Source organism: Mucilaginibacter pedocola (assembly GCF_002013915.1).
Classification (GTDB): Bacteria; Bacteroidota; Bacteroidia; order Sphingobacteriales; family Sphingobacteriaceae; genus Mucilaginibacter; species Mucilaginibacter pedocola.
In genome coordinates, this window is record NZ_MBTF01000037.1 from 288,358 (window position 1) to 345,498 (window position 57,141).

Below are 57,141 nucleotides of genomic sequence, written 5' to 3' on the forward strand. Positions count from 1 at the left end.
CCCGCCAAAAAGATAACTTCCGTAAAGTAGCATCAGGCAACGGCGACGGGCCTTTTTACCCTAAGGACCGTTTCCATCAAATGGTGATCTTCAGCGAGTGCACCAAAGTGAATCTTAAAGATTTTACCTGCATTGATGCACCATACTGGACATTTTTAGTAGTGCATTGCGATGATGTGATCGTTGATGGGCTGCGTATAGAGAACAACCTCAATATCCCCAACAGCGACGGTTTAGACGTAATATCATCCAGCAACGTAAATATCTCAAACTGCTATTTCTCTTGCGGGGATGATGCCATTGTATTGGCAGGGTACGCCTGGCACTGGGGCGACCCGGGTTTTAAAAGGATCATGAAACGGTCGGAGAATATTAACGTGAACAACTGCATCCTGCGTTCGCGTTCAAGCGGTATCCGTATCGGCGGCTGGGATCAAAATAATATGTACAACTACAATTTCAACAATATCACTATATTCGATTCTAACCGCGGTATAAACTTGGGCATTGGCGACTACGGCTCAATGGAGAACATAAATTTTACCAATATAAACATACAAACCCGCCTCCACACCGGCGATTGGTGGGGTGAGGGCGACCCTATAAAAATAACCGCTATGCGCGGCATGCCAACGGGCAAAGTAGGCACCATAAAAAATGTGACCTTCACAAATGTATTTTGCCGAAGCGAGAACTGTATAAACATGTATGCCTCCGAAGAAAGCAAACTGGAGAATATATTTTTTATTAACCTGCAAATGGAATTTGTGAAAAGTGCACTGGAAGAAACCGTTGGAGGCAATCTGGATCTTCGGCCAAACACGGTGCCGCACAAAGAGATATTCGCCCGCGATATACCCGCTATTTATGTGGAGAATGGTAGGAATATACTCTTTAACCAGGTGGTGGTGTCGTGGGATAAAAATATCGATAAAAAACATTATACCAACGCCATTGAAGCTATTAAGGTAGATAACCTGCGCCTCACGGGTGTAAAAGGAAGTGCAGCGCCATCGAACCCCGACATGGCAGATGTGCTGCTGAACAGCTGTAAAGATTTTTATACCGATTCGAAACTAACCGTTAAAAAAATAGGAGATGAGAAATAAATTTTTGGTGCTCTTAATGGCAATATCCGCTTTGCCGGGGCTTATACTGGCCCAAAAAAGTGCCAAAATAACCTCACCCGATGGCAAGGTGGTTTTTCTGCTGAACCTTACGGCAAAGTCGCCGGTTTACAGTGTTACATACAAAAAGCAGCCGGTTATAAACGCATCGGCGCTTACACTTAATTTTGATAATGGTGCCTGGGGGCAAGGCCTTAAAATGAGCAAAGTTGCCTACAGCAAAACAGATACTTATTACGACCTGGTGGTGGGCAAGGCCAAACACATACGTAATAATTACAGCGAGGCGGTTATTCCGCTTAGCGAAACTGCGGCACCTTTCCGTAAGATAAATCTGGTTGTACGCGCTTATAATGATGGCATAGCCTTCAGATATACATTCCCGAAGCAAGCAGGCTGGGATAATTATACGCTGTATGATGAAAATACCCGTTTTAACCTCAACGGCGATCCTAAGGCACTGGTTTTATTTTTGCCTAACTACACCTCCTCGCACGAGGGGCCATACACCAATGAGCCTTATTCCCAACTTAAGGCGGGCGAACTGATGGATATGCCCGTAACCTTCGAATATTCAAACAATATTTACCTGGCCATTACCGAGGCCCATGTTGTAAATTATGCAGGCATGTACCTTAGTAAAACGGCAGATGGTGGCCTGATAGGTAAACTATCACCGTTGCCGGGGCAGGAAAAAGTAAAAGTAAAGGCTGTTTTGCCGCACAGCACGCCATGGCGCACCGCTATTATTGGCGATAGGGCAGGTGCTTTAATAGAATCGAACATGTTGACTAACCTGGGCGGCGACTGCAAAATTGAAGACACATCGTGGATAAAACCCGGCAAGGCTACCTTCCCCTGGTGGAATGGTACCGTAGTGCCCGATACTACATTTGCGCCCGGCAACAACTTCGAAACCAATAAATATTATATCGATTTTTGTGCGCGAAACGGCATAGAATACCACTCAGTAGTAGAGTATGGCCAGCACGAGTGGTATGTGAACGACGGACCTGATTTTCTGCCGGGGCCCAATGTAGATGCTACAAAAAGCATCACCAGCCTGGATATGAAACAAATATGCGATTACGGTAAAAGCAAGGGTGTTGCCATACGCGTTTGGGTGCATTGGAAAGCCCTTTACTCCGTAATTGATAAAGCCTTTGAGCAGTACGAAAAATGGGGACTAAGCGGCATGATGGTAGATTTTATGGACCGTGACGACCAGGAGATGATACAAATACAAGAAGAGATATTGCAAAAAGCAGCCAAACATCATTTGCATATACAATTTCATGGATCTTGCAAGCCATCGGGCTTGCACAGGATGTACCCTAATGAGTTTACCCGCGAGGGTACCCGCAATTACGAAGTGTATAAATGGGATACCACCATGAACGCAAGCCACGATATTGCTATGCCTTTTACGCGTATGCTTGCCGGCGCTACTGACTATCATTTGGGCGGCTTCAGGTCGGTACCTCAATCGAAGTTTAAAATAAAGTTCCGCAGTCCGCTGGTTACCAGTACGCGTTGCCATATGCTGGCTATGTATGTGGTTCTGGAAAGTTACTTGGGGATGGTGTGCGACTACCCTGCGGCTTATGAAGGGCAGCCTGGTTTTGATGTGCTAAGGGCTATACCTACCACCTGGGATGAAACACTCGTACCCAATGCAGCCATCAATAAATACGTAACCATAGCGCGCCGCCATGGCGATAATTGGTTTATTGGCGCTATAACCGATAAACAGGCACGTAACCAGTCTGTTTCGCTCAGCTTTTTAGGAGCGGGCGAATACATTGCCGATATTTATACCGATGCCGGCAACACGGATACCGATCCCAACCATTTAAAAAAGGAAACACGAACTGTAACCACTAAAGATGTACTTCAACTACCATTAGCATCAAACGGTGGAGCGGTAGTTAAAATTAGTAAGAAGTAGTTACAACAAAGCCTCAGATTTATCTGAGGCTTTGTTCGTTCTGAAGCTTCTAAAATTTAACAATGTCAAAGCGAGTGGCGACTGATGGCTGCCAATTCCGTGCAGAAAAATCGTAATGGTAGTCGCCTATTACACTAAAACGATCAAAGTTTAATTGCACACCTGGTCCGAAATAAAACAGATGACGATAGGGGGCGTAATTGCCAGTCATTTGCAAACTTATTTCAAGATCTGGCTTGTGCTGTTCCACAATCAATCGGTCTACGCCATTTATTGTTGTTCTGGCATCGTTAGAGAATATGTCGATATAGTTCTTTTTCGCTCCCAAAAACCATTTCCTTTTCCAGTATTTTACAATGTTTATCGAATCATTATATCTAAAAGAAAATTCTCCGTTGTCTGTAGTGTCTGAATTTTTAAGAGCAGGACGGAAGCTAAGTTGCAGGTATTTGTCCTTGTAAAAGTAAGTGATGCGTTGGAGGCTATCGTATTTTCGTTCTGCCTTTAACTTTTCTGCCCGAACCGTTCCGGCAATTCTGGTAATCTCAATAAGCTGTTTTTTTGCGATATTCAGTGCCTTGGTCACTGTGTCAACCAATCCACCCGATATTGCCGTACCATTTTTATACCACTTGGCAGGTAGTTTGTTTTCATCGGCAGCAATAACGGTGTGTTGACGGCTATTTGTGTCGAGGTAGTGATTGATAATGGTTGCAGCTTGGTTTACGGTTTTTCTATTACTACCTATTATTCTGTCGGATTTTATACGTTGTTTATGTTCAAAAATAGCAAAGGCAGTTGTTCCCGCGAACAATAAAAATAAAGCCGCGATGATTACATTGGTTAATTTACTCATTTTCTTTAACGATTTGTTTTGCTGGTTTTTCAAATTTTACACGGGCAAGGCTGTCTGTATTTTGAATCAGTTTATTTTGCCGGTCTATAATATTGTTCTTGTAAAGAAGCGCGGTTGAAAGATTGATGTATTTATTTTGCCAGTTCACAATGAGGCTATCTTTTTTAACGATAACCTCGCGGAGTATCGTGATACGCTCCATACATGTTTCATCGCCTTTATTTCGGCTTATTACATACATTCCGAATATTGCGCTAATAGCTGTACACAGAGTGATGATAGCCCATTGCCATGGAAATTTTTGTAAGTTTTTTAACTGCTCGGATTTGAGAGAGTTTGACATAGGGAAACATATTATTAAAGTTTTATAGTTTTCAACCAATCGTTTACATCAAAAGATGGGCATGCTTTGGTTACTCCGGGAAAGTCGCGATGGCCGCAAATTTTAGCATGAGGAAATTTGACTTTCAATTTATAAATGAGGTGTATTTGCGCAGCTTTTTGAGCATCAGTACGGTTGTCAAAAGGTCTCCCTTTATTGTCTACACCGCCCTTGTAGCTAATGTGTATACTATTTGCATTGTGGCCAGCTACGCCGTTAGCAATTTTCTCAATAGGAAAGAGCTCCTCAATAAAGCCATCTGTATTTATTTCAAAATGATATCCGGGATTAGTCCAACCCATTACATTTTTCCAATAAGATAATATTTCGGAAGTTGGCTGATCTTGCGGTCCTGCAGTGCAGTGCAATACGATATAGTTAATGGTTCTCATATTCTTAAGGATTTGTTAGAGTGAAGCCATTGGGGTTTAAAGTTGCCGGCGCAGTTAACGTATAAGTGTTTTGAACACTTACGTTGCCTAAGAGCTTCTTAACGCCGCTGTTATTCAATGTTAAATTTCGATAAATGCCTGGAGTTATATCTTGAGGGCCTGCAAGTCCGTAGACGAAAGTATTGGTAGCGGCATTGGTTTGTAAAACGCCTGTTTGCATTGGTTGTTGAGCGTTCCTGTAAGTAAAAGTCGCTCGGTTGTCGAATGTAGAAGCTGCGTGTGTACCGTTGATTGTACCAAGCCATGTGGGGTTAGATGTTCCAGTGTTGGTAACTGTGATGGCTCCATTGATTAATAAAGGAGCAACCAGCAAATCATTAATATTAGGAATTCCGAAAAAAATGTTTTGGTTGTTGGTCGTGAAAGACCAAGTACCAGTGCCAGTTTTAATTGAGTGAACGTTAACATTAATACCGCCTCTAAATTCTAGGTTAGGGTTGCCAAGTGTAAAATCGGCATTAAACGATGCTCCTCCGCCACCTCCGAAATAGGCACCAATTAAAATGTTTCCGCCACCCGTCTTATAGAAGGTACCTGCACCATTCCCTTGAAATAGGCTGCCAGCTACAGTCAAATCATAGGTGCCGCAATCAAAATCACCGTTGAATGTTAGTGTTCCTGTCATTGAAGTATTTTTTCCGAGGATCTTAGTTCCTGTGCCAGCGGTTGTAACGCTGTTATAGGTGTAATTTGGCAGTGTGAAATCTCCGTTAAATAAAAATCCTATAAGCGACGTGGCATTATTAATAAACAAGCCAGTACTCATAATGTGGGCGCCGGTAATATTAAATAAGTTTACTTGCCCGTTGTTTATAAAGGTCGATTCCGTATTGTCCCCATTAATTGTACTGTAAGTGTTGATTATTGATAGATTCACATTATTGGTTACCGTAATTGCACCTTTTATTAAAATTGGCGCGATCCAAGTGCCGGTGCCATTGTAAATCCTAATGTCTATAATTTGATGGTTTGTAGTAAAAGTGAATGTACCACTGCCAGTGCTGAAATTTAGAATGTTCATGTTAATACCTCCTCTAAACTCAACGTTGGGATTACCGCTAAAATTTATGTTGGCTTGGTTTCCAAGTCGACTGAGTTCACCAACAAACAATAAATTACCTGGTCCTGATTTGGAAAAAACACCATCTGCAGATGTGGCTTGCGCACATCTTGTGATGCCATTAACTGTCAGATCATAGTTGTCGCACTCTAAATTAAACACGGTCAAGTTTCCAGTTATGACGGTGTTTGAAGTTAAATACCGTAAGCCAGTGTTACTAGTAGTAAGGTTGCGATACGGCAAGTCCAAAATAAATTGGGTGTACTGCGCATTGTAAGTTATAGTGCTGGATGTTCCTGCTATAAGGTTGTTTATATAATTGTCGTAACCATTAAGTACAACGTTTGTATTAAAATTAGAACTAAAATCCAGTGTCCCGGTGCATTGAAGATTACCATTTATTATAACGGACACGTTAAGATTAGATGACTTTAAAGCGCCTTGAGCATTAATATACAAGTGTCCCACGGTGTAAGCGTAATTGACAGTTGACATGTTCACCTGATGATTGATAAACACATCGTCAACATTGGTGTTGGGATATTTCATACCTCGCCGCCCGGCTGCATTACCCATCCACACGGATGGGTCTTCCCAATTTCCATCTTTCACACTATACCATACATTCCTTTTTCGGAGACTGGCTATGTGCGCTAAAGAAGTGTTAACCGCTAATTCCATATTAAAAATTTCTTCGTTTAGCACGTACGTAAAAAGCTCCGGTTGTTGCGGATGTGTTTTTTACGTAAATGCTCCAGGTGCTTTCAAGGTTAATTACCCTGTTACCCGCCATATCAATATCGAATAATGCAGGTGCTAAGGAGGCCAATGAGGCCAACGAAGTCACGCCTGTATTCCCGGAGCTGGCAGGTATCGATACCTGTACAACTGCGTTTTCTGCCGTTGTTTGAGCGCCTGTGGTGCATAAAATAATATCGAAGTTTCTTGTCGTTGTATCCAAACTCCTAAAAAGTAGGTCGGTAATAATGCTGCCATGCGTTTGCCCTGTCGCTACCAAGGTTATTGTGTTTGCAGTTGTTGCCGATGGGATGTTTACAGCAGGGTAATCGCCAGTTAAGGTTGCAAATGATAGTTGATTTGATGAAATATCCATTAGATAGCTGATTGATAAAAATTAACAATTAATTTGTTTCTTGGTATGTCGCCTTCCCAAAGTGCTTTTTTGCCTTTATCTACTCTGATCAGGTCGTTTCCTTTTTGCTCAATGGTTTTGGTTTCGCCGGGTGTGCCGGTGCCTACGTTGCTTTCGAAGAAGATACTTTTAGCACCGGATAGTAATCGGATGCCACCTAATCCGCCATTAGATAGGTCGATATAGCCCCCGCCGGATACGTTCCATACGCTGCCGGCCCAAGTGGCAATGCGCCCGCCATAGTTAGATACGAAGCCGCCCAATATACCAAGATTACCACCTGTGATGGTTTGCGCGCCTGTTGATGATTTTGATACGCTATCGCTGAGCAGAAAACTTATTTGTGCTTGCAGTTTTCCAAATGCCTGCAGGATATTATCGGTGGCGGCAATTGCACTTACTGACCCAAGCGACAGTCCCGATAGTAAAGTGCCTAATACTCTTGCGAGGTTAAAATACAGGTTAAGGCTGCCTTCGGGAACCGCGTCGGTGCTGCCCGGCGAGGCTACTAACCTCACGTATCCCGAACCGCCCCACCGGTATTCATAATTGGTATCGCGGGTGACGTATATTTTTCCGGTTTCGCCATCGACAGGCAGGGAACTATAGTTATCTACCTCAATAACATCATCTACATATGATGGTAGGAGGGAAGATGGCACTTTGCCTGAATTATCTAAACCTGCATAACCATCCGCCACATTTTTATTGGCAATGTTTTCGGGAGTAAAACCAAGATTCTCTTGTTTTCCGGCTATTGTGCCTACCAATTCCTTATCGGCATTTGTGTAGTCGTTTGCCGAAAGCCCGTAGCCTGCTACCTCATCTACTTTGCCTGCAATTGTTGCTACAAGTGCCTTTTCATCATTTGTATAGTTGTTTTCAGATAAGCCATAGCCGGTAACTTTATCAACCTTATTGTTTAAGGCATTCATCAAGTCGTCCTGGTCGGTTATGTCGCCGACAATATATCCCCATGCACCTATTCCGCCGCCGCCACTGCTGCTCCCTTTTGGAAGAAGCCCGGTATCGGCTACACTGTCTTTAAACCACCATTCGGCGTTGGTGCCGCCGGTTATCACCCCATTTTCGAGCGAGCCGCCGGAGTTGATGATTATACTGAACTGCCCGGTTCTGCTACCCGGCGTAGATAGATAGTTAAGTACCTCGGCTGTATTCAGGTAAGGGCGATAAACGAAGTTCACATCGTCGTAAAAGTAACTTCGCGCATCTACCGGTTTGCCCGCTAACCCAATGGGTTTGTTCGTTGTTGTTTGAAGGGATGGATTATACATTAAAACTAATTATAGTGTGAGTAGAATCGATTACAACAGGTGTGCGGCTTACGTAGTAACGATACCCAGCGAGAGATATCGGCTGTTTAAACACCTGGTCGGGTATGGTGCCGTAGTTGTATTGGGTATTTGCCCAGCCTAGCTTCTCCGGTTCGGTTTCGGGCTCTTTCAGGGCGATGTATTTATAATTGGCATTTTTACTGAAATCTAAACTGTAGGACGGCAAACCGATAGGCAACTGCCGACTGAACCTGAACTCCTCTGTGGCAATGGTTGCGTAAGGATCTGTATTGAAATAATCCCATTCTACTAGGGCGTAAACAGGTTGCGCCAATCCCGGTACGGCACAAACATCTTTCACATATGGCGTAGTTACCGTAATATCAACAACCACACCCGCCAGCATATCATCCAGTTCTTCGGTTACGAGTGTGATGTTATTTGCTGAAGATGGTTTCCAGTCGCTGTAGCTGCTATGGGCTATTTCGGCAATGATGTCTTGTGCCGCTGTCACCATATCACTTTGCACATCTAGCTCGTTCAGCTTAGCTTCGTCGGCAACATGTACAAGGTCTAACAGGAATAGCTTGAAATTGAAGCTGAGCGTTTTACCATCAGGGTCGATATTGCCTCCATTATCCTGCAAGAAACAGGCCGCATAGGCGGTATCATGGCTGAGCGCGAAATCGGTTACACTACCGTAAAAGAAACTCTTTACCTGCCCTTGCCGCAGCGCTATGGTTTTTATTCGTTGTATTATCTGGTTTAGCGTCATGCTGCTTTAGGTATGTTTTCAGTTTTTGTTCGTTGCGTTGGGTGGTTTTCTTTGGCATATTCAACAATTTGGTTTATCGCCCTGGTACCAGCTTTCGTAGCCCCTGTCTTTTTTAACATCCTCATTACCCAGATAAACAGGACAACTATAACTTCGCCCGTCGGGTACAATAGTGTCGATACCGTTTCCCGGGTTTATATATTCCGGAAAGTATTCTGCCGCGTTTTGCCTTAGATAAAGCCTTAATCTGTTGGCATAAAATTCAGCGCGATTTTTGTATTTGTTTGCCAGGTCTACCAATTCGCTCATGCTGGGCAAGTCGGTGTTTTCGCCAAGTTTTCTGACTACACCCTTGTTCCAAAACTGGTAGGAAATAGTGGTAGGCAGATCGGTAAGCGTGTAATAGACAAGGCAATCGGCAACAAAATCGTCCAGCAGGGTTTTATATGCGCCGGCTATGGTATTGGTGCTAATGAGCGACTGCAACTTAGTATACAAAGCGCTCCCGAGCAAGGGATGGATATACATATCCTGTGCTATTTTTATATCCGGGTAAAGCAATTTAGGGTCGATTTTGCCGTGTATGGCCGTACGGTCTTTTATCATTGTATCACTTACCAGTAATATGTTCAAGCTCATGCTACAGCCTCCTTCGTGTTAGTTGCGGGTAGGTTCCAGTATTCTTTTGGCACGTTCAATTTTTCGAAAATGAACTCTTTTGGCAGCAGGCTTACTACGCTATCGATAGCTATTTGTATGCCTACAGGATCTAATTGCTCAATGTAGAGGTCGGCGATTTGCCCGTTAAATGCGCTGAAATAATTGGCTATGCGCTCCCAATCTGCCTGCTTGGGTTTGGCGTAGGTGTTAATGAATATTTGGTAAGCTGCCGTTAATTCGCTGGTGCCGCCTAATTGCCCCTGCGTTTTTATGCCGAACAGCATAGGGCTAACCACCTGGTGCCCGGTGAATATTTCCTGCTCGCATGTTTTGTTCAGTAGGTCGAACTGTTTGTCTAATTCACTTGCAGAAAGGTCGGTTATGTTGATCGACTTTTCTTTTGATGAATTGAAGAACAGCAGGAATTTGCCTGCATTTTCGGCACCCGAGAACTTCTTCGTCATTCGCTGCTCTATCTCGCGCTTTTTTTCATCGGTAGGGTCGCCGTTGAAAAACTCGATAGCTTTGCTCGGCATCATACCATTTTTGATGGCGGAGAGATGGAACTTGCTTATCTCGATATCGGTTTCGATATAATTATTGCATGGCAAATACTCGGGGAGCGGGTAAACATCGGTACCGGGGCGGTATTCATCGTAGGCAAATAGTTGCAAGCCTTTTCTTTGATTCACATCAAACTCAGGGTAAGCAATTGCATCGCCGCGGGTTTTCCAATCATCTTTGAAGAGAAAGCCGCTTTCTTTACCCCGTCTTACTTTGTGGAAGGGGAGGTGCAGAATTTCGCCGATGCGCCCAACTTGGTCCCAGGCAATGAGTAAACGGGCTCCGCCGAATATCTCCACATCCTTGATTGCCTTTTTAGCTACATCGTCCCAGGTTTCGCCAAGGTTGTTGATCGCGGGGAGTTGAAAGCCCTCTTTGCTCGAGCGGCTTTTAAAGCCGCCACCTGCTATGTATTTCGCTTTGCTGTTGATGATAGCACCATGCTTAGCCGATTTGTTATAGAGCCACAGCAGGTATTCGGGATATAGGTTATCCTTGCCGAAAAGTATGAAATCTTTATTCCTTACTTCCTTAAATTCGGGCACCGCTGCGTCTGCAAACTTCACAAACATCAGTTCGGGCAAATTATAAGTATCGTGTTGTTTATCCATTGTATGCCTTGTAGGTTGCCGGTTGGTGGTATTGGGTAAATTCAAAATCGGTTTCGCTGCTCAATCGCATTTTGCCAAATTCAACTTCGCCGGCAGTAAATGCGGGGTTGGTATTTGTGGGGTTATCCTGCTGATACGCGGTGTAATGCCATTCGCCAACCGGCATCCCGGCAAAGTAAGTTGCTGTATTAATGTCGAACTGATTGTAACGGTCGGGGTAGGGACTTTCGTCGGCTCCCATTACCACGGCTACAACTTGTTTTGTGGCAACGTGGGTGAAAACGAATAGGTAGTGAGGGGCTTCAAGCGTTGTTAGTTCGGTGAGGGTGACTATTATTTTTTCGCTTTGTTGCCCGGCGGTTAGCTCCAGCATATAGTTAAGTATAAAAAGCGGGTGAGTGTTTCCGGGAAATAACACCCTTCAGGTAAAAAACTTGAAGGGTGTTATTGAGAGTAGTTAAGCGCCCGGAGTTTCCAGGGTAAGTATTACGTTGGCTGGTACCTGTGGCGCAAGTTCTTTCTCGTTACCAGAGAATGGTACGGTATACCCATTGCGGTCGCCCCAGGCAGTGCCGGTAGCAGCTACGGCATTGTTTACCATCATACCATACTCGCGGCCGTAAAGCCAACCGCTGCCGGTATTATCTACGGCAACTATGGCAACATTACCTTTGGCAAGCAACATTAGCTCATTACGTACCGATGCCTGGCGTTTGTTTAGGATTATCTCGCCGGTTTGGGCGGCAAATGTGGTGCCGTTGGCTTCGCTAACGGTAAGTGTTTCGCTGAAGTTCGAGGTTTCGCGGATGAGGCTGTATTTCCAGAAACGTTTTCCGGGTGCTTTGGTGATAGCGGAAACTATGCCGCTTGCCTCGGTAACAGTGCTTACGTTGCCTATCTCGATAATGTAAATTTCTTTTATGCCGCCTACAGCGTCGCGGCAATCTAAATTAAAACCTTGTGTTAATGCGCAAGACATATTTTGTTGTTTTTAAATGAACCCGTTCGCCCGGGCAATGGTTATTAATTTTATGCTTTTACGCATAGTTTTAGGCTGTGAGCTTGAAGGTTACCACTTCATCAGGGAAGGCTACGTTCACGCCATCTTTAAATTCGGCCACAAAACGTACCTCGTCGGCCTCCTTGGCAAAGAATATTTCCCATTTCTCCTCCTCGTTCTCCAGGTCGGTTGCCAGGTAAAGGTTGCTGGTGCGCATGGTGAATAACCTGTTGGTGCCATCTAAGCCATGTACTGCCGATAGGCGGTAGCTGGTGCCCGGTATCACAATTTCGTCGTTCTCGGCACTCAGTTCCGAACCTTTAGGTGCAAAGTTGAACAGGTTTTGGTCGGTATAAGCAGAGATGAATTTTGAGAAGGTATCCCAGCCGCAGAATATGCGCAGGTCGGCTTTGCCTTGCAGGGCGGCAGGTAATGCCAGCCATTGGCTGCCTACAATTTTGCGAACGTTGTCGATGGTGATGCCTGTGGCCGCGCTGATAGCACCGCCGGCAATGTACTGCGCCTGGTTTGCGTTGATGTTTTGCCCCGATGCATCGTTCAGTTTTATCAGTCCGTCGAATTTGTTCAGGTTTACATTAGGGCTGGTTGTATCACCCTGCCAAACGGCTGTTTCCAGTTGCTCGGCAATTTTACCGGCTTTGCGGTCGGTGTAGTCCTGTTCAAAAGGTATCGCATCGTAGCGGCTGCCTTTTTGCAGGGCTTTTTGAGTGTATTTGCTTTCGAGCGTTTTAGGGCAAAGGCTTTCGTTCACTTTTATTTTGCCCACTTTAACCTCGCGTTGGGTAAAACGCGTGTTGCCCGATGAGTTGAAACCGCAGGTGCCGCCTTGCTGAAAAATAGCGTCGGTTTCCATAATTTCTATCTGTTCAGAGGTTTTTACGCCCGTCATCACGGTGCCTTCTGCCTGTATCAGCTTCATCGTTTTTGAGCTGAACAGCGATCGCAGTACCAATAGTTCTGCGTTTTCGATAGTGTAGTTGTTTAGTGCGGATACGTCGTATGCCATTTTATTGATGTTTGTTTATGCTTGTTGTTCTTTAATTCGTTCTGCTGCGTCGATGTATTTATCGAGCTTAGTTTTCTTCGAGTCGGCACGCTGGAAGCTGAAAACCTTTTTTTGTTCGGGAAGCTCGCCGCCTGGTAGTTTGGCAAATTCGGTAAACAGGGCAACAAGTTCCTGGTTAATGTGCTGCTGTTTTGCCAATTGTATTTTCAGTGCCTGTAATTGCTGCTGCTGTGCGGTAAAGCTCTCTTTGCAAAGCCTTATATCGGCTAACGCGCTGACTAATGCACCTTCATCGTCGTCGCCCTCAAACCTTTTCATCGCTGCGCGTAACTGTTCCGGTGTTTTTGGTGCAGGTGTTTTGCCTTTTACTTTGCCTGATACCACTTTGGTTATCAGGCCGGCGGCGCCTACTGTAATTACTGTTCCATCAGGCAGGGTGTAATCGCCTGCCGGTGCGGGGCTGCCTTTTACAGTTGCTTTACCGCCTACTTCCGGTTTATCAACAGTTAGCACGGTGCCATCAGCAAGTTGGTGGTCCTTAGCCATCGCCTTGGGTGCTTTTACCTTGGTAATTGTGCCTGCTTTGTCTACTATGAGCATCGTTTCATCTTCCAGCGTGTAGTCGCCGGCGGGGGCAGGTTTGCCGTCGATGGCTACTGTGCCACCTATTGCTATTTGGCTTACGGTTATAATAGTGCCATCGGGCAGGGTGTGTTCGGCGGGCGTTTGCGCCGGGTCGTCAAATTTCAACGCCTGTCTTATTCTTTCGAGAATGGTTGCCGCTTTGTTCATGCGTGTTGTTTTGGTTAAGTATTAATTTGTTGCCTGTGTTTCGTTTAAAAGTTTCATAATTATTTCCAGGGTTTGTTCGGGGCTGCGTTTTATGTCATTTGCGTTCATTTTCACATATTGGAATATACCTTCTACCGAAAAGCCTCTTAGTTCGCCCGATTTGATGCGTGCCCAGGTATCATCATCATCCACTTTTGCGGATATGAACCAGCTGCCATCGGCGCTGCCTTCAAAGCCTTTCATGGGCATAATGCCACGGTTGCTGTCCGTAATAAAGCTTTCGAAAATGGTTACGCCGCTAAGCTGCCGGCCGGGGTTATGAAAAAGGTTGAAGTTTTGGATGAAGCCCTTTTTAAAAAACTTTTGTACAATAGCCGTAATGGTTTCTCTATCGAACTGCACGTAGTATTCGCCCAGCGCATCGTCCTTACGGTAAATTGGTATATCTGCCAGCATAGCCGGCCCGGATATAATACGCTTGTCTTCATTTACCGCAAATCTTGCTTTTTCGGCAAAAGCCAGGAAGTTTTTTTCGATAGCGGGGCGGTCTACCAGGGCTACGAAGCTTACCTCGAGTTCCGAGTCGAAGGTGTCATCGATGCAACATTTATAAATTTTGAGGTTCATGTAATTAAGTATAAAAAGGATGGGGGTGTTTCGCTTTTGGGGAGTAAAAAGTGAAAATTTCTTTTGCCGAGGCTTAATACAGCGTGTAATTAACCTTCAATAGCTCCACCTGGCATTCGCCGGGGGTACTCAGGTTATAGTCGCTTATTTTATTTAGGCGAAATAGCACGCCATCAATGTTGATGTACTTAGAGAGATCGAGGTTGTATATATCGGCAGGAGTAAGGTAAAAACTGGCGGTAAGCAGTTTGCCGTCTTTATCGGTTATTTCGGCCATATAGCTGCTCCAGTACAGGTTAAACTGTGTATTGCTGAGCGTGCCGCTTGCTAAGACAAAGAATAATTCTTCCAGTGCCCCAAAGTTAAGGTCATTCGTTGGCGCGTCCGGGTCATCCAGGTGCCCGGCATATCCATAATCCGTTGGCGATGTCAATGTAGTTGCCCCGTCTTTGATCGCCCAGGATGCAACGTCTGTTATTTTTTTTGCCTGCAATATTCTTACAACGCTATCAATTTGTTCCTCTTCTATTGACGATGCCTCTGCTTGCTTAGTGCCTGTTTGTTTCAAAATGGTACTATACACTTTATCCTCGCCATTATAACCAACCAGCGGTGTGGGCGCAAATATCAGTTCAAAGCTTTTGGTTTGATCTGCAAACTCGTACTGAGAATTAAAAATGTAGCTACCATATGATTGGCCATAACGCTTATTATAAAGATCATTATAATAGTCAGAATCGCTTTTGTACTGAAACTTATAAAGCTTAGCATTAAGTTCGCTCATCGGTTTCAACTGAATGTTCGCGTCACGGTTCAGTTTATAAGTCCAGTCTACCGATTCTGAGTTGTCGGTGCCAAAAAAATCTACATATGGCGTAATGCAAATGAGCCTGCTATCAAATTTATCCTCGTACACATACAGGTTGAACAACTTGACGATCGAAACAAGGAAGTCTATCTGCCGAATGTTTTTTGGTATCATTTCATTCATTGGCACAGGGTCGCCTATCAGTATAGGTATTTGCGCTGTTGATCCCACTGATGTGGCTACAGCAACCTGCCCGCTTGAAAATGTAAACGATGTATCGGCGTAAAATTGGTAATTCAATGTATCGCCTGGGTTTACAGATGTTGAAACCGATGATCCAACACTAAAAAAAGAGGTAGAAGTGCCGCTTTGAGAAGCTACCAACGAACCATTTTTATAAAGCCGCAGTTGCCCGCTGTGTGTTCCTCCACTGCTCCAGGTACCGTTAACGCCAACAATTATATCAACATTTGTTGTGGCGGAGCCCGCAAACGTAAAAATGTTCCTGTTGGTGTTAAATGTAAAGCCGCTCCCCGTTATAGTGGCCCAAGAGATATCATTCGGGCTTGAACTCAACCGGGAAGGTGTACTTATATTTGACAATTCCGTACTGCCGGCAGCGGTTCTTGTGAGCGTTTTTCTGTTGTACGGAATAACGAGTTTTGCAAATCTTGTTGAATTAAAAAAAACTGATCGATACCTGAAACCTGCGTTTCCGAACATTTTATCCAGGTATTCTTTTACGTATATAGCCGGGCGGAACGTCCTGTAATCCCAACTGTGCTTATCTGCAGAGTAGTTACCATGATCGATGAGCGGGTAAAAGTAACCACTGCCGGAGGTGTTATCCCAACTGTTTATTATGCCGGCGAGGCTAAGAGTATGGTCGTATTCACTAAGATCCAGGTCTTGCAGTAGTTTGCTGCTTAATTGGGCATTCAATAAAAAAAGATCACCAAATACGCTAACCTCATACTCTATTCTTCCGTTAACGATATTGATCTGCAATATGCGCAGTACGCCCCTAAAGGTTTGTATATTATCCTGAAAGATGATACAGGCGGCACTTTTGGATGCGTTGAAATTGTAACCGAAGTTAGGCTTGGTTTCATCATAAACATTGGCCTGACCAATATCATATATATGCCCGAATATGCGGTTGTTTTTTGCCGTGCCCGGTAGTACGATGGTTTTACTGAACGATGTTTGCCGGCTGCTGAAATCGCGCACATCGTCTATGGATATAGTTAATAAGGCAGATAGGTCGACACTGATATCCAGCTGTTCATTCTCTAAAAATATCTCGGTTTTCATGCCTATCGGTACTGTGTATTAAAGGTTTCGCCAAACTCGATATTGAGGGTTAGGTTAGTGAGCTTATCGTTAAGGGTTTGCCGTAATTCGTAATTATTATCGCTGATGGTGCAGGGTAAAAAGTATTCGCCCTGTTGCAGGTAAACCATTGGCGATGCTACTAATTGAGCCAGCCAGGTATATTCCTCGTCGGTAAGTATGTCTGAGTTGAGTGTTAGCTTCTCGGTAAATTGGCTTGCGTATACCGAATTGGTTTGGTTATATACGCCGTTGGCATTGTAATAGTTCACACTCCCATCGGTTCCGATATCGTAGGAGAGCCGCCCGTACCCTGTTTTTGTAATGGCGATATTTTTACGGCTTAGTTTGTTAAAGTTCCGGCTTTCGAAACCGCCAAATTTATTAAGGAAATGGATAGCGTAATTGGTATAGCGAGTTTCGCACACCAGGTTAAGCCGGTACTCGCTATTGTTTATTTTTACAGTGTAGTAGGCTGCCCCATCCAAAAAGCCAGTTGCATAATTTGAAAGTACTGCCGGCGCTATATTGATCAGTTGTAAAGTATATGCAGCAGGTGTAAACGTAGTGGATATAGTGTTGAGGATATTACCTGTTTCGGTATAGCTTTTTACGAGCAGGTTTATTGCCCCGCCCGATGTTGGGAAATAGGGCAGAAAGCAAAAGGTATCATCAGTTTGCACCGGTGTTGCGTATGGCCTTTTGCTTATTACCTTATCAGCATAGCCGCCCAAAACTGTCTGTTGGCCCGGCATGCGCCCATTGTAGTGGTTATAGTACCTGCGCTGGCTATCGGCAACCAGGTTTTCGTAAAGGGAGTATCCATATTCCTCTCCAAATTTTACGGTAACATCCACATAAAATTCGTTTAAGCCTAATTGCTGCGGCCGCAAAGCCAGCGGCTCGGGGTTAAACACTGCCGACACGTAGTTGCGCACAATATTGCCTATATTAAAAACGCCCATTTTATTATCAGGCCGTGGTACGCGTTTTATGGTGGCAACCCTTTCGGCACCAACATATATATTGGCTACGTATTTATAATCGGTATAAGTGCCGGGGTTAGTAGCCTTGGTAGCTTCATATACCACAAATATCAAATCCTCGTGCGCGCTGCAGTAGCTGCCGGGCGTTGTTTTTATTTCTATAGCCATTGGGTTAAAATTGCTCTAATGAATTAATGATGTCCTGTACGAAGGCTTCTTGCAGGCTATCGGCAGTATAAGCACCGCCTATGGCAACCACTTCGTCAAAAAAACCCTCGCTATTTTTGCCTCGCTTTTTGCTTGCCAGCGAGTACAAGCGGCCGGCTTTGGTATTGCCTAATATCTTTTTCCCAATCTTTGCCCTGAGCGGCGCTTTCGAGCCCTGGTTTACAAACTTGTAATAATCTAAGGCCATAACTTGCATGGTAACTTTGCTGCCCGAGCGGTAAGGGCCTTTGGCCTTAAACGATTTGTACAATTTGCTGGTGGCAGGGTGCCCGCGGCTTTTAAAGCTTTCTGCCGCCATAGTGGCAAAGTCTTCAGCACAATTGGCCAGGGTTGTAACACACGCTGTTGGTTGAAAGGCCGAATTGCCCGCACGTTTTGCCACCCAGGCTATTCTCACCTGTTTTACAACCTGCTTCAAAATAGCTTTCGCCGATAGTGTATCGTTTATTGCTGCCATCTTTTGTTTAGTTCGGTATCATAAACGGCTTTGGCCTTTAAGTATGCCAGCCCGTTCAAAACTTGTATAATGGGTAATTCGTAGGCCGCATCTAAGCTGATGCCTTCAAATTCGGCCACTTGTTTGGTTGAATAGATCCATCCATAACGGCCGAGAAAATTGTTACCAGTTCTTCCGCTTGCTTGCGGCTCTTGCCCACTTCCATCATCTCCGCTACCAAAGAGGCCCGCATAGCTTCTATTAAACTTTTGTAGAGCTTGCAAAAAAAAATACAGGTGTGGTACAACACGGTAATAGGCGCATTAAGCATGTCCTGTGCTATTTGTTGGTGCCGGGATGCTTTGTTGGCTTGCTTAAAGCCCCATTTTACGGGCTGCACTATTGATGCAAGTATGTAATGCAGGTTAGCTATAGGATCATTAGCAAAGTGGCTTATCTCTACATATTGCCGGTGCTTAAGTTTAGATGGAGTGTAGTTTACACTGTATTTACGCGTACCCACCATAAAACTTTTAACCGGTTTGCCGGGTATTTGTGCCGATAGCAAAAAACGGCAATCATTAGCCAGGGCGTTAAACTGTGTTACAGTTAGTTCATCCACCTGTTGCTCGGTAAGGTTGTGTACCACACAAATAAGGCGGGTTAGGCGGCTCAGTTCGTCAATTTCGGGCGCTATGGCCATGGCATGTATTTCCTGAAATTGTGCAACGGAGATAGAGTTCCAAGATATTTTCATATAAATAAGTATAAAAGCTAATGCGCTGTTGGATGCTTTTTTATTTTTTGTTGACAATAGCCGCTTCGCAGAACTGCAGAAAATAAATGGCGGCGTACATTTACTAAGGTGTTTTTTATATCTTTAGCATCGTTGTATTAACACGGGGAGGCCAACAAATGCTACAGTTTTTAAGCGTTTAATTAAACCTTTCGATGTTAGCTTTATCTGAGAAGAAAACACTAAACCGATGAAACAATTAATCTGTCTATTTGCCTTATTACTTCCCGCAATTGCCTATTCACAAAAATTTCCTATTGATAGTGCTACACAAAAAGTAACCTATAAAGAAGTTGTACTTGCCGACGGCCTTACCAAAGACCAGTTATTTAGCAATGCAAAGCTTTGGGCCGTAAAAACTTTCAAGTCGGCAAAAGATGTTATACAGCTGGAGGACAAGGCGAGCGGCAAGGTGGTTGTACAGGGTGTAAGCCAAATTAATACTGAGAGTAGGCCATACGATCATATGCTGGGTTACAGTATAGATATTACCGTAAAGGATAATAAATACAGGTTTATTATTACCGACTTTACCGTTATTACCGGCAAGGTAAAACCATTTTCGCTTGACGCCGCTATGGGCATTAAAGGGAACATAAAAGAAGATGGTACTTACAGCGCCTTTTTTAATAAAACAGCCATCCCCGAAATGCGGGTAATAGATATCCTTATAGATGACCTGAAGAATACGATGGCGGGTAAAGCCAAAGCAGCAGACGATTTTTAACCACCCAGCCTTGCTGCCCGGTTAAGCCGGGTGGTGCGTGAGCTATCCTTGTCTATATCCTGTTCAAGCACGTAGGCTCGTACAGTTGCGTTGCCTATTTGGTTTATTTGGTCTTGCGGCAATTGCGTATTTACAGCTTGTGGCTTGGGCACTATGGGGGCTGGCGCACCCGCCGCTACCGAAGGTGCAGAACCACCCGGCGCACCGGGTACTTGCACAGCCACAATTTTTTTGATGTTGGCCAAGCCCGATGCAACGGCAACTGCCGCAGCAATAGTTGCTCTGATAACTGATGATGGGTCGAAAGCGATTAATTGCGATTCATAAGCCTTTTGGGCGCTCAGATAAGTGCTTATAGTTGCTGCGGTTACGGCAAGCACTTTACCTGCAAGCGTGTTTTTACCTGCAAATTCAACTGCCAGGTCGTTAAGTTTAAACAGGTTATCGGCCATTTCTTTTTTGTGGGCTAATTCGGCCTCGTCAATGGCTTTCCTTGCATCAACATTTTCCTGTAATATCTTTTTTCTGTCCTGCTCGGTTATCGTTGTATTGTTGATTATTTTAGTATGCCATTCCTCTATTGCGGCCAATCGCTCATCATGGCTCAATGTTTCGTCGTTAGCTTGGCTTTTAAGCTCTTCAATTCGGACAGTAGCGTTCTCTGCATTGTTTTGTTTTAAAAGCCTGTCGCGTTTTCTAAGCGCTTCGGTAAGCAATTGGTCTTTTGTTTGGTTGCTTATGTCCTGGCCTTTTATTTCTCGTTCCTGTGCCTCGTAATCGGCTTGTATCCTGGCTTCGTCGTGCTTTTGCTTATTGGCAATGGCCTCAATATCGTTATCCTCACGCATTTTGGCAAGCTGGTCCAGTGCCGTTTTTTCCCTTGCGGCTTTTGCGTCATTTTGTTCTTTATCTAACTTATCCAGCTTGGCATGGAATGTTTTTTCGGCCTCAAGCAGTAAAGTGTTTTTTTGCTCTTGTGTTTTTTCGCTTTGCGTTATTTCTTTCTGCTGGTTAATGTATTGGTGTTCGAGCTGCTTTTTTGCCAGCTCTTTTGCATCTGCTAACCTCGCCTCCTCACCCTCGTTTTTTATACCACGCAATTCTTTCTCAAAAGCATTTAGTTTTTGTTTTTCGCGTTTTTGCTGCTCGGCTATTCCATTATCATAACCCGCTTTCTGATTCTTTAACTTTAAAAGACCGTCTTCCTGTGCTTTGTACGACTTATCGGCCTCTTCCTGCATGCCTTCCGGATCAAACACCAGCGAGGCAACCGACTTTAGTCCCTTGTTCAGCATGTCATTCAGCCCAAAGTCTTTGCCGAGCGCTTTGCCAATAGCGTCTATCCCCATTGTAAGCGCCTCTAAGGGCGCCGAAGATAATTGCATGAGCATGGTTAGCAAATTACGGTTGCGTTCTGCCGTTTTAATAGCGGCTTTGTCGGCAATTTTTTGCGCATTAAGTTGCGCCTCAGATGCCTCAATAGTTTTCTTAACCTGGTTAGATTTTATTTGGAGGATATCCTTTTCCGATTTACCCTGCGATTTCAGGATATTGTCCTGATCGTTAATATGAGCAAGCTTTTCTTTTTCCTGGTCGGCATTTTCAGTAGCGGCGGCCAAGTTGGCCTTTTGCTCGGCACTAACGCCGCTTATTGCACCTTTTATTTTATCCCAATAGGCCACTACTGCGGCCAATCCAAGCAGCAATGCGCCTACGCCCGTACTGCTAATGGCCACATTGATGCTTTTGAACGCATCAACGGCAACGGTTTTAAGCGCCATAAAGCTTTGGATATTACCCCTTATTTTATCGGCGAAGGACATTGCCCCCTCTACTTTTTTCAGGGCGTCTTCTACATCTTTGCTCCCTAAACCTACCAGTTGCAGGGTATCATTTAAGGCCCTAACGCCGGCGACAGTTGTTTTAACCGATTCTGCAAAATCGTCGAACGTTTTTTTTGGGTTGGCATCCGTTGCGCTGTCGCTTGTGGTTTTTATACTACTCTCCAGCTCGGTTATCTTCTCCGCAGCTTTGGTGGCCTGTTCGCTTGTATCGCCAAAGGCTTGTTTTAGCTTTTTGAGTTCTTCAGATGCTTCATTGATCTCGGTTTTTAATTGTTTAATGCTCTTGCTGGCCTGGCTGGAATCAAGCTCCAGCGTTGCGGCTATTACGGTTTCTGCCATGCAATTAAGTATTCAAACGCAGGCGCTGTTGGCGAATAAATTACTTTTGCGGCCAATTACCACACACTTATTTGCCCATGGGCGAGGCTGTTTTTCCAAATATGACGGGCAAGGGCCAGGCTGCATACGCAGTCGTCGTGCAGGCCGGCGGGGGCCGAGTATAGCACGCCCGTGCGGGTATATTCGAACTCGAAATTCTCCATTTCATCTTTTATTGCCCCTTCGGGGAAGGCAATTTCGCGGCTTTGCACGGCGTAGGCCAGGCCTTCCATTATTTGTTGTTTGCTGCGCGATGTGAAAATAAACGAGGTAACATCGCTACGCTTCTCGGCAATGTGCTCGGCTATTGGGTCGCCCACGCCGGTACTATCAATGGCCATGGGTGCGTAGGGCAGGTTGAGGATGGTTTGGGTAACATGCATCCAGGTAGTTTTGGTTTGGCGCGTAAAATGGCAAACCTGCCCAAACTTGTCGAGCCCGATGATGACGAAGTAGTCGTGCTTTTTTGCCAGATCGATACCAAAGCAAACCGGTGGGTTATTGCTTAGTGGCGCAATACAACGGGCTATGTGCCCAATGCCGAAAGGGTTGCTGCCATCTTCGGAAACTTCGGCCAGGTAAAGTTCTTTAAATACAGCTTCGGGCAGGTCTTTTTTAGCTTCCTCAATTTCGTTCAAGAAGGGGCGGCCATCTTTGGTTACAAGCCCTGCGGCCGCGGCATCATAAGCGGTAATGCGGAAGTAGGCATAATTAGCATCGCCGCCTTGTTTGGCTTTTTGGCATAGCTTGTAATACCAGTTTTTCTTCCCTTTTACGTTGCCTATAAATTTGCATTTGCCGGCAGTAGCGGTTAGTGTACTGCGCAGCGCGTACCAGGCCTCCTCGCGGCAGCGGCTGGCCTCATCCATAACGCAGGCGTAAACATCGTCGCCGTAGAGGTTGTCGGGTTCCTCGCCCGTTTTAAACTCTATTTTTCCCCCGGTGCTTAAGGTGATACAGCGGTTGGTTTCGTTGGAGTTGAAGAAGCTGCGGTTGTTTATTTGCGCCTTCATACGGTCGAACGCTATTTTGGCCTGTACCACGGTAGGGGCCACCCACCATACCGACTGGTTGGACTTGCATTTTAGGGCTTCCTCAAAAAGCCAAACAATATGGCTGGCGGTTTTGCCCACCTTGGTACTTGCCTCGGTACAAGTGTAACGCGCGGGGCTGTTAAGTATCTCTAACTGGTAAGGATAGAGGAAGGGGCGGATGTAGTTTATCTTCGGCATTTTTAGATAATAGATGATGGTTGATAGTTGATGGTAGCTTCGCGTGTTACTGTGCATCATCGCCTGTGTTCTCCGCCAGCCATTTATCGTATTGCGCATAGGCGAACTTCACCAAATCGATAACGCAAGGCTGGCACCATAGGGTGCTGATATAGTTGGGAGCGAATTCGAGTCTGATAATATCAACCATTCGCTGGCGGGTTGCCATATCAAGGTGTTTGATGATGCCCGCCGCCATCAATGTGGTGTAGATGTGGCGGTGCTCATCAAGAAATTGTATGCTGGCCGGGTTCATACTAATGCCTCCCTGCGTTGTTGATTAATAGTATCGAAGTCGTAATGCTGCGCGCAATGCGCCTGTAAATGTTGCCCAAGCTCTTTGCGCATGGCTTCATCGTTTACTAAAGCGCGGATATGGGTTAACCAATCGGTCGGCTTGTTGGCATAAAGCACCGGCAAGCCGAGGTATGGGTGTACCTTGCTTGTTATTACAGGCAGGGCCGAGTGCGCGGCTTCTAATACCTTCAGGTTGCTTTTGAAACTATTGAAAGCGTTTTTTGCCAGCGGAGCCAGGCAAATATCGGCTAAACCATAGTTGCGGTAATATTCGAACGGGCTGGCAGCGGGCATAATGGCGCCTTTTAGTTTAAGTCCGTTGGTATAAGTGCTCACCATAGCATCCCAAGCCGGGTGTTTGGTGTAGCCGCAAAGCACCATCATGAGTTGGCGGTTTAGTTCCGCATGGTGTTGTATGCCTTTAATGGCAGGTGCAAGCAGGCGCATATCGGCCTGGTGGGTAATGCTACCTTGCCAAAACAAGCGTATGCGTTCGCCAGGGGTGTGGCATACCGGGAAGTATTCGGTATGATGAGGGATAGCGTTTGGCAGTACCACTACGTTTTTGTTGAAGGGGTAAATTTGCTCCGCTAATCGTTCGTGAGTGGTGGTTACCACATCTGCCTGCTGTATATGGCGCTTTTGTATAGCCGCAAAACTGTTTCGGCGGTAATCGTGGTAGGCGATGTGCGATGGAGGCAAATGCCAATGGTCGTCAACATCTACGGCAATTTTTAGCCCTTTTTTGATGCAGAGGTTTACCACGCTATCGTCAACATGCCGGTTGTAGTAAACGGTGTGGTAGCCTTTTGCCAGTTCAGCCTCGTCGGCAAAATTGGTGATGCGCGTGTTCAGTCCGGGCATCATTAATAAGGGCATTAGTACCCTGTGGAAACCGGGGCCGCTATCTTTGCCCACTAAGCCAAGTATATCCATGTTGTGTTTAATTACTTTTATGCGTTTGCGCATAGTTTTATAAATATTTCATAATTACTCCCTCGAGCATGGCACCTGCAAAAATGCCAAGGGGGAAGAATAGTAGCGCGTACAAGCCGTAGCCGGCAAATGCAGCTATGATGAGGGCGCACCAGCCGCTCATGCACATGAGGCAATTGAAGGGGCGATAGTTGATGCGGTTTACCTGCAGCCAGCTAAAGGCACAGGCAAGGGCGGTGAGGATAACTTCGTGTTTGTTCATTAGTGTCATTAGTTCATTGGTGGGTTTGGGCCTATGTAATGTTGAGGGGTGTAGTGGCTAACCCCTCCCTGCCTTTGCGCGCTTGCCAGCCGCACCCCTCCCCGAGGAGGGAATTTTTATCGCTTAGCTTGTCACTTTCGTCCGTATCGCCTTGCAGGCCTGTTGCACAGTTTTGTAAATGCTTTCGAAGGGGATGCCGGTTTCCTGTTCCATAGCGCGGTAGCTGCCCAGTTTCAAGTATAGTTTCAGCAGTTCTTTATCGTACCAGTAAAGGTTGTCAATCTCCGTAATTGCCTGGGTTAGCATAGCCTCTTTTTCTTTGTCATACTCTATGTATGCAGGTTCTATTATATTCTCCAGTTCTACCCAGCTGGCCCGGAACTTTTTGAAGAAGGGGCTTGTACTGCTTTGCGCCAGGTTGAGGATAATGCGCACAGCGTAAAACCGCAGCACACCCTGTTGGTGCAAAGCCATAATTTTTTCTTCGGGCATTTCGCAGAGGATGAGCGCTACTTCGGCGCGAAGGTCGTCGTGCAACCACTCGGGGCGCATTTTTTTAATACACCGGTTAAACTCTCTGGAGTTGAATAATTCGGTAAGCAGTTTATTTTTCAAATCTTTAAGGTTATGTCATAATCCGTTGGTTCGTTATCTTTCCGTGCACTGTCGGCTCGGTCTTTATAGGTTTCGGGGCGTTTGGCCTTTAGCAGGAACATTAGGAGGGTATCCGAGTAGTCCTTTACTTTGCCTATAAGCTTGCCGCCGTGGTAAACCGGTTTGTCGGTGCCGTGTATGGCGCTGTACTTCATCTTCCAGCATATCAATACCCATTTGTTGTGCAAGCAGAAATGCCGCGCGGAACTTGGCATCCGCCTCGCGCCATTGGTATACTTTGCGTCTGTCTACCTTTGCTGTTTTAGCCGCCATGGTAATGTTGCCGCAAACTTCCAGTTTGCGCAAAAAGGCATCCTGTATTTGTCGTTTGGTGCGGGTTTCTTTTTTAGGTTGGGTCATTGAGTCATTAAGTCATTGAGTCATTGTTAGGGTGGCTGTTTTCAATACTTCTCCCACTTAGTGCAGTCGTAAAAGGTGCGGCGGTGGCGCAGGTTGCATTGTATGCACTGGCGTTTATTTTGGCCTTTCAGCAAGCGCCAGTCGTGGGCGCCGAGCAGGCAAAGGATGGTTTGGAGTAGTTTCATGGTTTTGTGGGTTTAGTTAATTGTTATCAGAGGCGGTGGGGAGGCTTATGCTACCTCAGCTAACTGCCCTTGCCCTGCCGATGCCAATACATTTTGCAATACCAAATGCAAAACCTCCTGTTGCTGGTATAGCGTGGCATCTTGTTCCCACCAAAGTAAAGGCTCGTTAATGATGATCCGCCCGTTGTAGCATCTGCCCGATGGGCTTTGCTTTATTCCCTCGTAACTATTGAACCCCTCGTTACTGATGATGGCTTCGAAGCAGCTTATTGGTAACTTGTACAGCAGCGTATCTTCCAAGTGCGGCTTAAAGTCCTCCCTGTCTTCGAGGTACAGGGTCAAAAAGTTTTCCGATAGTTCGTGCTCGGCAATTACTATACGGCTTTTATCGAATCTTACCGATACCAGCAGCATCAGCAGGTCGTGGTTGGTTCTTTGTGCGTTCATTAGTTCAATGGTTTATTGGTGGGGTATTGTTGGCTTTCCTTAGCGATGGGTTTGAAACCCATCGCTAAGGTTTATACTCCGGCAGCCATTGGTTATCACCTTTCCATTGCTGTAGGCTTAGTACGTTTTGGTATTGTGCTGTTACGGCAAGCCAATAGCCGTTGTAAGCTGCGCGTTGGTTAGGGCTTGCTTTTGGTGGCAGGCGGGGCGCGGTTGGGAGCGCCATTAATTTGGCAATGCCCGGCGCTACACCGCATTGTGCGGTTTTTTGTAGAGTTAATTGGCTGTTTTGCATTTGTTTATATTATATTTACTTTTGTAAAGTGGCTGTTGGCGTTTGTTAATATACAAATGTAAGTATAATACTTACAATGTCAATAGTTTTGATTGATTGTGTAAGTATTTTGTATTAAAATGGCTGATTATCAGGGAGAAAAGTTTAAAGAATTTTTAGATAGGAAAGATATTGCTGTAGCCAATGCTGCCCAGCAATTGCAGGTTACCCGGCAAACGGTTTATCAGTATTTCAAAACTAACAACCTTAGTCGCGAGGTTGTAAATAAAATACTTACTGTATTTGAAACGAGTACTGAGGAGGTTTTTGGTACAAATGAGCACAAAGGGCCGCGTTTGGAAGCTTTTCCGCTGCATTTGGCCGGCGACCCGGGTGATTTTGATAACGACGGTACCCGCTTTGAGGAACTGCCCGATGGCACCTTGCGCATGCGTGTACCCATTATTCCTTATAAAGCTTTTGCAGGATACTTACATGGTTTCCAGGATAAGGAATATTACGAAGACCTGTCTTATACTTCCATTGAAGTTGCTAAACAACACCGCGGGCATTACCTGGCCTTTGAGGTGCGCGGCGATAGCATGACCACCCTGGAGCCCGAGTTTTTCCGCCAAAGTATTTTTGAAGGCGTAAAGGTGGTGGCGCGCGAACTGCCCAAAACACAATGGCGCTATAAGCTGCATACCCATAACTGGGAGGCCTGGGTAATTGTACATAAAACCGAAGGCATCCTTATTAAGCAGATAACCCGCCACGATGTGGAGAAGGGTATCATCACCATCCACTCGCTTAACCCTGATAAAATAAAATACCCCGACCAGGACCTCTACCTGGATGATATTGAACAGATATTTAACGTGGTGAAAAAAATTGATGAGTAACAGCATCGAACCTATTGCCAAGCGCCTGCGCGATATACTGCTGAACGAGTTCGGGGGCAACCAAAGTGCGTTTAGTAAGGCTATTGGTATGTCGCAGCCATCGGTTAGCCGCGTTATTAATGGCGACAGGCCGGTATCTCAACGCATTATTGATGGTGTTTGCAAAAAGCTGGGCTACAGTGCCGATTGGTTTATAAACGGCAAAGGTGCCAAAAAGGTAAAGGGTGCTGATGTAAAACTGGTAACCGAGCTAAGCATGCTGCGCACCGAGTACAATATTCTGCTTAACCGGGTGGAAAGGCTGGAGGCGAGGATGAAAGCGTATGAGGAGAGGGGATAGATGTGCAGATTTCAGATGTGCAGATTGTCTGAACCTTGATGCGCTTGATTTTGGGATTCTCTGATGCTCTGGGCTTTAAACTTAATGTTAACGTTATAAAAGGTTAATGCTTTGCTGCCGTTTTGCCGACTTGGAACTGTTACGTTTGTTATTTAAAATATTCCTATGCGCACAAAACTATTTATATCTGCAGTTGCCGGCTTGGTGGCGCTATCGGGCTTTGGGTTATTTAATGCCGAAGTGCCTTATCCAAAATTCAGTACCGAAGCGCATAGGGGCGGGCGTGGTATTATGCCCGAGAATACTATACCAGCCATGAAGAACGCCATCGACATGGGTGTAACTACGCTGGAAATGGATACACATATCACCGGAGACGGGCAGGTGGTTCTTTCGCACGATGAATATATTAACCCGCTTTTCAGCCTCACTGCCGATAGCAAGGAGATAAGCCCCGATGATGCCAAAAAACTTATCCTTTATAAAATGCCTTATACCGAGCTGAAGCGGTACGATGTGGGCAGCAAACCTTGTAGTAACTTCCCGCAGCAAAAGAAACTGAAAGCCTATATGCCGCTGCTTAGCGATTTGATAGATTCGGTACAAACCTATAGTAAGGTAAGGCACAAGCCTCAGGTGTTTTATAATATCGAAACCAAATGTTCGGCCGAGGGCGATGGCTTGTACAATCCTGCGCCTGATGAATTTGTTAGCTTGCTGATGGCGGTGATAGAGAAGAAAAAGATAACGCCATGGGTGGTGATACAATCGTTTGATAAACGCACCATACAGATCATTAACAAAAAGTATCCGAAGGTACGCACATCTTACCTGGTAATGGAAAAGCATACCGCCGACGAGTATGTGGCCGAGCTTGGCTTTACGCCCTTCATCATCAGTCCGTATTGCAAAATTGTTGATGCCGCTTTTGTGAAAAGCTGCCACGATAAGAATATTAAAGTTTTACCATGGACGGCAAACAGCGCCGAAGAGATCAGCCGGTTGAAAAGTGTAGGTGTGGATGGTATCATATCCGACTATCCGGGTTTGTTGGTAGGGGAGTAGGTCGTTTATTGGAGATATAACGCGTGCCGCGGATAAAACAAAAGGCCGAATTTTCTGAAAATTCGGCCTTTTGTTTTTGGCTCTGTAGCGGCTTATTTTTTTACCGAAGCTTTGTATAGCTTCTTCATCTTTTTGGTGTCCTTTTCCAGTTGTTCTACCAACTCGTGTATCTGCTTGTTTTTTACGTCGGCTAGTTTGGGGATGATGAGGGCGCGAAGCTGGGTTAGCGACAATAGCTGGCTTTTCTTATCATAGAAGTTTAGGCCGGCAAAAAGTTCGGTTAAATGCTCGTCGCGCTTTTTGCGCAGCTTTACTTGTTCGTCGGCAAAATTAGCGTCGGTTATCAGTTGGTCGTAGTAATTGAAATGGACAAGATGGTCGGCAATTTCGAGTGTTACAATGTTGAAGTCCATAGGGTACAGTATAAAAATTGGGCTAAGATAAATAGATGGGAGCGGCAACCATGCAAGCTAACAAAAAAATAACATTGAGGAAATATGTGGCAGCGTAGATATGTAAATGTGCCGATCAAGATGACAAAATTGTGTGAATAAATGGAATGAAAATGCTTTATAAATAACATTTACTTAACTTTAATACCTTTAGTTTCGCCAATAAAAACTTGTTATGCGCCCCTTTATCAAAAGCTGTACGCTTGCCATATTATCTTTATCTATTGCCGTTGCTGCCAATGCGCAGCAGAAAACCAGGAAAGCTCTTTTTATTATTGCCGATGGCATCCCTGCGGATGTTATTGAAAAACTGGCTACGCCAAACCTTGCTGCTATTGCTAAGCAAGGCGCTTACCTGCGTGCCCATGTTGGGGGCGAAAAGGCGGGCTATTCGCAAACACCTACCATATCTGCCGTGGGTTATAACAGCTTGCTCACCGGCACCTGGGTAAATAAACACAATGTTTGGGATAACGATATTGCAAAACCTAACTATAGCTACCCAACCATTTTCAGGTTGTTTAAAAACCAATATCCTGATAAGAAAATTGCCGTTTACTCCAGCTGGCTGGATAACCGCACTAAGCTTGTTGGCGATGGTATGGATGCTACCGGCAAAATTAAGGTAGACTACCATGCCGATGGCTTTGAACTGGACACCATTAACTTTAAGCATGATAAAGAGAGTGCCTACATGCACCGCATTGACGAAAAGGTAATTGCCGAAGCCAGTGCCGGTATAAAAACAAATGCTCCGGATCTATCATGGGTGTATTTGGAGTATACCGATGATATGGGCCACCGCTATGGCGACAGCCCGCAATATTACGATGCCATTAAGATGATGGATGCGCAGGTAGGCAAAATATGGGAGGCCATACAATACCGCCAAAGCAAATTCAACGAGGACTGGCTCATCTTTATCACTACCGACCATGGCCGCGACGAGAAAACCGGCAAGAACCACGGCGGTCAATCGGCAAGGCAGCGCTCTACCTGGATGGTTACCAATGCCAAAGGCTTTAACGACTACGAGAAATACTACTACCCCGGCATTGTGGATATTATGCCAACCATAGTCCGTTTCATGAACATCAATATCCCGGTAAACTTTGCCCGCGAAATAGATGGTACGCCGCTAACCGGCCCGGTATCTGTTGCCATACCTACGGCCAATTTAGTGCAGGGTAATATCGATATTAGCTGGAAAGCGCTTTCCAAAGGCGAGAAAGTTAAAATATGGGTAGCAGCGACCAATAACTTTAAAGATGGCGGCAAAGCCGATGAGTATAAACTATTGGCCGAGTTGCCGATAGAACAGGAGCATGCACTGGTATCAGTAAAAAACACACCTTCGGCTATTTACAAAGTAGTTATTGAAGGGAAGAACAACTCAATAAATAGCTGGGTGGTTAACGAAGAAAAGAAATAAAACAAACGGGCGCTGTACTTTAACTTACAGCGCCCGTTTTATATCAGGTATACTGCTTCAGTAGGTCCACAAAGTTATCGGTGGTATGAGGCTCGCCAATGGCACGGAACTTCCACGAACCATCGTGCCGGTAAACTTCGGCAAATATCATGGAACGCATACCATTGTAGGTGCTGTTGCCCGATAGGCTGAACCTTGCAATTTCGCGCCCTCGTTTGTCAACCGCACGGATAAAGGCATTCTCCACCATGCCGAAATGTTGTTTATGCGCTTGCCCCATGTAAATGGCCACCACAAAAACTATCTTTTGGTATTGGTGCCCTAAATCGTTTAGTTTTACAATGATCTGCTCATCGTCGCCTTCGCCGGCACCGGTTCGGTTGTCGCCTGTTAGCCAGATGTGTCCCGATGGATGTTGCATCGAGTTGAAAAAGATGATGTCGCCGCCGTAATAGCTAATGCTTCTGCCATTGCTTTGGGGCTTTTTTCTACCCGTGTTTACTGCTTTGCCGTTGGCATCCAGCAGAAATGCTATGGCATCCAGGTCGTATTCGTCTTCCTCGTTTCCGAAAAGGCTGGCGAAGAAGCCGGTCTCTTTTTTTCTGACGTCCCAACCAAGGCCTATCGTTACTTCAGACAGGTCATAGTCGGTACCACCATCATTTTTGCGGAGGTCGATGGTTTGGCCTTTTACTAAATTGATAGCCATAATTTTATCCTCCCGGTTTATTTGATGATCTCGCCTTTAAAGTGTTTGCCCAGGAAATAAGCCAGGTCTTCGCGGTAGCCAATGCCCGACGCTTCAAATTTCCAGTTCACGTCCTTTTTATAAAGCCGGCCAAACTCGATACCTGTTTCTATCGAGAAATCCTCGTAGAGTTCGTATTTGGCTATTTCGGTTTTGGTGCTTTCGTCTACAATGCGGATATAGGCATCGCGCACCTGCCCGAAGTTTTGGCGCCTTTGTATGGCTTCGTGAATAGTTACTACGAAGAGTATTTCGGTAACACGCGGGTCTACCTGGTTAAGGTTCACGCTGATGATCTCGTCGTCGCCGCCATCGCTGTTGCCGCCGGTGGGGTCGTCGCCCGAGTGCGTTAAAGCACCATCTGGCGAAGCGGTATTCCCATAAAAAACAAAAAATTCTTCGGCCGGGATGAGGCGGCCCGCACCCACCATAATTGCAGATGCATCAAGGTCGAAAGCGAAGCCGGTGCCCTCGTTTGGGTTCCAGCCTAAGCCAACACTTATTTGGGAAAGGCCAATATTGATCCTTTCACCTTTACGTAGCGTAATAGCCATATTAGTATGTATAAAAATTGTTTAGATGTGTGTATGCCAGGTAATTTCCATGTTAAAACAGAATTGGCAACGGCCGATTGAGGTCATCGTCGAGTTCGGTGTCAAAGTAAATGACAAATTTTAGATTGTGCAACAGGAGGGATGTTACAACGGTAGGGAGGGAATTTTTAGATGTTTTGAGAATGTTTGAACGAGCGCTTTATTTGCAAGTCGCTAACCTTGCAGGCGGACCACGAGCGGGGACGCTCGCGGGAGCGATGGCATGCCGGGAAGATTTGACAACTTTCAAAAAGTTGTCAAATCTATTCGTCCAATTTTGTCATTTCGATGAGCAGCGGGAAGGTAAGTGCGGGCACGCGAAGAGAGATCCTCGACGCAATGCTAAGCGTTCATGCAAAGTGGTAATCGCATGCGTTAATACTAAACGTTCAAGATTTCTCGTCGCTTCGCTTCCCTCGAAATGGCATTTTTTTTATCGCTATCTATCAAACTTTGCCGCAATAACCTGCTCGCATAAGCCGAAAGACAGCGTCATGCCGTTGCCGCCGAGGCCGTTGATGATGGTCACGCCGGGCTCGGCTTCCATAATAAGTTCGGTTTGGCCGGTGGTCATTTTAGGGAGTATGCCGTGCCAGGTTTGTATTACCTTATCGTCTTTAAAGCGGGTGAAAGTTTTCAGGTAATCTAATATCAATTGATTGATGAAATCCTTGTCGAATGGGTCGTGCACCAGGCCGTACTCGTGCGAGTCGCCTACGGTGAGCTCACCCAGGTGGTTTTGAGCCGCCATTACGTGTACGCCCCATTTCAGGTGCTCGGCATACTGTACTTTATAGCGTTCGCGCAGCGCATCCAAAGCCGGTGCAGCATGGAAACCGGGGTAGTGTACCATGCTTAGGCTACCGCACAGGGCTGGACCAATGCGCCATTCATCGGGCTGGGCTATCAGGCGCATCATTTGCAGCTTGCATTTGGTGATATCGAAAGTGCTGAATAATTCGGGGTACAGTGTTTCAAAATCGGCTCCGCTGCAAACAAATACTTCGTCGGCCTGCCAGGTGCGGGTGCCGCTGCTTACAGTGTTGGTTTTTACGGCAGTAATAGCGGTGTTCCAGTGGAAAGTAACATCATAGCGTTCTGCCAGGTGCTCCGCAATTTTACCAATGGCCACGCGTGCTTCTACTATCATTTCGGCACTGCTCCAAATAGCGCCTTTCAAACCATCCGGGTTTACGGCCGGCGATTTTTCGAGTGCTTGTTGGGGGCTTAACAAAGCGCAATCGCGGTAACCCTTATTCATATCTACGTATTGCTCCATTACCTCCAGCTCATCATCGTGGTAAGCAATGTGCATCGATCCAACTTCATCGTGCCAAATACCGGCTTCAACAGCAGTTTGTTTCCAGATGCTGCGCGATAGCATGGCACGCTCATACAGAGCTCCGTTTGGCTGGCCTATGGGCCATACCATACCAAAATTGCGGATAGATGCACCAACGGCACGCTCGTTACGTTCGAAAACAGTTACTTCATAACCGCGCATGGCAAGCGCACGTGCCGTGGCCAGGCCAACAATGCCGGCGCCTATTACAATAGCTGATGGTATAGTACTCATATTGCAGAAAAATTTAGTTCGTTGTTTGTTTCGTTGCCGGTGTTGGCCGGTTTACGGCGGGCCGATTGCAGGAAGTAAATTAAAGATAACACACCGCAAATGCCGCCGATAACGGCCACTACCGATACACCCTCTTTAAAAAAAGCCCCCCAGCTTATGCCGGGCCTGCCCAGTTCTTTTATCAATAAAATGCTTACGCTGCCCAGGTAACCCATACTATCGGCCACATACATTACAAAGCCTATGTTGCTTTTGTAGTGGAAGGTAGCTATCATACGCTCGAAGAATACGGCGTTGTAGGGTACGTAGCCCATGTATAATCCTAAGCCTGCCATGGTCATCCAGCTAACGGGGCCTATCAATTTCATGGAGAACAGCAGGGTAGAAGCTCCTACTAAAATACACCCGCCTATAATGAACAAGTGGATGATGCTAAAGGCGCGCAGGTTTTTGCGTACCAGTATTAGTAAACTCATGGCTACCAGCACAATGAGGGATATGCGGGTATCAATAATGGCGTAAATGGTGCGGTCGGTAATGCCGAGGCTGCTCCATATCTCTACCTCGAAGTTATCGCGCACATCGCGCATAATGGTGAGCAGTACGTAGATGATAATGGTGAGCATAATGCCCGGGAAAAAACGAACGATGAACTGCCGGCGTTCCTGCGCGTTCATGGGTAAGCGTTCGGTACGGTAGGCTTTATCGGCCGCGGTTTGCGGGGGCATCATTTCCAGCAGGCAAACAAACAGCACCAGCGGCAGCGCAAATATGGCACCGGTAGCAAAGGGCATGTAAAACTCGTTAACATGGTACACATGTATAAGCGTTTGCCCGATAGTTTTTACAAAGCCCGAGCCGAATATTAAGCTGATAGACAAGACAGCCGCCATAAATTCGGTAGAGCGGCGGCCTTCCAGGTAGCCGAAAACCAGGCCCCATATCAGGCCAAGCGGGAAGCCATTGATAAGAAGAAAAACAATATTATAAGGTGCTGGTGTTAGGGCGAAGCCCAATAAGGCAAGCCAAGAGATACCCACCAGAATTAATATCATCAACCCGCGTTTAGCGCCTTTTATTTCGGCAATAAATTTAATGCCGTAAAACTTGCTGAGTGTGTAACCTATTATCTGCGCTATCACCAGCCATACCTTATAATCTACATGCAGGTATTGCTGCCCGGGGTAGGTACCTGCGGCAAATGCTTTACGGAAGGCATACATAGAAGTATAGCAGCCAAAAGCCGATATAGCAGCCAGTAACGAAACCAGCCAATAAGGCCACAAGGCTATGCGGCCACGCAAGGTGCTAACAAAAGTGTTTGCCATTTATCCGGGTAATTAGCAGAACATATCACCCCAATACGGTTAGATAATGCAATTTATTTGTTTAGCAATATTAAACTATGTTTATTAATGATAAACTAATTTAAAGTTAAGAAATCTTAAAGAGCCTTAATTGCGTTCCTCGAAAAAATAGATAACCAGCATGCTTGCCTTGCTTTTACCCATATTTTTGGGGGTATGCGAAATACGTCCGTCGAATAGCATCGAGTCGCCTTCTTTGAGGGTGTAAGTGGTTTCGCCAAACTGGTATTCGATGGTTCCCTTCAGGATGTATTTATACTCGTAAGCCTCGGTTTCTACCTGCGGGCGATGGGCATCGGGCTCCAGGTCTAATATTACAATGTCTACTGTGGAGTTTTTGATGCTTTGGGTAAAGATGCGGTGGTAGTGGAAACCTTCGGCATGTTCCTTTTCAAAATGTTCGTATTCGTCTTTACGGCGGATGATAAGCGGAAAATTGCTGCCTGCGGTATGTATATCTTTAAAGAATACATTCATATCTATCTCCAGCGCCCTGATGATATCAATAAGTACTACGAGAGAGGGGATGGTGCGGCTGTTCTCTATCTGCGAAATTAGCCCCTTGCTTACGTTGGCCCGGGCGGCCAGTTCCTGTACCGTTATGTTTTTTTCGCGGCGTTTATCCTTTATCCGGTTACTGATCTGTATCAGTACATCATCTTCCATTTGCTAAACTTAGGGTGGTTTACGGTGGCAAAGTAGGGATTATAATTAAAGGAGGCAAGGCGTTTAACCTAAATTAACAGAATGGTGTTGCAACATCAAATACGATTTGCCAATCGCTAAGTAATAAACCAAACCCATTTTACTGCATCGCCCAATAAAACTTAATTTTAACATAACATTAAAACCGTTTATTTGGCTCCCAAAATAAAAAGCCCCATGACCCTTACCAGCCGCACACCCGAAGAAATTGTTGACGAAGTTTTTGCCCTGTACGAATTGCATGGCGATGAAGACTATATAGGCGAACCCGTTTCGCAGTTGGAGCATATGTCGCAGGCAGCGGTCCTGGCCGAAGCAGAAGGGTACGATGGAGAGGTTATACTGGCAGCCTTTTTTCATGATATTGGCCATCTGTGCGCCACCAGCGAGAGTATGGATGGCATGGGCAATATTGACCACGAGAAACTGGGCCACGATTATTTGGTAGAACGCGGATTCTCTGAACGCCTGGCCGGACTGGTTAATGCGCACGTAATAGCCAAACGATACCTTACTTATAAATACCCCGAGTATTACGAAAAACTTTCGCCGGCGAGCAAAGTTACCCTAGGTTTCCAGGGTGGGGTGATGAGTGCCGAAGAGGCTGCGGCCTTTGAAACGAACCCTGATGCCGACCTTATAGTACGCATGCGCTATTGGGATGATGAGGCCAAACTGGAGCATATCCCCGTTGATAATGTAGCGCATCTGAAAGAGCTGGCGCTTGCGCATTTGAAGAGGGCTTAACGCAGTCCTTTAAAATTCGCTGATATAGCGATGGGGGCCAAACCCATCGTTATAGTTCTTTCAATCATATCCCTTACCTTTCTATTGGCAATGTTAACCCAACATAACCACGCCATCATGTAATTATTACCATCTTCAAGAGGGCTTAACCCTAACTACACACACTGATAAAGTTTACTTAATTTAAACTTAGTTTACTAATAATAAACAAAGTTTAGTATTGCAGCTACAAGATTCACTCTAAAAATCAGATTTTATCAAGTAGTATGAAAAACTTTTACCCCAATTTCAAGAGGCTTGCTTTGCTTATGCTATGCTGCCTTGCCCCCCTGTTTTTGTTTGCCCAAACAAAAATTACGGGTACAGTTAACGACGAAAACAAACAGCCGCTACCCGGCGTAAGCGTAATGCTGCAGGGTACAACACAAGGTACCACTACCGATGTGTATGGCCGTTTTATTATTAACGCAGCACCGGGCCAGGTGCTGGTGTTTAAATTTTTAGGTTTTGCCCAACAACAGGTAACTGTTGGCAACAGCACCACCATGGTGGTTGACCTTAAAGGGGACAGCAAAGCGCTAAACGAGGTGGTTGTAACCGCACTGGGTGTAAAAAAAGAGACCCGCCGTGTAGGTTACGCCCTGCAAACCGTAAATGGCGACGACCTTACCATGGCACGCGACCCTAACCCTATCACCGGCTTAACAGGTAAGGTGGCAGGTTTATCAGTTGGCCCATCGGCAGAGCTTTTGGGAGCGCCAAGCGTTAGGCTGCGTGGTAACGCTATTTCGTTATACGTAGTAGATGGTGTGCCTATCAACACCGATACTTATAACATCAGCCCTGATGATATTGAGACTTATACCGTACTAAAAGGCCCTGCTGCTGCTGCGCTTTACGGTAACCGTGCATCATACGGTGCTATTTTGATCACTACTAAAAAAGGCAACAAAAACAAAAAAGGCCTTACTGTTGATGTAAACAGCAGTACTGTTATCAACAGTGGTTTCCTTGCTTTCCCACGCGTACAAAAATCATACGGTGCGGGCGAGAACACTTTTTATGAATTTGTTGATGGTAAAGGTGGTGCACCGGGTGGTGTAGATGCCGACTACGACGTTTGGGGCCCGTACTTTAACGGCCAGCTGATAAAGCAGTACGATAGCCCTGTGATTGATGGCGTTCGCCAGGCTACGCCATATACTGCACGTGGTGCTAATAACTTGCAAAACTTTTTGCGCACCGGTTACCAAACCAATAACAACGTAGCCTTGAGCGCCAATGGCGACAGCTACAATGTCCGTTTATCGGTATCGCAACAGCACCAAAACAGCTACATCCCGTTCCAATACCTCGATATAGCCAATGCCAACATGTATGCATCGTTTAACCCTAACCCACGTTGGAAATTTGAGGGTAACGTAAACTTTAATCGCCAAACTACAGATAACTTCCCCGACGTATCATACGGCCCTAACAGCTTGATATACAATATTGCTGTTTGGACAGGTGCCGACTGGGATGTTAACGCGCCGGATATTAAAGCTATATGGCAGCCGGGTAAAGTAGGCATCCAATCGCAGTTTGCCGAGTATACCCGTTACCACAACCCATGGTTCATGACCAAGGAGTGGACCCGCGGCCATTACAAAAACAACACAAACGGTTACATTTTAGCCAACTTCAAGATCAATAACAACCTGAACGCTACTTTGCGTTCGCAAATTGATACTTATGGTTTGCTGCGTACCGAAAAAATGCCATTCTCGGCCCACCCTTACGGCCGCGAAGATAACCAGGGCGATTACCGCGAAGACCGCCGTAACCTGTGGGACAACAACAACGAGTTGATGTTAAACTATGATTACACCATTAAAAAGTTCCTGAACCTTTCGGGTTTGGTGGGCGGTAACCTGCGTAACTTTACATACAACTCTAACTGGGCATCTACAGATTACCTGAACGTACCTGGTGTTTATTCTTTCAGCAACTCTAAAAACGCTGTACAGGCCACCAGCTTTAGCTCGGATATGCGTGTACTGAGCGCTTACTACTCTTTGGATGCTTCGTTCGGTAAATATGCTACCATCAGCAGCACCGGCCGTATAGATAAATCGTCGGCCTTCCAAATGCCAACCACTTACTACTATCCAAGTGTATCGGTATCAACTGTGGTGTCTGACTATGTGAAACTGCCCGAGTTTATCACTTTCCTGAAAGGCCGTGCATCGTTCTCTAACATCCGTTCGGATGCTACTTCTACCACTATTGGCCCTGCGCCGTTCAGCTCTATCACAGCGTTTGATGGCAGCACCGGCCCATCGTTATTTAACAATCCGTTAGGCTACGGCAGTACCTACAACTCGCCATACAACGGCCCCGATTACTCGCTGGTAAGTTCATTCAGCATCAGCAAGCCTTACAACAACCAGGCGGCAGGTTATGCTACCGATTACCTGTTCCAGAATAATATTAAAACTTCTACCCGTGTAAACTACGAGGAAGGTTTCGATATCAAATTCCTGAACAACCGTTTAAGCGTTTCGGGTACTGCGTTCCAATATATCGACGGCCCGCGTATTTTGCCTAACGCTATATCAACTGCTACCGGTTATACAATTGAATATGTTAACGCTTTAAAAACCCGGAAAACCGGTTACGAAGGCTCTGTTAGCGGTACACCTATCAGAGATATGGACGGTTTTAGCTGGAACGTATTAGGTAACATCTCAACTTTTAAAGAGATCTACAAAGAACTGCCTCCGGGCCAGGATACCTATAACACCTTCTTTAAAGCCGGCGACCGTACCGATAAGCTTTACGGCTCTGCCTTTGTACGCAACCCACAAGGCCAAATTATTAACGATGCGGCCGGTAAACCGCTTATTAACCCTGTTGCACAGTTCCTGGGTAATATGAACAATAAATTCGCCTGGAGCATCTACAACAAATTCCAATATAAAAACCTGAGCATGAGCTTCCAGTTTGATGGCGCGGTTGGTGGTGTAATTGTTGATTATATGCATAACAAAACCATGCGTGGTGGCGCTAATGCAGAAACTGCTGAAGGTGCATTGGGCGCGGCCCGCTACAGCGATTGGCAAAACTTTGGTAAGGCCGGCTACAACGGTGCTTACGTAGGCGAAGGTGTTGTAATTGCCAATGGCCAATCTATCAACTACGACTCTAAAACCGGTGCGGTACTTAACTACAGCGCGCTTACTTATGCGCCAAACACCCAAACCGCTTTTGTGCAGGATTATGTAAGTAAATACTATAATGCTGATGAGGCCAACCTGATGAGCAAAACTTACACCAAGCTGCGCGAGGTAACCTTTGGTTTCAACTTCCCGTCAAACATGCTTAAAAACACGTTTATTCAAAAAGCTTCGGTATCGCTTTACGGCCGTAACCTGCTGTACTTCTACAAAGATAAACGCTTTAAGGATGTTGACCTTGACCAGTACAACTATGCTACCAGTCTTACCGGGCTGCAATCGCCAACTGTGCGCAGCTATGGCTTAAACGTAAACCTATCATTTTAATTAAAGCGACAGAACAATCATGAAAAAGATATTTAAATTAGGCATACTGCCGCTGGCGCTTACGCTGTCGGTTATAGGATGTAAAAAAAGCTTTGATGAACTTACCATCAACCATAACGTTCCTACGGCCGTTCCTGCAGCGTTGCTGTTCAACGGTGTGTTAAACGATATTAGCGAAATGCCCGATGGCTCGAAAGAAACCTACGCGCAGTACTATCTTAATAACTACGACTATTATGGTAACAACCGTTACGACTTTGGTGGCGGGGATGATTACTACACCACGCTTAAAAACGTGGTAGAGATGGAGAAAGCTGCAGCTGCAAGCGGTGGCCAGGCCATTAACCCATATGAGGCATTGGGTAAATTTTTCAGGGCTTACCTGTTCGGGAAAATGAGTTTGGAAATGGGCGATATCCCGATGACCGAGGCCCTGAATGGTTTGAACGGGCTGCAGCCAAAATACGATACCCAAAAAGCGGTAATGCTGCAATGCCTTACCTGGTTAGATAGCGCTAACGACGACCTTGCGCAGCTGATAGCTAAGCCGAATGATTTTGGAACCGGCGAAGGTACGGTATTAAAAAACGACATTTACTTGGATAACGACATTGCTAAATGGCAAAAAGTGGTCAATGCTTTCCAGGTGCGTTTATTATTACAGCTAAGCAGAAAAACTGCTGATGCCGATTTGAAGCCGGCTGCCCGTTTTGCTGCAATATTGGCTAACCCGGCCAAATACCCAATGATGGCCGGCAACGATGGTAATATGCAATTTACGTTTGTAACGCCAACCAACTATTACCCAATGACTCCGAGTAACTTTGGGCAATCAGGGTCGAGAAAAAACATGTCGGCAACTTATGTTGGTTTACTTACAGGTCTTCAAGACCCTCGCGTTTTTGTTACCGCAGAACCAGCCCGCGACCTGGTTGACAATGGCGGCCAAAGTGCAGCTGCTTTCAACTCTTTTGTTGGTGCCGATGCAGGCTTAGACCTGGGGGTGATGTATAACAATGCAGGCTTGCAAAAATACTCTTTCATCAACCGTAAGCGCTATTACTCAACTTTCGTAGGCGAACCGTCGGTACAGATTGGCTATCCCGAACTGATGTTTAATATTGCAGAAGGTATTAACCGTGGCTGGGCTACCGGCGATGCTGAAACCTACTACCAAAACGGTATTAAAGCTTCTATGGCTTCATATGGTATTCCTGAAACAGGTGGTTTTACTGCCTACTTCTACCGCCCGGGTTCGGATGATGTGAAAGCCGATAAAAACTACGATAAGTTTAACATCACTTTCAACTTTAACACCTGGTACAACCAGGCAACGGTAAAATACACCGCTGATGCTGATGGTTTGAAGAAGATATTGCAGCAACGCTATATCGCTCTGTTCCGTCACTCGGGCTTAGAGTCGTACTTTGACTATCGCCGCACAGGTGTACCTACTTTCACCATTGGTTCGGGTACGGGTAATGGTGGCCGTATAGCACAACGTTTCCAATACCCATCTGCAGAGCGTAATGCCAATGCTACCAATTACCAGGCTGCGCTTGATGCACAGTATGGCGGTAACGACGACATTAACGGCGTAATGTGGATACTTAAATAAACAAACAAAACCAAACGCAGGCGGGCAGTTAGTAATAACTGCCCTGCTTGTTTTAAACCAAAACGCTATGAAAAAATTACTGTTTATTATGCTGGCTGCCACATTGGCCATGCCGGCAATGGCGCAGCGCAAAACCAAAAACCTTATTGTGGTTACGCTTGATGGCATGCGCTGGGAGGAAGTTTACCGCGGTGCCGATTCGGCACTCATCAACTCTAAATTTACCGATGATAAAGATGGAGTGAAGAAAAGGTTTTGGGCAGCTACCGCGGAGGAGCGCCGTGCTATATTGTTCCCCTTTTTATGGAACACAGTGGCCAAACAAGGCCAGCTTTATGGCGACCGTGATAATGGCAGCATGGACGAGATAGCCAACCCCTACAAATTCTCATACCCTGGCTATAACGAGATTTGGACAGGCTTCCCCGATAAACGCATGAATACGAACGACCCTATAGTAAACCCTAACATGAACGTGTTAGAGTACATCAACAAACAGAAGGGCTTCGCGGGTAAGGTGATCGCATTTTCATCGTGGGAACGCTTCCCGCAGATACTCAACGTATGGCGTTCGGGCCTGCCGGTTTATTCGGGTTATGCTAACTTGAAAAACGCCGATGCCAATGCACGTTTAAAGTACCTGAACGAATTGCAGCAAAACGTTCCGCATTACGTAAACGATAGCACCCGCTCGGATTTTGTTACTTATGAGTACAGCAAAGAGTATATTAAGCAATACAAACCACGCGTATTATACATGGCCTTTGATGAAACCGATGATATGGCGCATGGAGGCAAATACAAACAATACCTGGAGTTTGCCCAACAGGAAGACGGTTTTATAAAAAGCCTTTGGGAAATGATACAGGCAGACCCATTCTACAAAAACAATACCACCCTGCTGATCACCTGCGACCACGGCCGCGGCTACACCCCGATAGAAAAATGGCGCGACCATGGCTCGGACGTAGTGGGTGCCGAGCAAACTTGGTTCGCTGTAATTGGCCCCGATACTCCGCCAATGGGCGAAGTAAAAGGCACCACCTACCACAAACAGCTTGCCCAAACCATGGCCCAACTGCTTGGCTTCGATTTTAAAGCTAATGCCGGGCACGAAGTAGGAGAGGCCGTGAAGACGGTGATAAAGTAAACCTTAATTTTCTGAACTCGAATTTTAAAGGAATTTTTGGAATGGGGCAGAATTTGATGTCTTACTTATCCTGTTAATTCAATAAATTCTTCTAAAATTCGAGTTCAGATATTTTTATCTATGCGCCACACACTCCTCCTCCTGATTTTATTCTTTTCGGGGTTAGATGTCGAAGTACTCAACCCACCCCCAAAGTCAAAGCACACCTTCATCGTCATCGCCCATCGCGGCGACCACGTGATATATCCCGAAAACTCTTTGGAAGCTTATCGCGAAGCCATCAAAAACGAAGCGGATTATATAGAGATAGACCTGCGTACTACTAAAGATAGCCAACTGGTAAGCATGCATGATAGTAAGGTTGACCGTATGGCCAATGCCAAAGGTGCATTAAGCAGTTTTACCCTTGCCGAATTGAAACAGCTTAAGCTTAAGGCGAAGGATAGCACCCGCACTTACCGCATCCCCACCTTTGCGGAGATACTGAAGCTGGCGAAAGGGAAAATAAACATCTACCTCGATTTTAAGGACGCCGACCCTGCCGCGGCTTACAAAATGATATGCCAATACCATATGGAAAAGCAGGTGCTGGTATACATTAATAGCGAAGCGCAATTAACGGGCTGGCGCAAGGCAGGGCCCGAAATGCCCTTGATGCTCAGCCTGCCTGATAGTGTGAAAACTGTTGCCGGTATGCAGCAGTTTACCCAAAAGTATCATCCCGATTTGTTGGATGGAGATTACAGCCAATATACCCGGAACATGCTTCTGCACGCGGCATTAACAGGTTACCCCGTTTGGCCGGATATACAAAGTGCTACAGAAGATGCTAATTGGGATAAAGCGATTGACAAAGGCTTAAAAGGCCTGCAAACCGACCATCCTGCGATGCTGGTGAAGTATTTGAAGGGTAAGGGGCTGAGATAGCATTTGTACAGATTTGACAACTTTTTAAAAGTTGTCAAATCTATTTGGGCGACATTATTACAGGGGAATGAAAATCAACCCCGGTTAACCGATCTAAACTTCGCCAAATAATCGTAACTCTGCTTAAGCGCATCGAAGACATCGATGATCGACTTATCCAATTCCAGCACCATATATTCAACATTTGCGGAAGAAGCGTTTATAATAGCGGGTATATTCTGTGTTCCCTGTCCGAGGGGAGTCATCGGGTCGGGGCTATCGCTGAGCAGCTTATCGTTAAATTCTGCGGGGCCATCTTTCAGGTGTATAAAGCGTATCCTATTTTTTAGTTTTTGGAGGATAGTGGCGGGGTTTTGCCCCGCAACTTTTACCCAGTATACATCCGTTTCAAAGAAGATGTCTGCATCCAGTTCTTCATGCAGTATTTCGTAAACTAATTTGCCGCCAACATGGTTGCGGTATTCCCACCAATGGTTATGGAGCCCAAAACGTAGTCCGTTATCTTTAGCCAGTTTGTTTGCCTTGTTGTAAATGCTGATCAGTTCGCGTGTGCCTTCTAAAGTACTGTGACGTTTATCTTCGGGCCAGCCGTGCCAGATAATTGTTTTACAATTGTAGCCATTGGCCAGCGCGGCCAGTTTTGCAATGTTATCTTTTGTGGGAATATCGGTGTGGCAAGATGATATCTTTAGTCCAAGGCTTTTTAATACGGCTGCCGCATGTTCATCGGTTATCTCTTTTGGCCAAAAGGCGGTTTCCACGTTTTTGAAGCCGATGGAGGCGAGCTGTTTTAAGCTTCCTTCAAAATCGTTGTTTATCGCATCGCGAATGGTGTATAGCTGCACCGACAATTGGTGCTGAACAGTTTTTGCATGCAGATCCATATAGCCGGGTAAAGTTGCAGCCATAAGCCCTACACCCGCCGTGCGGATGAAATCTCTCCTGTTGGTAGCCATGAAATTGGTTTTAAATTGGTGGAAGGAAGGTAGGGAATTTAATCCTAAAAGCTAAAGGTCAAATCCTAAAAGCTAAACTCTAAATTCTAAAGAAGATGTTCCAAATCCGAAATTGAAAATATGATATCCGAACCCTCTTTAGTTTTTCGCCTTTGCCAAGCCATCTAAGCAAGACACATCATCGGGTTTGATGATAAGCGCTTGCTCAAAGTAGTTGCGTGCCTGGGGCTTGTTGCCCAGCATCAAAAATGTCCAGGCCAGCATTTGGTTGCCGTCGTAATCGAAAGGGTATAAGCTTACTACCTTCAGGAAATATTTGCTGGCTGCATCGTACTGCTTGCGGTTGTAATAGATAACGCCGGTCCAGTAGTTGGCTTGGGTGTTTTGCGGGTCGGTTTTTAGGATGGCAGCGTATTGGGCCATCACCTTATCCCAACTGGCCAGCAGCGATAGGGGTTTTACGTAACCAAACTTAGCCTCGATAGAATTAGGTTTTATGCGCACGGCTTTGGCATAATAACCCTCGGATGCGGTATAGTTTTTACTGAGGAAGTACAGCCAGCCCAGGCGCAGGTTGGCGTCGTAATCGCCATCGCTGTAAAAGGGCTTTATGTAGTTTATAGACTCGGCGTAGTTCTTTTTCGCCTCTTCGGCATAGCTGTTTTTATAGGCGCGCTGTAAGGCCGCTTCAGACTGCGCGCGGGCATGCAGGGCAAATGCCAAACATGCAACAACCATAAATACCTTCTTTAAAACTTCCATGTAAGTCCCCCGGTTACCGAATGTTGGTTATAACTTGCTATGTGGTAAAAATCGTCTCTTTGCTCAAACGTATAGTTTACATATAAAATTACGTGTTCACCAAGCCGGTAATATCCCGTTCCGCCGGCCTTAAAAGTAGCAATATCTATAGCATTATACACGTATAAACCATCTGCATCTAAATAATTGTTAAGCTCGCCAATGGTGCTGTTGGCCTCAATCCAAAAATTATGGATTAGTTTGGCTCCAATTGTTTGGCTGTAAACCAGCTTGGTACCTCCCTGGTGCAGCAGGCTTGCCTTTGATATGATATAGAAATTGAGGTTGCCTGTGGGATAAGCACTCCATTGGAGGTTGTACTGCTGAAATGTGGTATCACTTATGTTGCCGAAGTGTGCATCAGCCTGCAGCACGCTGTTACCATCGGTATATTTAACGCCGGCCAGGCCAATATGGTTGCTATAAGTACCTACGCTGTATTGCGTGTTGAGGTAATGGTAGCCACCAAATACCGACAAATTATTAGCTACCGCATAGTTGAGTTTGCCATAGTATTCAAATTGTTTTATCGGGTGGTTTCGCTGTATACCCAAAAAACGGTGGTAAACATTTTGTCCGAACCAAGCTACCGATTCATCTAACACCAGCCGGTTGCCTAAAGTGTTTGATATACCGAAGCGGGTATAATTACCATTGCCGCGGCGCGGGTTTTTAGAGTATTTGATACTGTGCTCGGTAGAGGCACTGATGAAACGGTAAGCTGATGGCTTGGCGGCGTAGGTGCTATCGTCTACTTTGCCCAAATGGTAACCGGCGGCATCGTAACGGTTAAGGTACAGGTTGCACAGGTAGGCATAATAGTTGGCCGTTTGGTTGTGCGAATCGTGTTTCAATACCTCGCGGTACTCATCTAAGGCGGCGGTATAATTGCCCCTGATGAATTGTGCATAACCCATACGCAGGCGTAAAAGCGGAAAATCCACACCGCTTTGCACGGCACGCTCGCCATAGTTGATAAGCTGCTGCCAATTGCCCGATAGGTATAGCGCGTAGCTGGTGCTATCGGTTTGTTGGTAGCTATCCTGCTGCGCGCGTGCTACACAGGCGCTAAGCACAATTGTAAAGAGTAATATATATTTTAAGCCTCCCATCGTGCCTCCGTTTGTTTGCCGTTAACAGTTATGGTAAATTCGGTAAGGCGGTTGTTGGCCACCAAAACATCTGCACGCATAAATTGCTTGCTTTTGCCAAAAGCATTGTTGTAGCCATGGGCAGTAACCAGCAGCCCTGCACTCAGCATGCGGGTATAGCTTTGGTAGCTGCGGGTAATAAATCGGTAGAATGGCGAAACGGCATCGTACAACCAAAGCCCCGCCTTATTGCCTGCAATATTTACCGGGAATACATCCTGTGCTTTTACGCCAGCCTCGGCAGAAAAAATAACCTTATATGCCGCTATGTGGAATTGATAAAGTAATGATGTTCTTCCTCCATAAAATGCCGTGAAGTAAAAGGCTGCATCGTTACTTACAAAGTAGGCAATGTCGCCGCTCTCGTGGTGCAGCAGGTAAGTTTGGTTTAGTACATCGGTAAAAACCTCCCATGTTTCGGTAATGCCCGCCGCGGAAACTTTGGCTACATAACCGGGCTGGAAGGCGAATGCATGTTTAAGAGCCGATGAACCATCGATATTACTTACCGTGCTGTTTGCCGCCGGTATTTTAAAGCTTTGGAAATTGGTGCCGCCCTTGCTGCTTTCGTTAAAATAAGCAAGAGGATAGCTGATAGTTTTTGAACCCACATAAGGCGTGGCCTGCAATTGGAAATGCAGGTGCGGCTGTGGCGAGCGGCCGCTGTTGCCGCAAAGGGCCAGTATGTCGCCACGTTTTACCATGTCGCCCGGGTTTACCTTGGCAGAGTTTGGTTTAAGGTGCGATACCTTGCTGTATAAGCCATCGGCATGTTTTATTACGATGGTATTGCCCCAGTTTTCGCGGGTGTTTATTTCGCCGATGGGGTTATCCTCTACGTGCATTACCACGGTTTCTACCAGTCCGTCGGCGCAGGCCAATACGGGTTTGTTGTAGCAATAATAATCCTGCGGTTTATCGCCGGGGAGTTTATAGGTGTTGCCGTCTTCATCTTGCACCACAAAATCGAGCGCTTGGCCCCATTCGGCTTTGTGGGTAATGCCTCCATCGTAACCCTGCCAAACCGACCATGCGCCCATAAAAGGCAGCGACAAGTTGAGGTAACGCATGTCGTTCAAGCGCTGCTGTCCATTTAAGTACTGGTAAAGGTTGGCTTCGGGCGAGTAGTTTTGGTAAACCACCAGTGGCAGGTGATTGGGGTGTTCGCGCAGCTTCAAGAAGTACAGCATGCCCATCACCATAAAACAAAACGGTAATGACAGTACAGGCAAACTCCAGACAGCCAGCAGGTGCGTAAAAGCCCCCGTGAGTAAATAGCCAAGCGGGATAGTGACGAGTGCCAGCAAATAAGAACGCACCGATGGAACGATAAAGAAGCCGCTAAGCGCCATGCCCGCCATCATGAAGTTTACGCCTAAATGGTAGTGCCCCAAGCCATCGGGATAAATGCGGGTAAGCGAGTTGAACACGCAAGCCCCGATAAACGTAAGCAGCAATAAGCTAAAGCTGATACGCGAGTGTATAAGCACCCCAATACTAATAACCAACCCCGCAAAGGCACTATCCTGAAACAATATGGCGCTCACCGCCCTGAAGAATAACCGCAGGTAGAAAGGCAGAGGCAGCAGGTTAAAACTATCGAAAAGCTGGTGCGGGTGGGCGGTTTCGGTTACCGAAAGCTCGTTGAGCATATAGCTCTCCTTGGGTAGCAGCCCCATTTGCCCGTAACCATTGGCAGCCAATGACAAAAGCCAAAATACCAATACAAAGGGCAGTGATAAAGCGGGCAGCCCGCGTTTGGCCAATGTGGCAGTTAGTATAACTGATGCCATTACTACCAGCCCAGTACCTACCGCCAGCCAAATGCAAAAGGCTGCGTTGAAATGGAAGAAGCTGCCAAACCCCAAACCCAGTAACAGAGGATTAAAAGTATATAGCCCCGCCTGTGTGGCCTCTTTTTGGTAGCCCGATAATTTAAGCAATGCCAGTGCCGCACAAACAGCAAACAGGCCCGCTGCACCGGCCATAGGGTTAATGAACGAGGCACAAAGCAACAACACCGCCAGCGCATTATGCTGCGAAAAAAACACTACAGCATAGCTGTTAAGCAAAGCCTGTATAAATAAGAGTGTTTGTTTCTTCAATTGTTGTTTCTTCTTCTTTGCTGTAGCGATGGGTTTCAAACCCATCGCTACTAATAATATTTTATCAACGTCATGCTGAACTTGTTTCAGCACCCCATCATATAAGCCACAATGCAAGTCCGCTTTGTATGAGCGCTACCTGCCGTGTGGGGGGCCGAAATAAATTCGGCATGACGATTTTTGTTAATGCATAGCGATGAGATTATCATTAACCCCTCCCTGCCTTTGCGCACTATCCCAACCGCACCCCTCCCGAGGGAGGGAATTGGAAAAACGCCCTATGTTGCCTCCTTAGCCTCCCTCAAATATTCCGGCAATACCTCCGGTGCTTCCATGTATTCCAATGTTTCGGCTTTACGGATGAGGTGCGGGCGGTGCTCTTCATCTATCAAAACAATGGCCGGGCGCAGGCTAATGAACTGCATCCACTGCGTCATGTTATAAGCGCCTACCTTGTGCACCACCAGATTGTCGCCGGGTTGCAGGGCAGGCAGGTTCACGCTTTCGCGTATCATATCAATATTCATGCACAGCGGGCCGTATAGCGTAACGGTATCGGTATGCGGCGAGACATCCTGCGCGGGGCTTATCTTATGGTCGTACCACAGCGAGGTGAACAGTGTATTCACGCCAAAATCTGCCACCACGGCACGTCGTCCATCGGCGAGGCGTTTGTTGGCTATCACACTGCCCAGCAGGTACCCAGCATCATCTATCAGCACGCGGCCGCTTTCCAATATCAGCAGAGGCAATTCGTCCTGCTTAAAGCCCGCATCCAGCAGGGTGGTGGTTATGGCTTCGGCAAAATCATCTACCGATGGTACCGTATCAACTCCCGGCAGGTAAGCGCCTTTTAATGTATTGGTTGACGGGAAGCCGCCGCCCAAATCGAGGTATTCGATAGGTGTAGTTAATACCGCGTTGCACTGCAATGCCAATGCGCTCATTTTAGCAGCGGCAACACCGTAGGCCGATGCGGATAGTACAAATGTGCCTATATGGCAATGCAGGCCTACCAGCTGCATGGTGCCCGAGTTTATTATCTTGGTGATGGCGCTCCAGGCTTGTCCGTTCTCGTAATTAAAGCCAAAACGGTCCCACAGGGGGTATATGCCGGTATCCATATTCACGCGGATGGCTACACGTGGTTTGCTGCCGTGCTCCTGGCAAAGCGGAATAAGGGCGTATAACTCGTCGAAATGGTCGATATGGATGAGCGAGTTGTTTTGAATGGCCAGCAACAGTTCTTCGGTGCTTTTTTGCGGGCCATTGAATATAATATGATGCCCCGGCACGCCATTACTCAGCGTCTTGCGGTATTCGAAACCCGATACCACTTCGGCCCAGCTACCCTCCTGGTGGAAGATGCTGCACACAGCGTTAAGGTAATTGGTTTTATAACTCCATGCGAATTGCACCTTAGGGTAACGCGTTTTAAAGGCGCGCACTGCCGCACGGTAGTTGCGCCGTATCTGCCTTTCGGATAATACGAACAGGGGCGAACCAAACTCGTTCACCAAAGCCTTCACCGCCACGCCATCAATATCGCGTACAGCTTCCGACTCGCTTTGTGTGCCGAACTTGTTCATCAGCCCCATATTCATTTTTTTGATGAAGGGGCGTTCGTATTTAAGTTTTTGCGTCATTTCTCTATATTCAAAATTTGGCATGGTGGCTAACACACCCCTGCCTTTGCGCTCATTGCCGGCGCACCCCCTCTCAAGAGGGGAACAAAAATCAAAGTTCCCCAAATGCGGAGAATTGTTGAAACTCACTCACATCCATCACATGGTCCAGCGCGTAGCGGATGAACATTTTGCCCGCTGTATACTTAGTTATCGGCTCAACTGCTTTGCCTTGGGCCATGTTTACCAGCATGGCGGGTTGGTTTTGGCCTGCAGCCGCTGCCAGGTATATCCATGCCGGAAAGCGCGGGTTTATTTCCATAATAAATAGTTCGCCGTACTTGTCCTGCATTAGTTCGAGTTCAAAGCCGCCGCTCCAATTACTTGCTGCTGCAAAGCGTTGTGCAATAGCTATCAGGCTGTCATCAGCAATTGTTATGCCTGCCCATGCTTTGCCTTGGTCGGTAATGTACTGTTTGCGCATGGGTACTACGCTAAGGGCATTGCCTTTGCCATCTGCCAGCCCGGCTACGTTTATTTCGGTGCCTTTTACAAACTGCTGCGCTATTACCGGCGTGCCCCATTTGGCGCTGAGGCGGTAAAAAGCATTCAGCGCCTGGGTGGTATTGTGGGTAATTTCGGCCTCGTAGTATTTTCCCTTTATTACCATCGGGAAGTTTAGTTCGTCGACAGCGGTGTGTATCTCATCTGCATGGAATATGCTGATGCCTTTGGGCACACTAAAGCCATGCTGCCTGCCAAAGGCCGCTAAATTTGGCTTGCTGCAGGCATCCAATTGTTTGTGGGTGGGTAACAGCAAGTGTATGCCCAATTGCTTCAACTCGCTGCTTATTTTGATAAAGTTATGCAGCTCGGCATCAAAATTGGGGATAATAACATTGATGTGCTCCTGCGACTGTATGGCCTGCAGCCGCTGCGCCAATGCCGCCGACCCAGCCGATGGGTAGGGTACCTGATAAGTTTTATCTACCAGTTGGTGCAGGTAAATGCCGGGTTCTAAAGATTCGTAGGCAAGGCCAATAATGCGGGCATGGGGGAAAGCTTCACGCAAGGCGCGGATAACCGGTATGCCCGGCCCCGGGTTTTCGGTTGCGTTTAGGCCGGTAACGCCTATTACCAAAGGTGCATCAATAGGGGCTGCCATACGCTACTTAGCTTCTAAAAGGTTGGCATCTTTCAATTGCAGCACCCAGTCTTCCCAATCGCGCTCCAGCGTACTTTGGTCCACATCATAAGCCTGTAGTATTTCCAGCTTTATTTCGGCATCGGTTTTACCGGCCTTCATCAGCGCCAGTATAAAGGCGGCAATGCTGTTGCTGGTATACGAATCGCCGGTAGCGGGGTTAAATATAAACCCGTTATCGCTGGTAGCTATGTTGGCCTTAAGTTTCACGTAAAAAATAAATCAAATATAAGGGGTTAATTGGTTGTGGTTTCAATATCGAATAAAGAATGCCGAATATCGAATAAAGAAGGGAAAAAACTTCGGCGTTCATTATTCGATATTCGGTGTTCGGAATTTTTCTGTTTACCCCGCCCTTCGCTCCATATCCCTTATAAGCGCAGGCAATTTATTACAAAATATCAGTAATAAAATAGCCGCGAGGGTTAATATCAGTTCGGGGATGCCTAAGCCGTACATCAATTACATATTAAGTTTATGTAACAAAGATGCATGCGCGCAGGCGCGTACGGGGTGCAGGTATCGGCGAATGGGGTAATTGTATGGATTAATGCCGCCTTAAAAGTTACGTGCCCAGCCCCGTACCGATTCGGTATAGCTTTCTCCAATAGGCAATTCCGCGTCGCCCAGCTTTAGTTTTCGGTTATGGATAGAGCGTACTTTGCTTACTGCAATAATGTAGCTGCGGTGTATGCGTTTAAATTTATCGGCAGGCAATTTTTCCAACGCTTTTTTTAACGACATCAGCGTGAGCACGGGTTTAGGCTGCCCCGCCAGGTGTATCTTTACGTAATCCTCCATACTCTCCAGGTACTCTATCTCGGCTACGTTTATTTTTACCATGCGGTATTCCGAATATACATAAAAGCTTTCTTCGGCGGCTTCCGCACTGCTGTTGTTTTTGTAATTGTAAAATTCCAGCGCTTTTTCCACTGCTTTGGTGAAACGGGCAATGTCGATGGGTTTCAGCAGGTAATCAAGCGCTTCTAACTCAAAACCCTCGAAGGCAAAGTTTTTATAAGCGGTGGTGAAGATGATGATAGGCTTATTGGCCAACGAACGCACCAAATCAATACCCGTAATATCGGGCATATTAATGTCAACAAAGAGCAGGTCTACCGGGTTGCTTTTCAGGAACTCGGCACCGCTAATGGCATCCTCGAACGAGCGTACCAGTTGCAGGTAGGGGAAACGCGAAATATATTCTTCTATCAGGTCTAAAGCCAGCGGCTCATCATCAATAGCAACGCATTTTAATTTGATCATACAATATCTTTTAACTCGTTAACACCAGTTTTACCTTGAACGTGCCGTTGGCTTCGGCTATGCTCAGCGTATGTTTATTGGGGTAGAGGTGCAGCAGCCTTTGTTTGGTGTTGGCAATACCTATGCCCCCGGTACGGTCGGGCATGCCGGCGGGGTGCTCGAAAACCGCATTCTCGCACTCAAAGGTGATGGTGCTACCACTGGCTATAATTTTTATATCGATAGCGCTTTCGGCTTGTTTGCTTACGCCGTATTTAAAGGTGTTCTCTACAAAGCTCATTAAAATAAGCGGGGCTATACGCTGGTTGCCAATCTCGCCTTCAACCACAAAGTTCACGGTAGTTTTGCGGCCGAGGCGCAGCTTTTGCAGGTCTACATAGTTTTGTATGCACTCCAAATCCTGCTGAAGGGGGACGAAGTCGCGGGTAACATCGTCGGTAACGTAGCGCATAATGTTCGATAGCTTCATGATACTTTCGGATGTATGCGGGCTGTTCATCATCGATAGCGTGTAGATGTTATTAAGCGTATTGAACAGGAAATGCGGGTTTATCTGCGCTTTCAGGAAGGATAGCTCGGCATTTACCTTTTCGGCTTCGGCCTTTACCACCTTTTGCTCGGTAGTTTGCCATTGCTCCACCGTACGGATGGATAACCCAAGCGCGATGATGATACCGAACAGGAAAAGGCTGACGATATCCACCGAGTTATTGTGCCGCCAGAGGCTTTCGCGCGGGGCTGGTTTGGCTTCAGGTAGTTGCATGCGCAGGCCCTGGTGGGGTAAAGGCCCAAATGGTAATGATTTGCCGGGGCCATGTGCCAGGCTATCATTCAGTTTGGCCTGTACGGCTTTCAACGAGTCGGAAGCTTGCTGGCGGGCAAGTGCTTCCATTTGCTCCTGGAAACGGGGGTTGTGTATCAGCAATTTATCAAAGGGTTGCAGAAACCAAACCAGCCCCAACAGAATTACGATGCACCCGCCATAAACCCAGCGTTTTTTTTGCAGGAAGAACGATGGTATAAGGTACCAAAGGTTGAAATAGAACAGCGTAAGGTAAGTGAGGCAAAACAGCCAGTAGTAGGGGGATGAAAGCAGTATCCATGCGCCGCTTTGCTTGCTGCCCGTACTTAAAAACAACACCGGCAATACCAAAAACAGCAGCCAGCCGGTAACGTGTATAATAATGTTGTTTAATTTAAAACGCAGCATATAGGTATTGGCAAGCGGCTTATTTGTAACAAACCTGTTGCCGAAAATAAGTAATAATGTTGATCGATCACAAATATGCGCAAATCTGCAAGCGGACAGGGAGAATGGCCGATTAATGTGGGATATGTGTCGGCGAGCCGTTGTCTGAATCAGAATTTACAGAGTTTTAGAATGAACAGAATTATAGCTTTATGGCTATTACTTATGTGTATCCTGAAAATTCTCTCATTCTGAAAATTCTGATTCAGATAATTAATGTATGAATTTTGCTGCACTAAGTGCTATTTTAATCATTAATGCAGTAAAAATCATACATTTTTAACTTTATATTTGGTTTGGCAATAAAGTTGTATATTTGTATGAAAAATGCTGCATTAAAGCACATTTTGGCACTTAATGAATGAAAATTCATACATTAATTGGTTTGCTACAAGTGACCAATTTATTTTGGATACTATTGGCGATTTTTTAAAGAACGCCCGCTTGCAGCAAAATAAAACCCAACTGCAAGTAGCCGAAGCTGCGGGCGTGAGCCGTTCTACCGTTAGCCTTTTAGAAAAGGGTAGGGGTGGTACCTTGCTTTCGCTATTGCAGGTATTGCGCGTATTGGAGCAACTGCCTGTGCTTGATAGTTTTATGGTAGAACAAAAGGTTAGTCCGCTGTTGCTGGCCAAACAGGAATTGCAAAAACGCAGGCGGGCGCGTAATAAAAATGGCAACGAGGATGCCCCAATAAGCTGGTAATGATAAACAACGCATTTATAACTCTTTGGGGCGAGCGCGTTGGTGCTATTGCCTGGCATGCCGATAGGGGCATTGCCGACTTTGAGTTCGAGCCGGCTTTTATCCGTAAGGGGCTGGATGTGGCGCCTTTTAAAATGCCGCTTAACCGCGCAGCCGGTAATATATTCTCGTTCCCCGAATTGCGGGATACTGCCACCTTTAAAGGGCTGCCCGGCTTACTGGCCGATGTATTGCCCGATAAATATGGTAATACCCTTATAAACGCATGGCTTGCCCGCGCGGGCCGCCCGGCAGATAGCATGAACCCGGTAGAGATGCTTTGCTTTATCGGGCAGCGTGGTATGGGCGCATTAGAGTTTGAGCCCGTAGTACCTAAGGGGAAGGATAGCGCAACTAAACTGGAGATAGCCAGTTTGGTGGAAGTGGCGGAAGAAATATTATCGGGCAGGAAAGATTTCCATACCGACCTGTCTGCCGATGAAGAAAAAGGCTTGCTGGATATTTTGAAGATAGGTACGTCTGCCGGCGGGGCGCGAGCCAAGGCTGTAATAGCCTACAACACCGAAACCGGTGAAGTACGCAGCGGGCAGGCTGATGCGCCGGATGGTTTTAGCCAATGGCTGATAAAATTTGACGGTGTGCACGATGCGCAGTTCGGTAGTTCGCGCGATTACGGGCGGGTAGAAATGGCTTATCACCTGATGGCTGTAGCCTGCGAAATTGAAATGACAGAATGCCGCCTGCTGGAAGAGCATGGCCGTGCCCACTTCATGACCAAGCGTTTCGACCGCCCGGATGGCCAGAGTAAGCTGCATGTGCAAACCTTTTGCGCCATACAGCATTTCGATTTTAATAATGTGGGGCTGTATAGCTACGAGCAGCTTTTTCAAACCATGCGCATGCTGCGGTTAGATTATCCGCAGGCAGAGCAAATGTACCGACGTATGGTGTTCAACGTATTGGCCCGCAACTGCGATGATCATACCAAAAACTTTGCCTTTATGATGAACCGAGACGGTGTTTGGCGGCTTGCTCCTGCTTACGATGTTTGCCATGCCTACCGCCCCGGCAGCCCCTGGGTGAGTATGCAATCGCTAAGCCTCAACGGCAAACGCGAAGGCTTTACCCGCGCCGACCTATTGGAAGTTGCCCGCCAAATGAATGTGAAGAAAGCCGACAGCATTATTAACCAGGTGCAAGATGCGCTTAAGCAATGGCCGCAATATGCAGGCGAATGTAAAGTAGAGGAAAGGCTACAGGAAGCAATAGCGAAAACTTTTGTTGCAGTGTAAGCTGCCCCTTTTTTCATCATCTGCACATCTGTAATCTGCATATCTGCACATCTTTTTTACCTTTGTTGTAACCAATAGAGCCGTTATCCTGTCGTTATAAGTAAAATATTTTAAATGAAATTTACCGCAAAAGCAGTGTTGCTTGTTACGGGCATTATAGTACTACCCACTGTTTTACGCGCCCAGGATAAAAGCCCGGTGCCGCTTACCAGGCACCGCCAAACCGATACCCTTGTGGTGCCCCAGCAAGATACCATCCGCCAAAAGGACCTTTACGATGTTATCAGCTCCATTTTTCATAAACAAACGCCGGAAGATAAAAAGGTAGAAGTGATAGGCAGTAAGCCTGTTATTTCGATATTGCCGGCCATTGGGTACACGCTACAAACCAAATTGGCAGTTACGCTATCGGGCAATGTGGCCTTCCGTACATCGCCGGATGCGCGCATATCAACCATTAGCTCTAACTCTGCCTATACGCAAAACAAGCAGCTCATTATCCCCATACAATCAAACATATGGCTGGCCAATAACACCTATAATTTGGTGGGCGATATTAAGTTTTACAAATACCCGCAAAGCACCTTCGGGCTGGGGAGTAATTCTTCGGCATTGGATGAAAACCCGATGGATTACCGCTTGTTCCGTTTTTCTGAAACGCTTTTGCGGCGTATCACAGGCAGCTTTTATTTAGGTGCGGGTTTTATTACCGACCACCACTCAGAGATAAGCGAGAAAGGTAACCCGGATGGCAACCTGTCGGACTATGCCCTTTACGGAGCCGATGAAAACACTACCTCGGCAGGTTTTACGCTGAATATGCTGGTAGATATGCGCGATAATTCGATAAACCCATCGCGTGGCTTTTATGCAGCAATGGTTTACCGCGACAATAAGAAGATCTTAGGCAGCACAAGTGCCTGGAGCTCGCTGGTGGTTGATGTGCGTAAGTACCTGCGTTTCCCGGAGGGATCTAATAACGTGCTGGCTTTTTGGAGTTACGATTGGCTGGTGCTAAACGGCAAGCCTCCTTACCTGGATCTGCCCGCCAACACCTGGGACCAATATAA

At 46.2% G+C, this 57,141-nt stretch carries 59 protein-coding genes (2 of these 59 cut by a window edge); 15 read left to right on the forward strand and 44 right to left on the reverse strand.

The annotated features are described in order from the left end of the window. Both BC343_RS27460 and BC343_RS27465 read left to right on the forward strand, forming a co-directional pair. On the forward strand, nt 1-1,109 hold the 3' portion of the coding sequence (locus tag BC343_RS27460) for a glycoside hydrolase family 28 protein (protein WP_078351099.1). It extends 430 nt beyond the left edge of the window; the window shows 1,109 of its 1,539 coding nt (coding positions 431-1,539); the start codon falls outside the window, past its left edge; its stop codon occupies nt 1,107-1,109. Beyond that, a complete protein-coding gene (locus BC343_RS27465) occupies nt 1,099-3,075 on the forward strand; it encodes a glycoside hydrolase family 97 protein (protein WP_078351008.1) in 1,977 nt (658 codons plus the stop codon). Before BC343_RS27460 ends, BC343_RS27465 begins: the two co-directional genes overlap by 11 nt. 49 nt (nt 3,076-3,124) lie before the next feature. Here the strand turns inward: BC343_RS27465 and BC343_RS27470 are convergent, their stop codons facing one another. From BC343_RS27470 to BC343_RS27555, 19 genes are all read right to left on the reverse strand, one after another. Further along, nucleotides 3,125-3,931 carry a hypothetical protein gene (locus BC343_RS27470; RefSeq protein ID WP_078351009.1) on the reverse strand — a complete coding sequence of 269 codons (807 nt, stop codon included), beginning with the start codon at nt 3,929-3,931 and terminating at the stop codon, nt 3,125-3,127. Then, nucleotides 3,924-4,274, reverse strand: a complete 351-nt coding sequence (locus tag BC343_RS27475; RefSeq protein WP_143822377.1) for a hypothetical protein — start codon at nt 4,272-4,274, stop codon at nt 3,924-3,926. The genes BC343_RS27470 and BC343_RS27475 overlap by 8 nt, the downstream gene beginning before the upstream one ends. Nucleotides 4,275-4,288: 14 nt before the next feature. Further along, a complete protein-coding gene (locus BC343_RS27480) occupies nt 4,289-4,705 on the reverse strand; it encodes an N-acetylmuramoyl-L-alanine amidase (protein WP_078351011.1) in 417 nt (138 codons plus the stop codon). 4 nt (nt 4,706-4,709) lie between these two features. After that, a complete protein-coding gene (locus BC343_RS27485; protein ID WP_162276958.1) occupies nt 4,710-6,530 on the reverse strand; it encodes a hypothetical protein in 1,821 nt (606 codons plus the stop codon). Next, nucleotides 6,508-6,939, reverse strand: a complete 432-nt coding sequence (locus BC343_RS27490; RefSeq protein ID WP_078351013.1) for a hypothetical protein — start codon at nt 6,937-6,939, stop codon at nt 6,508-6,510. Before BC343_RS27490 ends, BC343_RS27485 begins: the two co-directional genes overlap by 23 nt. Next, nucleotides 6,939-8,273, reverse strand: a complete 1,335-nt coding sequence (locus tag BC343_RS27495) for a hypothetical protein (protein ID WP_078351014.1) — start codon at nt 8,271-8,273, stop codon at nt 6,939-6,941. Before BC343_RS27495 ends, BC343_RS27490 begins: the two co-directional genes overlap by 1 nt. Continuing rightward, on the reverse strand, nt 8,266-9,048 hold the full coding sequence (locus BC343_RS27500) for a hypothetical protein (RefSeq protein ID WP_078351015.1): 783 nt from the start codon (nt 9,046-9,048) through the stop codon (nt 8,266-8,268). The genes BC343_RS27495 and BC343_RS27500 overlap by 8 nt, the downstream gene beginning before the upstream one ends. Nucleotides 9,049-9,108: 60 nt before the next feature. Continuing rightward, nucleotides 9,109-9,687 (reverse strand): DUF6712 family protein, encoded by a 579-nt coding sequence (locus BC343_RS27505; RefSeq protein ID WP_143822378.1) that lies wholly within the window; start codon nt 9,685-9,687, stop codon nt 9,109-9,111. After that, nucleotides 9,684-10,883 carry a phage portal family protein gene (locus tag BC343_RS27510; RefSeq protein ID WP_078351017.1) on the reverse strand — a complete coding sequence of 400 codons (1,200 nt, stop codon included), beginning with the start codon at nt 10,881-10,883 and terminating at the stop codon, nt 9,684-9,686. Before BC343_RS27510 ends, BC343_RS27505 begins: the two co-directional genes overlap by 4 nt. Further along, nucleotides 10,876-11,256 carry a hypothetical protein gene (locus BC343_RS27515; RefSeq protein WP_078351018.1) on the reverse strand — a complete coding sequence of 127 codons (381 nt, stop codon included), beginning with the start codon at nt 11,254-11,256 and terminating at the stop codon, nt 10,876-10,878. Before BC343_RS27515 ends, BC343_RS27510 begins: the two co-directional genes overlap by 8 nt. 84 nt (nt 11,257-11,340) lie before the next feature. After that, entirely contained in the window at nt 11,341-11,862 is a 522-nt protein-coding gene (locus BC343_RS27520; RefSeq protein ID WP_078351019.1) for a hypothetical protein, read from the reverse strand. Nucleotides 11,863-11,932: 70 nt separating this feature from the next. After that, nucleotides 11,933-12,910, reverse strand: a complete 978-nt coding sequence (locus BC343_RS27525; protein ID WP_078351020.1) for a hypothetical protein — start codon at nt 12,908-12,910, stop codon at nt 11,933-11,935. A gap of 15 nt (nt 12,911-12,925) precedes the next feature. Next, nucleotides 12,926-13,702, reverse strand: a complete 777-nt coding sequence (locus tag BC343_RS27530) for a hypothetical protein (protein ID WP_078351021.1) — start codon at nt 13,700-13,702, stop codon at nt 12,926-12,928. Between the two features lie 21 nt (nt 13,703-13,723). Next, complete coding sequence (locus BC343_RS27535; RefSeq protein ID WP_078351022.1) at nt 13,724-14,329, reverse strand: XkdF-like putative serine protease domain-containing protein; 606 nt, start codon at nt 14,327-14,329, stop codon at nt 13,724-13,726. Between the two features lie 73 nt (nt 14,330-14,402). Then, nucleotides 14,403-16,451 (reverse strand): hypothetical protein, encoded by a 2,049-nt coding sequence (locus BC343_RS27540; protein ID WP_078351023.1) that lies wholly within the window; start codon nt 16,449-16,451, stop codon nt 14,403-14,405. 2 nt (nt 16,452-16,453) lie between these two features. Next, nucleotides 16,454-17,623, reverse strand: coding sequence for a hypothetical protein (locus BC343_RS27545; protein ID WP_078351024.1), 1,170 nt, complete (start codon nt 17,621-17,623; stop codon nt 16,454-16,456). 4 nt (nt 17,624-17,627) lie between these two features. Then, nucleotides 17,628-18,140 (reverse strand): hypothetical protein, encoded by a 513-nt coding sequence (locus tag BC343_RS27550; protein WP_078351025.1) that lies wholly within the window; start codon nt 18,138-18,140, stop codon nt 17,628-17,630. Beyond that, a complete protein-coding gene (locus tag BC343_RS31840) occupies nt 18,128-18,259 on the reverse strand; it encodes a hypothetical protein (RefSeq protein ID WP_262493478.1) in 132 nt (43 codons plus the stop codon). Before BC343_RS31840 ends, BC343_RS27550 begins: the two co-directional genes overlap by 13 nt. After that, nucleotides 18,232-18,876: a hypothetical protein gene (locus tag BC343_RS27555; protein WP_143822379.1), complete on the reverse strand. Its 645-nt coding sequence runs from the start codon at nt 18,874-18,876 to the stop codon at nt 18,232-18,234. Before BC343_RS27555 ends, BC343_RS31840 begins: the two co-directional genes overlap by 28 nt. A gap of 229 nt (nt 18,877-19,105) precedes the next feature. Between BC343_RS27555 and BC343_RS27560 the strand changes: the two genes are divergently transcribed. Then, nucleotides 19,106-19,642: a DUF4468 domain-containing protein gene (locus BC343_RS27560; RefSeq protein ID WP_078351027.1), complete on the forward strand. Its 537-nt coding sequence runs from the start codon at nt 19,106-19,108 to the stop codon at nt 19,640-19,642. Here BC343_RS27560 and BC343_RS27565 read toward each other — a convergent pair. From BC343_RS27565 to BC343_RS27610, 10 genes are all read right to left on the reverse strand, one after another. Continuing rightward, nucleotides 19,639-21,825, reverse strand: a complete 2,187-nt coding sequence (locus BC343_RS27565; RefSeq protein WP_078351028.1) for a hypothetical protein — start codon at nt 21,823-21,825, stop codon at nt 19,639-19,641. The two genes, BC343_RS27560 and BC343_RS27565, sit on opposite strands and share 4 nt — an antisense overlap. Before the next feature lie 56 nt (nt 21,826-21,881). Next, a complete protein-coding gene (locus BC343_RS27570; protein WP_078351029.1) occupies nt 21,882-23,096 on the reverse strand; it encodes a hypothetical protein in 1,215 nt (404 codons plus the stop codon). A gap of 46 nt (nt 23,097-23,142) precedes the next feature. Then, entirely contained in the window at nt 23,143-23,391 is a 249-nt protein-coding gene (locus tag BC343_RS27575) for a hypothetical protein (protein WP_078351030.1), read from the reverse strand. After that, nucleotides 23,388-24,401 (reverse strand): glycosyltransferase family protein, encoded by a 1,014-nt coding sequence (locus BC343_RS27580; RefSeq protein ID WP_078351031.1) that lies wholly within the window; start codon nt 24,399-24,401, stop codon nt 23,388-23,390. The genes BC343_RS27575 and BC343_RS27580 overlap by 4 nt, the downstream gene beginning before the upstream one ends. 4 nt (nt 24,402-24,405) lie before the next feature. Next, entirely contained in the window at nt 24,406-24,630 is a 225-nt protein-coding gene (locus BC343_RS27585) for a hypothetical protein (protein ID WP_143822380.1), read from the reverse strand. A gap of 123 nt (nt 24,631-24,753) precedes the next feature. Further along, the gene (locus tag BC343_RS27590) at nt 24,754-25,245 is read right to left on the reverse strand and encodes a hypothetical protein (RefSeq protein ID WP_078351033.1); all 492 of its coding nucleotides are present in this window, start codon (nt 25,243-25,245) and stop codon (nt 24,754-24,756) included. Between the two features lie 63 nt (nt 25,246-25,308). Further along, entirely contained in the window at nt 25,309-25,644 is a 336-nt protein-coding gene (locus BC343_RS30875; protein WP_143822381.1) for a hypothetical protein, read from the reverse strand. Nucleotides 25,645-25,685: 41 nt separating this feature from the next. Then, a complete protein-coding gene (locus tag BC343_RS31165) occupies nt 25,686-25,829 on the reverse strand; it encodes a hypothetical protein (protein ID WP_156088781.1) in 144 nt (47 codons plus the stop codon). Between the two features lie 45 nt (nt 25,830-25,874). Beyond that, nucleotides 25,875-26,276 carry a hypothetical protein gene (locus BC343_RS27605; RefSeq protein WP_078351036.1) on the reverse strand — a complete coding sequence of 134 codons (402 nt, stop codon included), beginning with the start codon at nt 26,274-26,276 and terminating at the stop codon, nt 25,875-25,877. Nucleotides 26,277-26,340: 64 nt separating this feature from the next. Next, entirely contained in the window at nt 26,341-26,571 is a 231-nt protein-coding gene (locus BC343_RS27610) for a hypothetical protein (protein ID WP_078351037.1), read from the reverse strand. A gap of 119 nt (nt 26,572-26,690) precedes the next feature. Here BC343_RS27610 and BC343_RS27615 point away from each other — a divergent pair, with 119 nt between their 5' ends. From BC343_RS27615 to BC343_RS27625, 3 genes are all read left to right on the forward strand, one after another. Then, a complete protein-coding gene (locus tag BC343_RS27615; protein WP_078351038.1) occupies nt 26,691-27,452 on the forward strand; it encodes a helix-turn-helix transcriptional regulator in 762 nt (253 codons plus the stop codon). Beyond that, nucleotides 27,445-27,792, forward strand: a complete 348-nt coding sequence (locus BC343_RS27620) for a helix-turn-helix domain-containing protein (protein ID WP_078351039.1) — start codon at nt 27,445-27,447, stop codon at nt 27,790-27,792. The genes BC343_RS27615 and BC343_RS27620 overlap by 8 nt, the downstream gene beginning before the upstream one ends. Before the next feature lie 165 nt (nt 27,793-27,957). Beyond that, a complete protein-coding gene (locus BC343_RS27625; protein ID WP_078351040.1) occupies nt 27,958-28,857 on the forward strand; it encodes a glycerophosphodiester phosphodiesterase family protein in 900 nt (299 codons plus the stop codon). A 92-nt stretch (nt 28,858-28,949) separates the two neighbouring features. Here BC343_RS27625 and BC343_RS27630 read toward each other — a convergent pair whose 3' ends face one another. Further along, on the reverse strand, nt 28,950-29,270 hold the full coding sequence (locus BC343_RS27630) for a hypothetical protein (protein ID WP_078351041.1): 321 nt from the start codon (nt 29,268-29,270) through the stop codon (nt 28,950-28,952). Between the two features lie 214 nt (nt 29,271-29,484). Between BC343_RS27630 and BC343_RS27635 the strand changes: the two genes are divergently transcribed. Next, nucleotides 29,485-30,741: an alkaline phosphatase family protein gene (locus BC343_RS27635; RefSeq protein WP_078351042.1), complete on the forward strand. Its 1,257-nt coding sequence runs from the start codon at nt 29,485-29,487 to the stop codon at nt 30,739-30,741. 43 nt (nt 30,742-30,784) lie between these two features. On the opposite strand, the gene BC343_RS27640 is transcribed toward BC343_RS27635, so the two are convergent. The 5 genes from BC343_RS27640 to BC343_RS27660 all read right to left on the reverse strand — a co-directional run bounded on the left by BC343_RS27640 (nt 30,785) and on the right by BC343_RS27660 (nt 35,691). Continuing rightward, complete coding sequence (locus tag BC343_RS27640) at nt 30,785-31,450, reverse strand: TerD family protein (protein ID WP_078351043.1); 666 nt, start codon at nt 31,448-31,450, stop codon at nt 30,785-30,787. Nucleotides 31,451-31,467: 17 nt separating this feature from the next. After that, on the reverse strand, nt 31,468-32,043 hold the full coding sequence (locus tag BC343_RS27645) for a TerD family protein (RefSeq protein WP_078351044.1): 576 nt from the start codon (nt 32,041-32,043) through the stop codon (nt 31,468-31,470). Nucleotides 32,044-32,521: 478 nt separating this feature from the next. Beyond that, nucleotides 32,522-33,658, reverse strand: a complete 1,137-nt coding sequence (locus BC343_RS27650; RefSeq protein ID WP_078351045.1) for a TIGR03364 family FAD-dependent oxidoreductase — start codon at nt 33,656-33,658, stop codon at nt 32,522-32,524. Continuing rightward, entirely contained in the window at nt 33,655-34,986 is a 1,332-nt protein-coding gene (locus BC343_RS27655) for a DUF5690 family protein (RefSeq protein WP_143822382.1), read from the reverse strand. Before BC343_RS27655 ends, BC343_RS27650 begins: the two co-directional genes overlap by 4 nt. 126 nt (nt 34,987-35,112) lie before the next feature. Next, the gene (locus BC343_RS27660) at nt 35,113-35,691 is read right to left on the reverse strand and encodes a helix-turn-helix domain-containing protein (RefSeq protein ID WP_078351046.1); all 579 of its coding nucleotides are present in this window, start codon (nt 35,689-35,691) and stop codon (nt 35,113-35,115) included. Between the two features lie 192 nt (nt 35,692-35,883). Here BC343_RS27660 and BC343_RS27665 point away from each other — a divergent pair, with 192 nt between their 5' ends. The 5 genes from BC343_RS27665 to BC343_RS27685 all read left to right on the forward strand — a co-directional run bounded on the left by BC343_RS27665 (nt 35,884) and on the right by BC343_RS27685 (nt 43,717). Next, nucleotides 35,884-36,477, forward strand: coding sequence for an HD domain-containing protein (locus BC343_RS27665; protein ID WP_238381886.1), 594 nt, complete (start codon nt 35,884-35,886; stop codon nt 36,475-36,477). 266 nt (nt 36,478-36,743) lie between these two features. Continuing rightward, on the forward strand, nt 36,744-40,022 hold the full coding sequence (locus tag BC343_RS27670) for a SusC/RagA family TonB-linked outer membrane protein (protein ID WP_078351048.1): 3,279 nt from the start codon (nt 36,744-36,746) through the stop codon (nt 40,020-40,022). A gap of 19 nt (nt 40,023-40,041) precedes the next feature. Next, nucleotides 40,042-41,640 (forward strand): SusD/RagB family nutrient-binding outer membrane lipoprotein, encoded by a 1,599-nt coding sequence (locus BC343_RS27675; protein ID WP_078351049.1) that lies wholly within the window; start codon nt 40,042-40,044, stop codon nt 41,638-41,640. Nucleotides 41,641-41,707: 67 nt separating this feature from the next. Beyond that, nucleotides 41,708-42,790 carry an alkaline phosphatase family protein gene (locus BC343_RS27680; protein ID WP_078351050.1) on the forward strand — a complete coding sequence of 361 codons (1,083 nt, stop codon included), beginning with the start codon at nt 41,708-41,710 and terminating at the stop codon, nt 42,788-42,790. A 120-nt stretch (nt 42,791-42,910) separates the two neighbouring features. Beyond that, entirely contained in the window at nt 42,911-43,717 is an 807-nt protein-coding gene (locus BC343_RS27685) for a glycerophosphodiester phosphodiesterase family protein (protein ID WP_078351051.1), read from the forward strand. Nucleotides 43,718-43,791: 74 nt separating this feature from the next. Here BC343_RS27685 and BC343_RS27690 read toward each other — a convergent pair whose 3' ends face one another. From BC343_RS27690 to BC343_RS27730, 9 genes are all read right to left on the reverse strand, one after another. Then, nucleotides 43,792-44,673 (reverse strand): sugar phosphate isomerase/epimerase family protein, encoded by an 882-nt coding sequence (locus tag BC343_RS27690; protein WP_078351052.1) that lies wholly within the window; start codon nt 44,671-44,673, stop codon nt 43,792-43,794. Between the two features lie 138 nt (nt 44,674-44,811). Then, nucleotides 44,812-45,435 (reverse strand): tetratricopeptide repeat protein, encoded by a 624-nt coding sequence (locus BC343_RS27695; protein WP_078351053.1) that lies wholly within the window; start codon nt 45,433-45,435, stop codon nt 44,812-44,814. Then, complete coding sequence (locus BC343_RS27700) at nt 45,423-46,586, reverse strand: tetratricopeptide repeat protein (protein WP_078351054.1); 1,164 nt, start codon at nt 46,584-46,586, stop codon at nt 45,423-45,425. The genes BC343_RS27695 and BC343_RS27700 overlap by 13 nt, the downstream gene beginning before the upstream one ends. Further along, nucleotides 46,574-48,775 (reverse strand): urea transporter, encoded by a 2,202-nt coding sequence (locus BC343_RS27705; protein ID WP_078351055.1) that lies wholly within the window; start codon nt 48,773-48,775, stop codon nt 46,574-46,576. Before BC343_RS27705 ends, BC343_RS27700 begins: the two co-directional genes overlap by 13 nt. A gap of 233 nt (nt 48,776-49,008) precedes the next feature. Further along, nucleotides 49,009-50,376, reverse strand: a complete 1,368-nt coding sequence (locus BC343_RS27710; RefSeq protein WP_078351056.1) for a type III PLP-dependent enzyme domain-containing protein — start codon at nt 50,374-50,376, stop codon at nt 49,009-49,011. Between the two features lie 91 nt (nt 50,377-50,467). Further along, nucleotides 50,468-51,520, reverse strand: coding sequence for an ATP-grasp domain-containing protein (locus tag BC343_RS27715; RefSeq protein WP_078351057.1), 1,053 nt, complete (start codon nt 51,518-51,520; stop codon nt 50,468-50,470). A gap of 3 nt (nt 51,521-51,523) precedes the next feature. After that, nucleotides 51,524-51,769 carry a PqqD family protein gene (locus BC343_RS27720; protein ID WP_162276959.1) on the reverse strand — a complete coding sequence of 82 codons (246 nt, stop codon included), beginning with the start codon at nt 51,767-51,769 and terminating at the stop codon, nt 51,524-51,526. A gap of 348 nt (nt 51,770-52,117) precedes the next feature. Next, nucleotides 52,118-52,825, reverse strand: coding sequence for a LytR/AlgR family response regulator transcription factor (locus BC343_RS27725; protein WP_238381887.1), 708 nt, complete (start codon nt 52,823-52,825; stop codon nt 52,118-52,120). Nucleotides 52,826-52,835: 10 nt separating this feature from the next. Next, complete coding sequence (locus BC343_RS27730; protein ID WP_078351059.1) at nt 52,836-54,035, reverse strand: sensor histidine kinase; 1,200 nt, start codon at nt 54,033-54,035, stop codon at nt 52,836-52,838. 396 nt (nt 54,036-54,431) lie between these two features. Here BC343_RS27730 and BC343_RS27735 point away from each other — a divergent pair, with 396 nt between their 5' ends. The 3 genes from BC343_RS27735 to BC343_RS27745 form a co-directional block, all read left to right on the forward strand. Continuing rightward, the gene (locus tag BC343_RS27735; protein WP_078351060.1) at nt 54,432-54,779 is read left to right on the forward strand and encodes a helix-turn-helix domain-containing protein; all 348 of its coding nucleotides are present in this window, start codon (nt 54,432-54,434) and stop codon (nt 54,777-54,779) included. Continuing rightward, a complete protein-coding gene (locus BC343_RS27740) occupies nt 54,779-56,071 on the forward strand; it encodes a type II toxin-antitoxin system HipA family toxin (protein ID WP_078351061.1) in 1,293 nt (430 codons plus the stop codon). Before BC343_RS27735 ends, BC343_RS27740 begins: the two co-directional genes overlap by 1 nt. 114 nt (nt 56,072-56,185) lie before the next feature. Then, nucleotides 56,186-57,141: the 5' portion of a BamA/TamA family outer membrane protein gene (locus tag BC343_RS27745; protein ID WP_078351062.1), read on the forward strand. 295 nt of this gene lie beyond the right edge of the window; only the first 956 of its 1,251 coding nucleotides appear in the window; the start codon lies at nt 56,186-56,188; the stop codon falls past the right edge of the window.

Bases quoted from the DNA above. Each gene is read 5' to 3' on its own strand.
- BC343_RS27525 (WP_078351020.1), bottom strand. From the start codon at position 12,910: ATGGCATACGACGTATCCGCACTAAACAACTACACTATCGAAAACGCA.
- BC343_RS31165 (WP_156088781.1), bottom strand. From the start codon at position 25,829: ATGAAACTACTCCAAACCATCCTTTGCCTGCTCGGCGCCCACGACTGG.
- BC343_RS27555 (WP_143822379.1), bottom strand. From the start codon at position 18,876: ATGAAAATATCTTGGAACTCTATCTCCGTTGCACAATTTCAGGAAATA.
- BC343_RS27585 (WP_143822380.1), bottom strand. From the start codon at position 24,630: ATGAACAAACACGAAGTTATCCTCACCGCCCTTGCCTGTGCCTTTAGC.
- BC343_RS27630 (WP_078351041.1), bottom strand. From the start codon at position 29,270: ATGGACTTCAACATTGTAACACTCGAAATTGCCGACCATCTTGTCCAT.
- BC343_RS27535 (WP_078351022.1), bottom strand. From the start codon at position 14,329: ATGAACCTCAAAATTTATAAATGTTGCATCGATGACACCTTCGACTCG.
- BC343_RS27725 (WP_238381887.1), bottom strand. From the start codon at position 52,825: ATGATCAAATTAAAATGCGTTGCTATTGATGATGAGCCGCTGGCTTTA.
- BC343_RS27480 (WP_078351011.1), bottom strand. From the start codon at position 4,705: ATGAGAACCATTAACTATATCGTATTGCACTGCACTGCAGGACCGCAA.
- BC343_RS27575 (WP_078351030.1), bottom strand. From the start codon at position 23,391: ATGAACCCGGCCAGCATACAATTTCTTGATGAGCACCGCCACATCTAC.
- BC343_RS27675 (WP_078351049.1), top strand. From the start codon at position 40,042: ATGAAAAAGATATTTAAATTAGGCATACTGCCGCTGGCGCTTACGCTG.
- BC343_RS27620 (WP_078351039.1), top strand. From the start codon at position 27,445: ATGAGTAACAGCATCGAACCTATTGCCAAGCGCCTGCGCGATATACTG.
- BC343_RS27680 (WP_078351050.1), top strand. From the start codon at position 41,708: ATGAAAAAATTACTGTTTATTATGCTGGCTGCCACATTGGCCATGCCG.
- BC343_RS27465 (WP_078351008.1), top strand. From the start codon at position 1,099: ATGAGAAATAAATTTTTGGTGCTCTTAATGGCAATATCCGCTTTGCCG.
- BC343_RS27640 (WP_078351043.1), bottom strand. From the start codon at position 31,450: ATGGCTATCAATTTAGTAAAAGGCCAAACCATCGACCTCCGCAAAAAT.
- BC343_RS27650 (WP_078351045.1), bottom strand. From the start codon at position 33,658: ATGAGTACTATACCATCAGCTATTGTAATAGGCGCCGGCATTGTTGGC.
- BC343_RS27530 (WP_078351021.1), bottom strand. From the start codon at position 13,702: ATGAACAAAGCGGCAACCATTCTCGAAAGAATAAGACAGGCGTTGAAA.
- BC343_RS27735 (WP_078351060.1), top strand. From the start codon at position 54,432: ATGAATGAAAATTCATACATTAATTGGTTTGCTACAAGTGACCAATTT.
- BC343_RS27560 (WP_078351027.1), top strand. From the start codon at position 19,106: ATGAAACAATTAATCTGTCTATTTGCCTTATTACTTCCCGCAATTGCC.
- BC343_RS27550 (WP_078351025.1), bottom strand. From the start codon at position 18,140: ATGGCAGCAATAAACGATACACTATCGGCGAAAGCTATTTTGAAGCAG.
- BC343_RS27520 (WP_078351019.1), bottom strand. From the start codon at position 11,862: ATGTCTTGCGCATTAACACAAGGTTTTAATTTAGATTGCCGCGACGCT.
- BC343_RS27715 (WP_078351057.1), bottom strand. From the start codon at position 51,520: ATGGCAGCCCCTATTGATGCACCTTTGGTAATAGGCGTTACCGGCCTA.
- BC343_RS27540 (WP_078351023.1), bottom strand. From the start codon at position 16,451: ATGAAAACCGAGATATTTTTAGAGAATGAACAGCTGGATATCAGTGTC.
- BC343_RS27505 (WP_143822378.1), bottom strand. From the start codon at position 9,687: ATGAGCTTGAACATATTACTGGTAAGTGATACAATGATAAAAGACCGT.
- BC343_RS27500 (WP_078351015.1), bottom strand. From the start codon at position 9,048: ATGACGCTAAACCAGATAATACAACGAATAAAAACCATAGCGCTGCGG.
- BC343_RS27625 (WP_078351040.1), top strand. From the start codon at position 27,958: ATGCGCACAAAACTATTTATATCTGCAGTTGCCGGCTTGGTGGCGCTA.
- BC343_RS27740 (WP_078351061.1), top strand. From the start codon at position 54,779: ATGATAAACAACGCATTTATAACTCTTTGGGGCGAGCGCGTTGGTGCT.
- BC343_RS27570 (WP_078351029.1), bottom strand. From the start codon at position 23,096: ATGCCGAAGATAAACTACATCCGCCCCTTCCTCTATCCTTACCAGTTA.
- BC343_RS27690 (WP_078351052.1), bottom strand. From the start codon at position 44,673: ATGGCTACCAACAGGAGAGATTTCATCCGCACGGCGGGTGTAGGGCTT.
- BC343_RS30875 (WP_143822381.1), bottom strand. From the start codon at position 25,644: ATGACCCAACCTAAAAAAGAAACCCGCACCAAACGACAAATACAGGAT.
- BC343_RS27470 (WP_078351009.1), bottom strand. From the start codon at position 3,931: ATGAGTAAATTAACCAATGTAATCATCGCGGCTTTATTTTTATTGTTC.
- BC343_RS27580 (WP_078351031.1), bottom strand. From the start codon at position 24,401: ATGCGCAAACGCATAAAAGTAATTAAACACAACATGGATATACTTGGC.
- BC343_RS27730 (WP_078351059.1), bottom strand. From the start codon at position 54,035: ATGCTGCGTTTTAAATTAAACAACATTATTATACACGTTACCGGCTGG.
- BC343_RS27565 (WP_078351028.1), bottom strand. From the start codon at position 21,825: ATGGCAGAAACCGTAATAGCCGCAACGCTGGAGCTTGATTCCAGCCAG.
- BC343_RS27510 (WP_078351017.1), bottom strand. From the start codon at position 10,883: ATGGATAAACAACACGATACTTATAATTTGCCCGAACTGATGTTTGTG.
- BC343_RS27495 (WP_078351014.1), bottom strand. From the start codon at position 8,273: ATGTATAATCCATCCCTTCAAACAACAACGAACAAACCCATTGGGTTA.
- BC343_RS27645 (WP_078351044.1), bottom strand. From the start codon at position 32,043: ATGGCTATTACGCTACGTAAAGGTGAAAGGATCAATATTGGCCTTTCC.
- BC343_RS27635 (WP_078351042.1), top strand. From the start codon at position 29,485: ATGCGCCCCTTTATCAAAAGCTGTACGCTTGCCATATTATCTTTATCT.
- BC343_RS27475 (WP_143822377.1), bottom strand. From the start codon at position 4,274: ATGTCAAACTCTCTCAAATCCGAGCAGTTAAAAAACTTACAAAAATTT.
- BC343_RS27660 (WP_078351046.1), bottom strand. From the start codon at position 35,691: ATGGAAGATGATGTACTGATACAGATCAGTAACCGGATAAAGGATAAA.
- BC343_RS27685 (WP_078351051.1), top strand. From the start codon at position 42,911: ATGCGCCACACACTCCTCCTCCTGATTTTATTCTTTTCGGGGTTAGAT.
- BC343_RS27605 (WP_078351036.1), bottom strand. From the start codon at position 26,276: ATGAACGCACAAAGAACCAACCACGACCTGCTGATGCTGCTGGTATCG.
- BC343_RS27490 (WP_078351013.1), bottom strand. From the start codon at position 6,939: ATGGATATTTCATCAAATCAACTATCATTTGCAACCTTAACTGGCGAT.
- BC343_RS27700 (WP_078351054.1), bottom strand. From the start codon at position 46,586: ATGGGAGGCTTAAAATATATATTACTCTTTACAATTGTGCTTAGCGCC.
- BC343_RS27545 (WP_078351024.1), bottom strand. From the start codon at position 17,623: ATGGCTATAGAAATAAAAACAACGCCCGGCAGCTACTGCAGCGCGCAC.
- BC343_RS27615 (WP_078351038.1), top strand. From the start codon at position 26,691: ATGGCTGATTATCAGGGAGAAAAGTTTAAAGAATTTTTAGATAGGAAA.
- BC343_RS27515 (WP_078351018.1), bottom strand. From the start codon at position 11,256: ATGCTGGAGCTAACCGCCGGGCAACAAAGCGAAAAAATAATAGTCACC.
- BC343_RS27610 (WP_078351037.1), bottom strand. From the start codon at position 26,571: ATGCAAAACAGCCAATTAACTCTACAAAAAACCGCACAATGCGGTGTA.
- BC343_RS27670 (WP_078351048.1), top strand. From the start codon at position 36,744: ATGAAAAACTTTTACCCCAATTTCAAGAGGCTTGCTTTGCTTATGCTA.
- BC343_RS27710 (WP_078351056.1), bottom strand. From the start codon at position 50,376: ATGACGCAAAAACTTAAATACGAACGCCCCTTCATCAAAAAAATGAAT.
- BC343_RS27655 (WP_143822382.1), bottom strand. From the start codon at position 34,986: ATGGCAAACACTTTTGTTAGCACCTTGCGTGGCCGCATAGCCTTGTGG.
- BC343_RS27695 (WP_078351053.1), bottom strand. From the start codon at position 45,435: ATGGAAGTTTTAAAGAAGGTATTTATGGTTGTTGCATGTTTGGCATTT.
- BC343_RS27705 (WP_078351055.1), bottom strand. From the start codon at position 48,775: ATGGGTTTGAAACCCATCGCTACAGCAAAGAAGAAGAAACAACAATTG.